Source organism: Pseudomonas sp. 58(2021) (assembly GCF_017491585.1).
GTDB lineage: Bacteria > Pseudomonadota > Gammaproteobacteria > Pseudomonadales > Pseudomonadaceae > Aquipseudomonas > Aquipseudomonas fluorescens_BT.
The window spans coordinates 1-56,959 of the sequence record NZ_JAFGYZ010000019.1 but is presented as its reverse complement, the minus strand read 5'-3'; the positions used below and the strand labels follow the sequence as shown (position 1 = coordinate 56,959).

Annotated in this window: 52 protein-coding genes, 1 tRNA gene and 1 pseudogene (1 of these 54 cut by a window edge); 25 read left to right on the top strand and 29 right to left on the bottom strand. The window is 60.2% G+C overall.

Annotation, left to right across the window (positions count from 1 at the left end):
* The 5 genes from J5M72_RS21175 to J5M72_RS21155 form a co-directional block, all read left to right on the top strand.
* Positions 1–417, top strand: the 3' portion of a protein-coding gene (locus tag J5M72_RS21175; protein WP_207866984.1) for a TonB-dependent receptor. It extends 2,169 nt beyond the left edge of the window; only the last 417 of its 2,586 coding nucleotides appear in the window; its start codon lies off the left edge, out of view; it ends in the stop codon at positions 415–417.
* Between the two features lie 110 nt (positions 418–527).
* Positions 528–1,124, top strand: coding sequence for a biliverdin-producing heme oxygenase (locus J5M72_RS21170; RefSeq protein WP_207866983.1), 597 nt, complete (start codon positions 528–530; stop codon positions 1,122–1,124).
* A gap of 169 nt (positions 1,125–1,293) precedes the next feature.
* Positions 1,294–1,689 carry a YbaN family protein gene (locus J5M72_RS21165; RefSeq protein ID WP_207866982.1) on the top strand — a complete coding sequence of 132 codons (396 nt, stop codon included), beginning with the start codon at positions 1,294–1,296 and terminating at the stop codon, positions 1,687–1,689.
* Positions 1,690–1,870: 181 nt separating this feature from the next.
* Entirely contained in the window at positions 1,871–4,009 is a 2,139-nt protein-coding gene (locus J5M72_RS21160) for a methyl-accepting chemotaxis protein (RefSeq protein ID WP_207866981.1), read from the top strand.
* Positions 4,010–4,206: 197 nt separating this feature from the next.
* Entirely contained in the window at positions 4,207–5,556 is a 1,350-nt protein-coding gene (locus J5M72_RS21155) for a CoA transferase (RefSeq protein WP_207866980.1), read from the top strand.
* A 94-nt stretch (positions 5,557–5,650) separates the two neighbouring features.
* Here J5M72_RS21155 and arcD (J5M72_RS21150) read toward each other — a convergent pair whose 3' ends face one another.
* Entirely contained in the window at positions 5,651–7,078 is a 1,428-nt protein-coding gene (gene arcD, locus J5M72_RS21150; RefSeq protein WP_207866979.1) for an arginine-ornithine antiporter, read from the bottom strand.
* A gap of 437 nt (positions 7,079–7,515) precedes the next feature.
* Between arcD (J5M72_RS21150) and arcD (J5M72_RS21145) the strand changes: the two genes are divergently transcribed.
* From arcD (J5M72_RS21145) to J5M72_RS21090, 12 genes are all read left to right on the top strand, one after another.
* A complete protein-coding gene (gene arcD / locus J5M72_RS21145) occupies positions 7,516–8,943 on the top strand; it encodes an arginine-ornithine antiporter (RefSeq protein ID WP_169431611.1) in 1,428 nt (475 codons plus the stop codon).
* Positions 8,944–8,977: 34 nt separating this feature from the next.
* A complete protein-coding gene (arcA, locus tag J5M72_RS21140; protein WP_169431612.1) occupies positions 8,978–10,234 on the top strand; it encodes an arginine deiminase in 1,257 nt (418 codons plus the stop codon).
* 69 nt (positions 10,235–10,303) lie between these two features.
* Complete coding sequence (locus J5M72_RS21135; RefSeq protein ID WP_169431613.1) at positions 10,304–11,314, top strand: ornithine carbamoyltransferase; 1,011 nt, start codon at positions 10,304–10,306, stop codon at positions 11,312–11,314.
* Between the two features lie 181 nt (positions 11,315–11,495).
* Positions 11,496–12,425: a carbamate kinase gene (arcC, locus tag J5M72_RS21130; protein WP_207866978.1), complete on the top strand. Its 930-nt coding sequence runs from the start codon at positions 11,496–11,498 to the stop codon at positions 12,423–12,425.
* 62 nt (positions 12,426–12,487) lie between these two features.
* A complete protein-coding gene (locus J5M72_RS21125; RefSeq protein WP_207866977.1) occupies positions 12,488–12,850 on the top strand; it encodes a DUF5064 family protein in 363 nt (120 codons plus the stop codon).
* A 285-nt stretch (positions 12,851–13,135) separates the two neighbouring features.
* A complete protein-coding gene (locus tag J5M72_RS21120) occupies positions 13,136–14,644 on the top strand; it encodes a sigma-54-dependent transcriptional regulator (protein ID WP_064598978.1) in 1,509 nt (502 codons plus the stop codon).
* 343 nt (positions 14,645–14,987) lie between these two features.
* Entirely contained in the window at positions 14,988–15,371 is a 384-nt protein-coding gene (gcvH, locus tag J5M72_RS21115) for a glycine cleavage system protein GcvH (RefSeq protein WP_085709634.1), read from the top strand.
* A 10-nt stretch (positions 15,372–15,381) separates the two neighbouring features.
* The gene (gene gcvP, locus J5M72_RS21110; RefSeq protein ID WP_207866976.1) at positions 15,382–18,234 is read left to right on the top strand and encodes an aminomethyl-transferring glycine dehydrogenase; all 2,853 of its coding nucleotides are present in this window, start codon (positions 15,382–15,384) and stop codon (positions 18,232–18,234) included.
* A 128-nt stretch (positions 18,235–18,362) separates the two neighbouring features.
* Complete coding sequence (locus J5M72_RS21105; RefSeq protein WP_207866975.1) at positions 18,363–19,739, top strand: L-serine ammonia-lyase; 1,377 nt, start codon at positions 18,363–18,365, stop codon at positions 19,737–19,739.
* A gap of 51 nt (positions 19,740–19,790) precedes the next feature.
* The gene (gene gcvT, locus J5M72_RS21100) at positions 19,791–20,915 is read left to right on the top strand and encodes a glycine cleavage system aminomethyltransferase GcvT (protein WP_207866974.1); all 1,125 of its coding nucleotides are present in this window, start codon (positions 19,791–19,793) and stop codon (positions 20,913–20,915) included.
* A 404-nt stretch (positions 20,916–21,319) separates the two neighbouring features.
* Positions 21,320–21,532 (top strand): cold-shock protein, encoded by a 213-nt coding sequence (locus J5M72_RS21095; protein WP_065258514.1) that lies wholly within the window; start codon positions 21,320–21,322, stop codon positions 21,530–21,532.
* 97 nt (positions 21,533–21,629) lie between these two features.
* Positions 21,630–22,118 (top strand): RDD family protein, encoded by a 489-nt coding sequence (locus J5M72_RS21090; protein WP_102621276.1) that lies wholly within the window; start codon positions 21,630–21,632, stop codon positions 22,116–22,118.
* Between the two features lie 58 nt (positions 22,119–22,176).
* Here J5M72_RS21090 and nadA read toward each other — a convergent pair whose 3' ends face one another.
* The 19 genes from nadA to J5M72_RS20995 all read right to left on the bottom strand — a co-directional run bounded on the left by nadA (position 22,177) and on the right by J5M72_RS20995 (position 37,272).
* Positions 22,177–23,235 (bottom strand): quinolinate synthase NadA, encoded by a 1,059-nt coding sequence (nadA, locus tag J5M72_RS21085; protein ID WP_039766022.1) that lies wholly within the window; start codon positions 23,233–23,235, stop codon positions 22,177–22,179.
* A gap of 270 nt (positions 23,236–23,505) precedes the next feature.
* Positions 23,506–23,581, bottom strand: a tRNA-Lys gene (locus J5M72_RS21080).
* Between the two features lie 63 nt (positions 23,582–23,644).
* On the bottom strand, positions 23,645–24,337 hold the full coding sequence (gene queC / locus J5M72_RS21075) for a 7-cyano-7-deazaguanine synthase QueC (RefSeq protein ID WP_169431621.1): 693 nt from the start codon (positions 24,335–24,337) through the stop codon (positions 23,645–23,647).
* A 1-nt stretch (position 24,338) separates the two neighbouring features.
* Positions 24,339–24,986: a 7-carboxy-7-deazaguanine synthase QueE gene (gene queE / locus J5M72_RS21070; protein ID WP_207866973.1), complete on the bottom strand. Its 648-nt coding sequence runs from the start codon at positions 24,984–24,986 to the stop codon at positions 24,339–24,341.
* A 165-nt stretch (positions 24,987–25,151) separates the two neighbouring features.
* Complete coding sequence (gene ybgF / locus J5M72_RS21065; RefSeq protein ID WP_207866972.1) at positions 25,152–25,994, bottom strand: tol-pal system protein YbgF; 843 nt, start codon at positions 25,992–25,994, stop codon at positions 25,152–25,154.
* A 6-nt stretch (positions 25,995–26,000) separates the two neighbouring features.
* On the bottom strand, positions 26,001–26,498 hold the full coding sequence (gene pal / locus J5M72_RS21060; RefSeq protein WP_003178634.1) for a peptidoglycan-associated lipoprotein Pal: 498 nt from the start codon (positions 26,496–26,498) through the stop codon (positions 26,001–26,003).
* Between the two features lie 52 nt (positions 26,499–26,550).
* On the bottom strand, positions 26,551–27,831 hold the full coding sequence (gene tolB, locus J5M72_RS21055; RefSeq protein WP_166742344.1) for a Tol-Pal system beta propeller repeat protein TolB: 1,281 nt from the start codon (positions 27,829–27,831) through the stop codon (positions 26,551–26,553).
* Between the two features lie 17 nt (positions 27,832–27,848).
* Positions 27,849–28,928: a cell envelope integrity protein TolA gene (gene tolA, locus J5M72_RS21050; protein ID WP_169431624.1), complete on the bottom strand. Its 1,080-nt coding sequence runs from the start codon at positions 28,926–28,928 to the stop codon at positions 27,849–27,851.
* Positions 28,928–29,380, bottom strand: a complete 453-nt coding sequence (tolR, locus tag J5M72_RS21045) for a protein TolR (RefSeq protein ID WP_169432690.1) — start codon at positions 29,378–29,380, stop codon at positions 28,928–28,930. The genes tolA and tolR overlap by 1 nt, the downstream gene beginning before the upstream one ends.
* Before the next feature lie 23 nt (positions 29,381–29,403).
* The gene (tolQ, locus tag J5M72_RS21040; RefSeq protein ID WP_039766018.1) at positions 29,404–30,099 is read right to left on the bottom strand and encodes a protein TolQ; all 696 of its coding nucleotides are present in this window, start codon (positions 30,097–30,099) and stop codon (positions 29,404–29,406) included.
* A complete protein-coding gene (gene ybgC, locus J5M72_RS21035; protein WP_207866971.1) occupies positions 30,089–30,556 on the bottom strand; it encodes a tol-pal system-associated acyl-CoA thioesterase in 468 nt (155 codons plus the stop codon). Before ybgC ends, tolQ begins: the two co-directional genes overlap by 11 nt.
* Before the next feature lie 127 nt (positions 30,557–30,683).
* On the bottom strand, positions 30,684–31,745 hold the full coding sequence (ruvB, locus tag J5M72_RS21030) for a Holliday junction branch migration DNA helicase RuvB (RefSeq protein WP_085709623.1): 1,062 nt from the start codon (positions 31,743–31,745) through the stop codon (positions 30,684–30,686).
* On the bottom strand, positions 31,746–32,354 hold the full coding sequence (gene ruvA, locus J5M72_RS21025) for a Holliday junction branch migration protein RuvA (protein ID WP_007951205.1): 609 nt from the start codon (positions 32,352–32,354) through the stop codon (positions 31,746–31,748). It lies immediately after the preceding gene.
* Positions 32,355–32,468: 114 nt separating this feature from the next.
* Positions 32,469–32,993: a crossover junction endodeoxyribonuclease RuvC gene (gene ruvC / locus J5M72_RS21020; RefSeq protein WP_169431626.1), complete on the bottom strand. Its 525-nt coding sequence runs from the start codon at positions 32,991–32,993 to the stop codon at positions 32,469–32,471.
* A 140-nt stretch (positions 32,994–33,133) separates the two neighbouring features.
* Entirely contained in the window at positions 33,134–33,880 is a 747-nt protein-coding gene (locus J5M72_RS21015) for a YebC/PmpR family DNA-binding transcriptional regulator (RefSeq protein ID WP_003227527.1), read from the bottom strand.
* A 123-nt stretch (positions 33,881–34,003) separates the two neighbouring features.
* Positions 34,004–35,779 (bottom strand): aspartate--tRNA ligase, encoded by a 1,776-nt coding sequence (gene aspS, locus J5M72_RS21010; protein ID WP_085709621.1) that lies wholly within the window; start codon positions 35,777–35,779, stop codon positions 34,004–34,006.
* Positions 35,780–35,879: 100 nt separating this feature from the next.
* A complete protein-coding gene (locus tag J5M72_RS21005; RefSeq protein ID WP_207866970.1) occupies positions 35,880–36,101 on the bottom strand; it encodes a zinc ribbon domain-containing protein in 222 nt (73 codons plus the stop codon).
* 113 nt (positions 36,102–36,214) lie between these two features.
* The gene (locus J5M72_RS21000; protein WP_207866969.1) at positions 36,215–36,559 is read right to left on the bottom strand and encodes a ribbon-helix-helix domain-containing protein; all 345 of its coding nucleotides are present in this window, start codon (positions 36,557–36,559) and stop codon (positions 36,215–36,217) included.
* 242 nt (positions 36,560–36,801) lie between these two features.
* A complete protein-coding gene (locus tag J5M72_RS20995) occupies positions 36,802–37,272 on the bottom strand; it encodes a Dps family protein (protein ID WP_065258530.1) in 471 nt (156 codons plus the stop codon).
* A 308-nt stretch (positions 37,273–37,580) separates the two neighbouring features.
* Here J5M72_RS20995 and J5M72_RS29185 point away from each other — a divergent pair, with 308 nt between their 5' ends.
* Complete coding sequence (locus tag J5M72_RS29185; RefSeq protein ID WP_169431628.1) at positions 37,581–38,183, top strand: cold-shock protein; 603 nt, start codon at positions 37,581–37,583, stop codon at positions 38,181–38,183.
* Positions 38,184–38,253: 70 nt separating this feature from the next.
* On the opposite strand, the gene J5M72_RS20985 is transcribed toward J5M72_RS29185, so the two are convergent.
* Both J5M72_RS20985 and J5M72_RS20980 read right to left on the bottom strand, forming a co-directional pair.
* Entirely contained in the window at positions 38,254–38,460 is a 207-nt protein-coding gene (locus J5M72_RS20985; RefSeq protein ID WP_207866968.1) for a SlyX family protein, read from the bottom strand.
* 2 nt (positions 38,461–38,462) lie between these two features.
* Positions 38,463–38,888 (bottom strand): HIT domain-containing protein, encoded by a 426-nt coding sequence (locus J5M72_RS20980; protein WP_207867036.1) that lies wholly within the window; start codon positions 38,886–38,888, stop codon positions 38,463–38,465.
* A gap of 879 nt (positions 38,889–39,767) precedes the next feature.
* On the opposite strand from J5M72_RS20980, the gene J5M72_RS20975 reads away from it, so the two are divergent.
* On the top strand, positions 39,768–41,117 hold the full coding sequence (locus tag J5M72_RS20975) for an OprD family porin (protein WP_169431631.1): 1,350 nt from the start codon (positions 39,768–39,770) through the stop codon (positions 41,115–41,117).
* A 120-nt stretch (positions 41,118–41,237) separates the two neighbouring features.
* Here J5M72_RS20975 and J5M72_RS20970 read toward each other — a convergent pair whose 3' ends face one another.
* Positions 41,238–42,077, bottom strand: a complete 840-nt coding sequence (locus tag J5M72_RS20970; RefSeq protein WP_207866967.1) for a mechanosensitive ion channel domain-containing protein — start codon at positions 42,075–42,077, stop codon at positions 41,238–41,240.
* Positions 42,078–42,216: 139 nt separating this feature from the next.
* Positions 42,217–42,702 carry a YajQ family cyclic di-GMP-binding protein gene (locus J5M72_RS20965; RefSeq protein WP_007951218.1) on the bottom strand — a complete coding sequence of 162 codons (486 nt, stop codon included), beginning with the start codon at positions 42,700–42,702 and terminating at the stop codon, positions 42,217–42,219.
* Positions 42,703–42,842: 140 nt separating this feature from the next.
* Between J5M72_RS20965 and J5M72_RS20960 the strand changes: the two genes are divergently transcribed.
* The 3 genes from J5M72_RS20960 to J5M72_RS20950 are packed head-to-tail and all read left to right on the top strand — an operon-like array spanning position 42,843 to position 46,430.
* Complete coding sequence (locus J5M72_RS20960) at positions 42,843–43,760, top strand: putative 2-dehydropantoate 2-reductase (RefSeq protein ID WP_207866966.1); 918 nt, start codon at positions 42,843–42,845, stop codon at positions 43,758–43,760.
* A 45-nt stretch (positions 43,761–43,805) separates the two neighbouring features.
* Positions 43,806–45,842 (top strand): ATP-binding protein, encoded by a 2,037-nt coding sequence (locus J5M72_RS20955; RefSeq protein WP_169431634.1) that lies wholly within the window; start codon positions 43,806–43,808, stop codon positions 45,840–45,842.
* A gap of 3 nt (positions 45,843–45,845) precedes the next feature.
* Positions 45,846–46,430: a cob(I)yrinic acid a,c-diamide adenosyltransferase gene (locus J5M72_RS20950; protein WP_169431635.1), complete on the top strand. Its 585-nt coding sequence runs from the start codon at positions 45,846–45,848 to the stop codon at positions 46,428–46,430.
* 136 nt (positions 46,431–46,566) lie between these two features.
* On the opposite strand, the gene J5M72_RS20945 is transcribed toward J5M72_RS20950, so the two are convergent.
* From J5M72_RS20945 to secA, 4 genes are all read right to left on the bottom strand, one after another.
* On the bottom strand, positions 46,567–47,511 hold the full coding sequence (locus J5M72_RS20945; protein ID WP_169431636.1) for a Nudix family hydrolase: 945 nt from the start codon (positions 47,509–47,511) through the stop codon (positions 46,567–46,569).
* On the bottom strand, positions 47,508–48,140 hold the full coding sequence (locus J5M72_RS20940) for a glutathione S-transferase family protein (protein WP_207866965.1): 633 nt from the start codon (positions 48,138–48,140) through the stop codon (positions 47,508–47,510). The genes J5M72_RS20945 and J5M72_RS20940 overlap by 4 nt, the downstream gene beginning before the upstream one ends.
* Positions 48,141–48,202: 62 nt before the next feature.
* The gene (gene argJ, locus J5M72_RS20935) at positions 48,203–49,420 is read right to left on the bottom strand and encodes a bifunctional glutamate N-acetyltransferase/amino-acid acetyltransferase ArgJ (protein ID WP_108563086.1); all 1,218 of its coding nucleotides are present in this window, start codon (positions 49,418–49,420) and stop codon (positions 48,203–48,205) included.
* A gap of 122 nt (positions 49,421–49,542) precedes the next feature.
* A complete protein-coding gene (gene secA / locus J5M72_RS20930) occupies positions 49,543–52,281 on the bottom strand; it encodes a preprotein translocase subunit SecA (protein ID WP_169431639.1) in 2,739 nt (912 codons plus the stop codon).
* A gap of 307 nt (positions 52,282–52,588) precedes the next feature.
* Between secA and J5M72_RS20925 the strand changes: the two genes are divergently transcribed.
* Positions 52,589–53,044 (top strand): DciA family protein, encoded by a 456-nt coding sequence (locus J5M72_RS20925; protein ID WP_169431640.1) that lies wholly within the window; start codon positions 52,589–52,591, stop codon positions 53,042–53,044.
* A gap of 23 nt (positions 53,045–53,067) precedes the next feature.
* Here J5M72_RS20925 and J5M72_RS20920 read toward each other — a convergent pair whose 3' ends face one another.
* Positions 53,068–54,555: a helicase HerA-like domain-containing protein gene (locus J5M72_RS20920; protein WP_207866964.1), complete on the bottom strand. Its 1,488-nt coding sequence runs from the start codon at positions 54,553–54,555 to the stop codon at positions 53,068–53,070.
* Positions 54,556–54,743: 188 nt separating this feature from the next.
* Here J5M72_RS20920 and J5M72_RS20915 point away from each other — a divergent pair, with 188 nt between their 5' ends.
* Positions 54,744–56,633 carry a methyl-accepting chemotaxis protein gene (locus J5M72_RS20915; RefSeq protein WP_207866963.1) on the top strand — a complete coding sequence of 630 codons (1,890 nt, stop codon included), beginning with the start codon at positions 54,744–54,746 and terminating at the stop codon, positions 56,631–56,633.
* A 158-nt stretch (positions 56,634–56,791) separates the two neighbouring features.
* Positions 56,792–56,959: pseudogene (locus J5M72_RS20910) on the top strand (glycosyltransferase family 1 protein); the annotation flags it as partial.

Sequence of the window (56,959 nt, the reverse complement as noted above, 5' to 3'; positions counted from 1 at the left end):
GCCTATGCCTACGGTCGCAACAACGACAACGGCGAGCCGTTGAACAGCGTCAACCCGCTGACCGGCGTGTTCGGCCTCGGTTACGACCAGGACAACTACGGCGGCTTGCTGAGCTGGACCGTGGTCAAGAAGAAGGATCGCGTCGACGACAGCAACTTCAAGTCGCCGGACGGCGTCAGCAGCCAGTTCAAGACTCCGGGCTTCGGCATTCTCGATCTGACCGGCTATTACAAAGTCACCGACGACGTCACCGTCAGCGGCGGTCTCTACAACCTGACCGACAAGAAGTACTGGCTGTGGGATGACGTGCGCGGTTACGACAGCGTCGGCGAAGCCTCGGTGACACAACCGGCGAACCTCGATCGCCTGACCCAGCCGGGTCGCAACTTCGCGATCAATCTGGTCTGGGATATCTGATCCGGATGACCTCACGGCGCGTGTGCATTGCCGCGCCGTGAGTTTTTTTACTGTCCGGCGCTTGCCCGTACGTCTCGTTATCAAGCGCCTCTTCTTTTCAAGGACATCTCATGAGCACCCCGGAAAAAGCCCTGCGTTCGCAACGTCTGAACCAGATCACCCACGAGCCGCACAGCAAGCTCGATGCGCTGGTCAAGGCTCACGCGCCGTTCGAGACCCGCGCCAATTTCGCCCGCTTCGTGGTCGCGCAGTACCTGTTCCAGTCGGAACTGGTGTCGCTGTACAACGATGCCGAACTCACCGCCATCGTCCTTGACCTGCCGGCCCGCTGCCGCGCCGAAGCGGCCAGGGCCGATCTCGCGGATCTGGACACCGAAGTGCCTGCACCCGTCGCCGGTGCGGTGAAAAATCCGAGCAAGGCCCGCGCCCTGGGCTGGATTTTCGTGTCGGAGGGTTCCAAGCTCGGCGCCGCGTTTCTGATCAAACGCGCTGTCGCGCTGGACCTGAGCGAAACCTTCGGCGCCCGTCACCTGGGCGAACCTGAAGGCGGTCGTGCCGAAGGCTGGAAGCGTTTTGTGCGCACCCTCGATTCGCTGCAATTCAGCGCTGAAGAGGAAGCCGAAGTGGAGCAAGGCGCGATTGATGCGTTTAACCGCTTCACGGTGCTGCTGGAACAGGCTTACTCGACTGAAGCCGAACCGGCCTGATCCCAGCCACACCGTAAACCCTGTGGGAGCTGGCTTGCCAGCGATGACGGCGTGTCAGACAACATCCCTGTCGACTGACCGGACGCTATCGCTGGCAAGCCAGCTCCCACAAGGAATTGCGTAAGTCTGTAAGATTCCCACCCTGTCACATAAGCCTCTCGCTGAGCCCATGCCCCAACCCGCCTCCTCCCGACTCGCCCGCCTGCTGTTCGGCCTGCTCGCCTATGTCAGCCTCGGCATCGGCCTGATCGCCATCGTCGTGCCCGGCCTGCCGACCACCGAGTTCATCCTGCTCGCCGCCTGGGCGGCCACCCGCAGTTCGCCGCGCCTGAGCGCCTGGCTGGAAAACCATCGGCTGTTTGGCCCGATCCTGAGCAACTGGCGCAACGGCAAGATCATCGCCCGCAAGGCCAAGGTCAGCGCCACGCTCAGCATGCTGCTGTGCGCAACCCTGATGCTGGTGATGCTCGAACATGGCTGGCCGGTCTATCTGGCGATCGCCGGCATGACAATGGGCAACCTTTGGATATGGTCACGCCCGGAGTCTTTGCCGAAGATTTCCTGATTTTTCCCTTCTTTTCAGGGCATTTGCCCGCGCAAACGTTTTGCCTTGACCGTTCGTCGGCATACGACTCATGCGCCCTCGCCCCGCGCCGATGAGCATGGAATGGCGCTGAATGGATTTGGCAAACCGGGCACCTCCCTGCCCCGTAGCCAACCGTTCATTCATTCGCGAGAACACCCCCATGTTCGACTCCCTGTCCATTCGCCTGAAAATCGTCCTGCTGTCCGGGCTGTGCCTGCTCGGCGTGGTTGCGCTGATCGTCGGCATCAACCTCTACCAGACCAACCAGAACGACAAGCTGGTCAGCGACTCGAGCAGCAAGATGCTCACCGCCAGCGTGCAGAACCTGCTGCAGGCCAAGGCTGCCGAGCAGGCGGTACAGGTACAGAAAACCTTCGGTGAGAGCCTGCTGGTGATCACCGCCCTGGCCGACCAGATCAAGGACATGCGCATCATGGCCGCCAAGCGTTCGCTGGACGCCGGGGCCTTGCGTGAAGAACTGAACCAGAGCCTGAAAACCGCCTTCGAGCGCAACAGCAAGGTGCTCGGCATCTGGCTGGCCTTCGAACCCAACGGCCTGGACGGCAAGGACAGCGAATTCGCCAACGATGCCGCGCGCCAGTCCAACGAGGCGGGACGCTTCGCCAGTTACTGGAGCCGTGCTGCGGGTCCGGCGCTGAACACGATCATGGTCGAAGACGACATGAACAAGACCACCCTCAGCCTCAGCGGCACGCCTTACAACAGCTGGTACACCTGCCCTCGCGACAACAAGCGCACCTGCCTGCTCGACCCTTACGCCGACACCGTGGGCGGCAAGGAAATGCTCATGACCACCATTTCCGTGCCACTGCTGGTGGACGGCAAGACCATCGGCGTGGTCGGCATCGACATTGCCCTCGATGCGCTGCAAGCGGCGGCCGTGGGTTCCCAGCGTGACCTGTTCAACGGTGCCGGGCACATGCTGATCGTCTCCGGCAGCGGCGTACTCGGCGCCTACAGCACCGACGCGACCAAGGTCGGCAAAGGCATCGCCGAAACCCTCGGTGCCGAAGGCAAGGACATCCTGCAACTGCTGAGCGCCGGCACGCCGAAGATTCTCGAACAGGGCGATCTGATCCGCGCCGTGTACCCGGTCGATCCCATCGGCAATTCCCGGGCCTGGGGCGTGGTCATCGACCTGCCGAAACAAGTACTGCTGACCGACTCGGTCAAGCTGCAGGCGGTGCTCGACGATGCACAGAAAACCGGCATGATTACCGCGTTGTCGGTGGCCGTGATCGCCGGTCTGATCGGCCTGCTGCTGATCTGGCTCACCGCCTCCGGTGTGACCCGCCCGATCAACAGCGTCGCCGAAATGCTGAAGAACATCGCCAGCGGTGAAGGCGACCTGACCCAGCGTCTGAATTACAGCAAGAAGGATGAACTGGGCGAACTGGTGAACTGGTTCAACCGCTTCCTCGACAAGCTGCAACCGACCATCGCCCAGATCAAACAGAGCATCACCGAGGCCCGTGGCACCGCCGATCAATCGTCGGAAATTGCCCGCCAGACCAGCGAAGGCATGCAGGTGCAGTTCCGCGAGATCGATCAGGTTGCAACCGCATCCAACGAAATGAGCGCCACCGCCCACGACGTGGCCAACAGCGCCTCGAATGCGGCCAATGCGGCCAAAGGCGCCGACCAGTCGGCCAAGGACGGGATGTCGATCATCGAGCGCAGCACCCGCGACATCAATCAACTGGCCGATGAAGTCAGCAAAGCGGTGACCGAAGTCGAAGAGCTGGCGGTCAACAGCGAGCAGATCGGTTCGGTACTGGAAGTGATCCGCAGCATCGCCGAACAGACCAACCTGCTGGCGCTGAACGCCGCGATCGAAGCGGCCCGTGCCGGTGAAAGCGGTCGTGGTTTTGCGGTGGTGGCCGACGAAGTCCGTAACCTCGCCAAGCGCACTCAGGATTCGGTGGAAGAAATCCGCGTGGTCATCGAACGCATCCAGACCGGCACCCGTGGGGTGGTCGCGACCATGCATTCGAGCCAGACCCAGGCCCACAACAACGCCGGGCAGATCCGCCAGGCCGTGGACGCCCTCGGCAAGATCAGCGACGCGGTCACCGTGATCAGCGACATGAACCTGCAGATCGCCAGCGCCGCCGAACAGCAGAGCGCGGTGGCCGAAGAGGTCAATCGCAACGTCTCGGCGATCCGCACCGTCACCGAGACCCTGACCGAACAGGCCACCGAATCGGCGGCGATCAGCAGCCAGCTCAACGCCCTCGCCAGCCAGCAAATGAAATTGATGGATCAGTTCCGCGTCTAGAAAATCACTGTCATCCCTTGTGGGAGCTTGCCTGCAAGCGATGGCGGTGGATCAGTCGATACATCTATCGGTAGACACTCCGCTATCGCTTGCAGGCAAGCTCCCACAGGGATTTGTGTTGACTAGAGAGATTAGGGTTTTCATCTAACTCGATATTCTTTTGCACTATGATCAGGCCCTCTTCCGGAGGGCCTTCGATGACTGATCTGCTCACGTCCATTCAAGCCGCACTCGGCTTGTCCCCCACGCCGATTCCGTTCACCGGCGAGGGCGCCCTGCCCTCGGCGTTTGCCGTTACTGACCTTGCCTGCGCGAGCATTGCCGCTGCCGGGCAAGCCGTCGCCGAACTGCTTCAGCAGCAGACCGGCCACTTGCCCGGCGTAGAAGTCGACCGCCGCCTCGCCTCGTTCTGGTTCGCCACCTCGCTGCGGCCGATCGGCTGGGAAGTGCCGCCGCTGTGGGATCCGGTCGCCGGCGACTACGCAACCCGAGATGGCTGGATTCGCCTGCACACCAACGCCCCGCATCACCGCGCCGCCGCTGAAAGGGTGCTCGGCGCCTGTGCCGACCGCGCGGCGATGGCGGCGAAAGTCGCGCAATGGGCCAGTGCCGATCTGGAGCAAGCGGTGGTCGAGGCCAAGGGTTGCGCGGCTGAAATGCGCAGTTGGGAACAGTGGCAAAAACATCCCCAAGGATTGGCGGTGAATGCCGAACCCTTGGTGCATTTCAGTGATGAGAAAGACGAAAGTCGTCAACTCTGGCAAGGCTCTGTGGCGCAGCCATTGGCCGGGCTCAAAGTGCTCGATTTGACCCGCGTCCTTGCCGGCCCGACCGCCAGCCGTTTTCTTGCAGGGCTGGGCGCCAACGTCCTGCGCATCGACCCGCCGACCTGGAACGAGCCCGGCGTGGTGCCGGAAGTGACCCTCGGCAAACGCTGTGCGCGACTGGATCTGCATCAACCGGCAGATCGTGCGGTGTTTGAAGGATTGCTCAAGGAGGCCGACATTCTGCTCCACGGCTATCGCGCCGATGCGCTTGAAAACCTCGGTTTTGGTGCCGAACGTCGTCGACAACTGGCACCGGGGCTGATCGACGTCTGCCTCAACGCCTACGGCTGGAGCGGCCCGTGGCAGAACCGCCGGGGCTTCGACAGTCTGGTGCAGATGAGCAGCGGGATTGCCGAGGCCGGGCAGCGCTGGAGGCAGGCGGACAAACCGACCCCGCTGCCGGTGCAGGCGCTGGACCATGCGACGGGGTATCTGATGGCGGCGAGTGTGATTCGGTTGCTGGCTGAAAGGCTGCGCAGTGGTCGAGGTGGATCGGCACGGTTATCGCTGGCGCGGACGGCGAAGTTGTTGGTTGAGCATGGGCCTGGGACTGACGAAGCGTTGCGTCCGGAAAATCCACAGGATCAAAGCTCGCTGGTGGAACAGACCCCCTGGGGGCCGGCGCATCGGCTACAAGCGCCGCTGCGTACTGCTGGAACGCCGTTGCAGTGGGCTTTGCCGGCGACTGAGTTGGGGTCGCATCAACCGCAGTGGCTCTGAGATTCGTGCGTGGTTTGAGATCGCTGCCCTCATCGGAACGCCCAGCGCCGCCAGATCAGCGCTCGCCAAAACTGTCGCCCGATGAAGGGCAACCTCACAGGGACAACACGCCGCTGTACAACCCGTAGGCCGCGAGCCCGGCCCCGGCAATGACGCAGGTAAAAATCCCCTTCTCAAACGTGGTGAACAGCGGCTCACCCTGCTCATGCTTGGCCTTGGCGAACAGAATCACCCCCGGCGCATACAGCAGCGCCGACAACAACAGGTATTTCACCCCGCCGGCATACAACAGCCACACCGCGTAACACAGCGCGATGCCGCCGATCAGCAGATCCTTGGTGCGTTCGGCGGAGGCATGTTCATAGGTTTCACCGCGCCCGCTGAGCAAAACCGCATAGGCCGCCGACCACAGGTACGGCACCAGGATCATCGACGAGGCCAGGTAAATCAGGCTGGTGTAGGTGCCGGCGGAAAACAGCGTGATCAGCAGGAAAATCTGAATCATCACGTTGGTCAGCCACAGCGCATTGACCGGCACATGGTTGGCGTTTTCCTTTTTCAGGAACGCCGGCATGGTCTTGTCCTTGGCCGTGGCAAACAGGATTTCGGCGCACAGCAGCGCCCACGACAGCAATGCACCGAGCAACGAAATCGCCAGGCCGATGCTGATCGCCAGCGCGCCCCACGGCCCGACGATGTGTTCCAGCACCGCCGCCAGCGACGGGTTCTGCAGGGTCGCCAGTTCCGGCTGACTCATGATCCCCAGCGACAGCACATTGACCAGCACCAGCAATGCCAGCACACCGATGAACCCGATCACCGTGGCCCGGCCGACGTCAGCCCGTTTCTCGGCCCGTGCCGAGTACACGCTGGCGCCTTCGATGCCGATGAACACGAACACCGTCACCAGCATCATGTTGCGCACCTGATCCATCACCCCGCCGAAATTCGGGTTGCTGTGGCCCCAGATGTCGCGGGTAAAAATGTCGGCCTTGAACGCCACGGCGGCGATGACGATGAACATGATCAGCGGCACGATCTTGGCCACTGTCGTCAGCTGGTTAATGAACGCGGCCTCCTTGATCCCGCGCATCACCAGAAAGTGCACGGCCCACAGCAGCACCGAGGCGCAGCCGATGGCAATCGGTGTGTTGCCCTGGCCGAACACCGGAAAGAAGTAACCGAGGGTGCTGAACAGCAATACGAAATAGCCGACGTTGCCCAGCCAGGCGCTGATCCAGTAACCCCACGCGGAAGAGAAACCCATGTAGTCGCCAAATCCGGCCTTGGCGTAGGCGTAGACGCCGGAATCCAGTTCCGGCTTGCGGTTGGCCAGAGTCTGGAACACGAACGCCAGGGTCAGCATTCCGATGGCGGTGATTCCCCAACCGATCAGGATTGCGCCGGCATCGGCACGAGCCGCCATGTTCTGCGGCAAAGAGAAAATTCCCCCGCCAATCATCGACCCCACCACCAGGGCGATCAGTGCGCCAAGGCGCAGTTTTTGGTTCGGTTGCGACATTCAAATCTCCTTGAAAGATGGGACGAGGTTTCATTTGTGACAACTATTAACTAACTGGCTAAAACTCGCTGACGTATTTCAGTTAATGCCAACAAACGCTCACTTATATATAGCCGATGACGCTAACGCCTAGCACATTCAGACAGTTCCGTGCGCTGATCCTGATAAATCGATTCTGTATTGAAAACAGATGTGAAAAATTTGCCAAAACCCGAAAAGCAACTAGCGTCATAACTCGAAAGCAATAGGATCCATTCCCAACAATATCGACCAAAGGCTTCTATGACGGGCCTTCCAGACAATAGCTTTATGCCTTCACTCGCTTCATAAGTCATTCATTAACAATGGAATGTGAGCATGCACTGATCTAAGTCAGCTGTTTGAAAAGCCAACAGATCTACGCTGTGAACTCTTCTCTCCTGCAATGGAGTCATGCAATGTCTGAAGCTCCCGGAAAACTACGACTAGGTGCACTGGTTGCATTGGTAGTCGGCTCAATGATCGGTGGTGGAATATTCTCTTTGCCACAAAACATGGCCGCCAGTGCCGACGTCGGCGCGGTACTGATTGGCTGGGCCATCACCGCAGTCGGCATGCTCACCCTCGCTTTCGTCTTTCAAACCCTCGCCAATCGCAAGCCTGACCTGGACGGCGGTGTCTACGCCTATGCCAAGGCCGGTTTCGGCGATTACATGGGTTTCTCTTCGGCCTGGGGCTACTGGATCAGTGCCTGGCTGGGCAACGTGGGGTACTTCGTTCTGCTGTTCAGCACCCTCGGGTATTTCTTTCCGGTTTTTGGGGAAGGCAACACTGTTGCTGCAGTGATCGGCGCCTCGGTCCTGCTGTGGGGCGTGCACTTCCTGGTGTTGCGCGGGATCAAGGAAGCGGCGTTCATCAACCTGGTGACCACCGTCGCCAAGGTCGTGCCACTGTTGCTGTTCGTACTGATCGCACTCTTCGCCTTCAAACTGGACATCTTCACCGCCGACATCTGGGGCCTGAAAAACCCGGACCTGGGCAGCGTGATGAACCAGGTGCGCAACATGATGCTGGTCACCGTGTGGGTGTTCATCGGCATCGAAGGCGCGAGCATCTTCTCGGCCCGGGCGGAAAAACGTTCGGACGTCGGTAAAGCCACCGTGATCGGTTTCATCACCGTGCTGCTGTTCCTGGTGCTGGTGAACGTGCTGTCGCTGGGCATCATGACCCAGCCGGAACTGGCCAAACTGCAGAACCCGTCGATGGCCGCCGTGCTGGAACACGTGGTCGGTCACTGGGGTGCGGTGCTGATCAGCGTCGGCCTGATCATCTCGCTGCTGGGGGCACTGCTGTCGTGGGTGCTGCTGTGCGCGGAGATCATGTTCGCCGCCGCCAAGGACCACACCATGCCGGAGTTCCTGCGCAAGGAGAACGCCAACCACGTACCGGCCAACGCCCTGTGGCTGACCAACGCGATGGTGCAGCTGTTCCTGGTCATCACCCTGTTCTCGGCCAGCACTTACCTGTCGCTGATCTACCTCGCCACGTCGATGATTCTGGTGCCGTACCTGTGGTCGGCGGCCTACGCCCTGCTGCTGGCGGTGCGCGGCGAAAGCTATGAAGGCTTCGCAGCCGAACGGCGCAAGGATCTGATCATCGGCGCCATCGCCCTGATCTACGCCGTGTGGCTGCTCTACGCCGGTGGCGTGAAGTACCTGCTGCTCTCGGCCCTGCTCTATGCGCCCGGCGCGATCCTGTTCGCCAAGGCCAAGCTCGAACTCAAACAACCGGTTTTCACCAACGTCGAGAAGCTGATTTTCGCCGCAGTGATCGTGGGTGCCCTGGTGGCGGCCTACGGTCTCTACGACGGCTTCCTGACTCTGTAATTGCCAAACGTTTTATCTCTGGAGGATCACTGAAATGACCACGGAAAAAGTTAAGTACGGCGTCCATTCCGAAGCCGGCAAACTGCGCAAAGTCATGGTCTGCTCCCCAGGTCTGGCCCATCAGCGGCTGACCCCGAACAACTGCGATGAACTGCTGTTCGACGACGTGCTGTGGGTCGCTCAGGCCAAGCGCGACCACTTCGACTTCGTGACCAAGATGCGTGAGCGCGGGATCGACGTGCTGGAAATGCACAACCTGCTGACCGACATCGTCGGCAACCCCGAAGCACTGGACTGGATCCTCGATCGCAAGGTCACCGCCGATTCGGTGGGCCTGGGCCTGATCAACGAAGTCAAATCCTGGCTGAAAAGCCTGGAGCCGCGACACATCGCCGAATTCCTGATCGGCGGCGTGTCCGCCGACGACCTGCCGGACAGCTTCGGTGGCAAGACCATCCAGATGTTCCGCGACTTCCTCGGCCACTCCAGCTTCATTCTGCCGCCGCTGCCGAACACCCAGTTCACCCGCGATACCACCTGCTGGATTTACGGTGGCGTGACGCTGAACCCGATGTACTGGCCGGCCCGTCGTCAGGAAACCCTGCTGACCACCGCCATCTACAAATTCCATCCGCAATTCACCAACGCCGATTTCGAGATCTGGTACGGCGACCCGGACAAGGATCACGGCAGCTCGACCCTCGAAGGCGGCGACGTGATGCCGATCGGCAACGGCGTGGTGCTGATCGGTATGGGCGAGCGCTCGTCGCGGCAGGCCATCGGCCAACTGGCGCTGAATCTGTTCAAGAACAAGGCCGTGGAAAAAGTCATCGTCGCCGGCCTGCCGAAGTCCCGCGCGGCGATGCACCTGGACACCGTGTTCAGCTTCTGCGACCGCGACCTCGTCACGATCTTCCCGGAAGTGGTGAATCAGATTGTCGCCTTCACCCTGCGCCCTGACGAAAGCAAACAGGGCGGCATCGACATCCGTCGCGAAGAAGGCACGTTCCTCGACGTCGTGGCCCAAGCCCTCAACCTACCGAAGCTGCGCGTCGTCGAAACCGGCGGCAACAGCTTCGCCGCCGAACGCGAGCAATGGGACGACGGCAACAACGTGGTGGCCGTGGAACCGGGCGTGGTCATCGGCTACGACCGCAACACCTACACCAACACCCTGCTGCGCAAGGCAGGCGTGGAGGTCATCACCATCAGCGCCGGCGAACTGGGCCGTGGCCGTGGCGGCGGCCACTGCATGACCTGCCCGATCATCCGCGACCCAATCGATTACTAAACGACCATCTCCCCGGCCGCACTCACCCTGTAGCGGCCGGGCCGATTACCGAATCCAAGGAGAATCATCATGGCGTTCAACATCCACAACCGTAACCTGCTCAGCCTGGAACACCACACCCCACGTGAGCTGCGTTACCTGCTCGACCTGTCCCGCGACCTTAAACGCGCCAAGTACACCGGCACCGAGCAACAGCACCTGAAGGGCAACAACATCGCCCTGATCTTCGAAAAAACCTCGACCCGTACCCGCTGCGCGTTCGAAGTCGCCGCTTATGACCAGGGCGCCAACGTTACCTACATCGATCCGAATTCCTCGCAGATCGGCCACAAGGAAAGCATGAAGGACACAGCCCGGGTGCTGGGTCGCATGTACGACGCCATCGAGTACCGTGGCTTCAAGCAGGAAATCGTCGAAGAACTGGCCAAGTTTGCCGGCGTGCCGGTGTTCAACGGCCTGACCGATGAATATCACCCGACCCAGATGATCGCCGACGTGCTGACCATGCGTGAGCACGCCGACAAGCCGATCCACGAGATCAGCTACGCCTACCTGGGCGATGCGCGCAACAACATGGGCAACTCGCTGCTGCTGGTCGGCGCCAAACTCGGCATGGACGTGCGCATCTGCGCACCGAAAGCCCTGTGGCCCCACGATGACCTGGTGCAGCGCTGCAAGAAATACGCGGAAGAAAGCGGTGCCCGCATCACCCTGACCGAAGACCCGAAAGCCGCCGTCAAGGGCGTCGATTTCATCCACACCGACGTCTGGGTATCGATGGGCGAGCCGGTGGAAGCCTGGGCCGAGCGTATCCAGCAACTGCTGCCGTATCAGGTCAACGCCGAGCTGATGAAAGCCACCGGCAACCCGCGCACCAAGTTCATGCACTGCCTGCCGGCGTTCCACAACAGCGATACCAAGGTCGGCAAACAGATCGCCGAACAGTATCCGCACCTGGCCAACGGCATCGAAGTGACCGACGACGTGTTCGAGTCGCCTGCCTGCATCGCCTTCGAGCAAGCGGAAAACCGCATGCACACCATCAAGGCGATTCTGGTATCGACCCTGGCTGATCTGTAACCCACTGAGGGAACCGCCTCCCCATGTGGGAGCGGGCTTGCTCGCGAAAGCGGAGTGTCATTCAACAGTGATGTCGACTGATCTGACGCCTTCGCGAGCAAGCCCGCTCCCACAAGGGATCCTGGTTTCAAACATGGACACGAGTCGTTTGCCATTCCTCTGTACAAGAAGGACAAGCACCATGCGTATCGTCGTAGCCTTGGGCGGTAACGCCCTGCTCCGCCGTGGCGAGCCGATGACCGCTGACAACCAGCGCGCCAACATCCGCATCGCCACCGAGCAAATCGCCAAGATTCATCCCGGCAATCAACTGGTCATCGCCCACGGCAATGGCCCGCAAGTCGGCCTGCTGTCGTTGCAGGCAGCGGCCTACACCTCCGTCACCCCTTACCCGCTGGACGTGCTCGGTGCCGAAACCGAAGGCATGATCGGCTACATCATCGAACAGGAACTGGGCAATCTGCTGGACTTCGAGGTGCCGTTCGCCACCCTGCTGACCCAGGTTGAAGTCGATGCCAAGGACCCGGCGTTCCAGAACCCGAGCAAACCCATCGGCCCGGTCTACGAGAAAGCCGAAGCCGAAAAACTCGCCGCCGAAAAAGGCTGGGCGATTGCCCCGGACGGCGACAAGTTCCGCCGCGTGGTGGCCAGCCCCCGGCCGAAACGCATCTTCGAGATCCGCCCGATAAAGTGGCTGCTGGACAAGGGCAGCATCGTGATTTGCGCCGGCGGTGGCGGCATCCCGACCATGTACGACGAGAACCGCAATCTCAAAGGCATCGAAGCGGTGATCGACAAGGACCTGTGCTCGGCGCTGCTGGCCGAACAGCTGGAAGCGGACTTGCTGGTGATCGCCACCGACGTCAACGCGGCGTACATCGACTTCAAGAAACCAACCCAGAAAGCCATCGCCCAGGCCCACCCGGACGAACTCGAACGCCTGGGTTTCGCCGCCGGTTCCATGGGGCCCAAGGTGCAGGCAGCCTGTGAATTTGCGCGCCATACTGGCAAGGTCGCGGTGATCGGTTCGCTCTCGGACATCGAAGCCATCGTCCAGGGCACCGCCGGTACACGGGTCAGCACGGCAGCGCCAGGCATCACCTACCGATAACAAGAAACTCCGGGGGCAGATCTCAGGTCTGCCCTTCTCCCATGCCTTGAAAGGAGAAAACCATGGCCCAGTTCGAACCCGGCCGCTTGCACATCGAGCGCCACGCGTTAACTGACGACGACGTCAATTACAACGTGCACCTCGACTATGAAGTGTTCACCGATCCCCAGAAAGGCAAAGGGATACAGTTCACCCTGCATGGCAGCATGCAGGGCAAAGAGGTCAACGAGCCGTTCTTTCTGCCCAAGGAGGAAGCCTACAACTTCGCTCGCAACGTGACGCAGATCGCCGAGAAGTACGGGATTCCCAAGGCCCACAGCCAGATCGGCTCGGTGCACAAGCATTACGACCTGATGTTTGAAGACATCCGCAAGCAGTTGAATATGCAATCCGGGGATCCGGTCAATCCCGAGCATTTCGAGTGACCCCCAAAGACCCCCTCACCCTAGCCCTCTCCCAGAGGGAGAGGGGACTGATCCGGGGATATTTCAGAGTTACACCGACCTGAACCTGCTCTACCGAATCCATAATCGACTGGTTCTTTCAGGTCGATGTCAAACCTCAGACACCTCGGTCAGCTCCCTCTCCCTCCGGGAGAGGGCTGGGGTGAGGGGTGGATTTCGAGCACGACGCCATTCTCAAGATTTCACCCCAGTCCCCCATCAAGGCATACTTGCCCCCCTCCGCACTCCAGAACCCAGAACCGCCCCATGCGTATCCACGTCAGCTTCATCGACCGCGTCGGCATCACCCAGGAAGTCCTGGCTATCCTCGGCGGGCGTAATCTCAATCTGGATGCGGTGGAGATGATCCCGCCCAACGTCTACATCGACGCCCCGACCTTGAGCCCGCAAGTGCTCGAAGAACTGAAGGATGCGCTGTTTCGCGTGCGTGGTGTAGAAGCAGTGACCGTGGTCGACATCCTCCCCGGTCAGCGCCGGCACTTGCAGCTCGATGCATTGCTCGCGGCGATGACCGACCCGGTGCTGGCACTCGACAGCGCCGGCAAGGTGCTGCTGGCCAACCCGGCGCTGATCGCCTTGTACGGTCGCGAGCCGGCGGGCGAAAGCGTGTCGGAACTGTTCAACGATCCGGGCCTGCTCGAAACCCTGCTCGAACAGGGCTTCCGCCTGCCGCTGCGGGAAATCACCGTCAACGGCCAGACCCTGTTGCTGGACGCCACGCCGATCACCGACGCCGGCGCCCTGCTGACGCTGTATCAACCGAACCGCATCGGCGAACAACTCTCGGCACTGCATCACGACCATGCCGAAGGTTTCGATGCGTTGCTCGGTGAGTCGCCGCCGATCCGCACCCTCAAGGCCCGCGCCCAGCGCGTCGCGGCCCTCGACGCACCACTGCTGATCCAGGGCGAAACCGGTACCGGCAAGGAACTGGTGGCCCGCGCCTGTCACGCCATCAGCGCCCGGCACAACGCGCCCTTCCTGGCGCTGAACTGCGCGGCCCTGCCGGAGAACCTCGCCGAGAGCGAGCTGTTCGGCTACGCCCCCGGCGCCTTCACCGGTGCACAACGGGGCGGCAAACCGGGGCTGATGGAGCTGGCCAACCAGGGCACGGTGTTTCTCGACGAGATCGGCGAGATGTCGCCGTACTTGCAGGCCAAGTTGCTGCGATTCCTCAACGACGGCAGCTTCCGTCGGGTCGGTGGCGATCGTGAGGTGAAGGTCAACGTGCGGATCCTCAGCGCCACCCACCGCGATCTGGAAAAAATGGTCAGCGAAGGCCTGTTTCGCGAAGACCTGTTCTACCGCCTCAACGTGCTCAACGTCGAAGTGCCGCCGTTACGCGAACGCGGTCAGGACATTCTGCTGCTGGCCCGCTATTTCATGCAGCAGGCCTGCGCGCAGATCCAGCGCCCGGTCTGCCGCCTCGCCCCGGGCACTTACCCGGCGCTGCTCGGCAACCGCTGGCCGGGCAACGTGCGGCAATTGCAGAACGTGATCTTCCGCGCCGCCGCGATCTGCGAAAGCAGCCTGGTGGACATCGGAGATCTCGACATCGCCGGCACCTCGGTGGCACGCCAGACCGACACCGACGTCGACAGTCTGGAAGAAGCCGTGGAAGCCTTCGAGAAATCGCTGCTGGAAAAACTCTACGTCAGCTACCCCTCGACCCGCCAACTGGCCAGCCGCCTGCAGACCTCGCACACCGCCATCGCGCATCGACTGCGCAAATACGGCATCCCCAACAAACCCTGAACCGGACTCGCTCCCACAGGGTATGTGGCGGATTCGAAATCCGTTCAAAAGCGACCTCCATCTGTACTGAAAGCGCTACAGCGGAACGATATCGATACAGCCTCCTCGAATCACCGCTGTGCAAGGCTTTGATCCGGTTCAGCTTTTTTCTTCGCCTCACGCTGTAGCGATTTCGCTACAGCCAACGTGATCGCACTCGCCCACCAATCAATCAAGCCATTGATTTATAACGATATTTTTACATTGGCCGCGTTCTTGCTAAGTAACCGTTCATAAAATCAGGGCATTGCCGCCCGCGTATTCCACCGCGTCCACCAGACGAGTCTGGCCCCTAGGAGATTCCATGAGCGAGTTGCGTTTTACTGAAGATCACGAATGGCTGCGCGCCGAAGCCGATGGTTCTGTCACCGTTGGCATCACCGCTTTCGCGCAGAACGCCCTGGGCGACGTGGTGTTCGTGCAACTGCCTGAATTGCAGGCGTACGAGAAAGGCGCCGAAGCCGCCACCGTGGAATCGGTAAAAGCCGCCAGTGGCGTGTACATGCCACTGGACGGTGAAGTGCTGGCAGTGAACCCGGCGCTGGAAGATGCCCCTGAACTGGTCAACGAAGATCCGCTGGGTGAAGGCTGGTTCTTCCGCTTCAAGCCATCCGACGCTTCCGCCGTCGCCAAGCTGCTGGATCAGGACGCCTACGACCGCCTGATCAAAGCCCAAGCCGAAGCCTGAGGAACCTGACATGACCCAAGTAAATCTCGGCACCGCCAACGAATTCATCGCCCGTCACATCGGCCCGCGCGCCGGTGACGAGCAAGCCATGCTCAACAGCCTCGGTTTCGACTCGCTCGAAGCTCTGAGCGCCAGCGTCATCCCGGAAAGCATCAAGGGCACCAGCGTGCTCGGCCTCGAAGACGGCCTGAGCGAAGCCGATGCCCTGGCGATGATCAAAGGCATCGCCGGCAAGAACCAGCTGTTCAAGACCTACATCGGCCAGGGCTACTACAACTGCCACACGCCGTCGCCGATCCTGCGCAACCTGCTGGAAAACCCGGCCTGGTACACCGCCTACACCCCGTACCAGCCGGAAATTTCCCAGGGCCGTCTTGAAGCGCTGCTGAACTTCCAGACCCTGATCAGCGACCTCACCGGCCTGCCGATCGCCAACGCTTCCCTGCTCGACGAAGCCACCGCCGCTGCCGAAGCCATGACCTTCTGCAAACGCCTGAGCAAGAACAAGGGCAGCCACCAGTTCTTCGCCTCGATCCACAGCCACCCGCAAACCCTCGACGTGCTGCGCACCCGGGCCGAGCCGCTGGGCATTGAAGTGGTGGTCGGCGACGAACGTGAACTGACCGACGTGACGCCATTCTTCGGCGCACTGCTGCAATACCCGGCGAGCAACGGTGATGTGTTCGACTACCGCGAACTGACCGAGCGCTTCCACGCCGCCAATGCACTGGTTGCCGTGGCTGCCGACCTGCTGGCCCTGACCCTGCTGACTCCGCCGGGTGAATTCGGCGCCGACGTGGCCATCGGCAGTGCGCAACGCTTTGGCGTGCCGCTGGGCTTCGGTGGCCCGCACGCGGCTTACTTCTCGACTAAAGATGCGTTCAAGCGCGACATGCCGGGCCGTCTGGTCGGTGTTTCGGTTGACCGCTTCGGCAAACCGGCCCTGCGTCTGGCGATGCAGACCCGCGAGCAACACATCCGCCGCGAGAAAGCCACGTCGAACATCTGCACCGCACAAGTGCTGCTGGCCAACATCGCCAGCATGTACGCCGTGTACCACGGCCCGAAAGGCCTGACCCGGATCGCCAACCGTGTGCATCACCTGACCGCAATCCTGGCCAAGGGCCTGAGCGCACTGGGCGTGACCGTCGAGCAAGCCAGTTTCTTCGACACCCTGACCCTGGCCACCGGCGCGCAAACTGCTGCGCTGCACGACAAGGCTCGCGCCCAACAGATCAATCTGCGTGTGATCGATGCCCAGCGTCTGGGCCTGTCGGTGGACGAAACCACCACCCAGGCCGACATCGAAACCCTGTGGAGCCTGTTCGCCGACGGCAAGAGCCTGCCGGATTTCGCTGCGCTGGCCGCTGCCGCACAAAGCACCATTCCAGCTACGCTGGTGCGTCAGTCGCCGATCCTCAGCCACCCGGTGTTCAACCGTTATCACTCGGAAACCGAGCTGATGCGCTACCTGCGCAAACTGGCGGACAAGGACCTGGCACTGGATCGCACCATGATCCCGCTGGGCTCGTGCACCATGAAGCTCAACGCCGCCAGCGAAATGATCCCGGTGACCTGGGCCGAATTCGGTGCCCTGCACCCGTTCGCTCCGGCCGAGCAAAGCGCCGGTTACCAGCAACTGACCGACGAACTGGAAGCGATGCTCTGCGCCGCCACCGGTTACGACTCGATCTCGCTGCAGCCGAACGCCGGTTCCCAAGGTGAGTACGCCGGTCTGCTGGCAATTCGCGCCTATCACCAGAGCCGTGGCGAAGACCGTCGCGACATCTGCCTGATCCCGTCGTCCGCCCACGGCACCAACCCGGCGACCGCCAACATGGCCGGCATGCGTGTGGTCGTGACCGCGTGCGACGCCCGTGGCAACGTGGACATCGAAGACCTGCGCGCCAAGGCCATCGAGCACCGCGAACACCTCGCCGCACTGATGATCACCTACCCGTCGACCCACGGCGTGTTCGAAGAAGGCATCCGCGAAATCTGCGGCATCATTCATGACAACGGCGGCCAGGTGTACATCGACGGCGCCAACATGAACGCCATGGTCGGCCTCTGCGCCCCGGGCAAGTTCGGCGGTGACGTCTCGCACCTGAACCTGCACAAGACCTTCTGCATTCCGCATGGCGGTGGCGGCCCGGGCGTCGGCCCGATCGGCGTGAAATCGCACCTGACTCCGTTCCTGCCAGGCCACGGCCATATGGAGCGCAAGGAAGGCGCGGTCTGCGCAGCACCGTTCGGCAGCGCGAGCATTCTGCCAATCACCTGGATGTACATTCGCATGATGGGTGGCGCAGGTCTCAAGCGTGCTTCGCAACTGGCGATCCTCAATGCCAACTACATTTCCCGTCGCCTGGAAGAGCACTACCCGGTGCTGTACACCGGCAGCAACGGTCTCGTGGCGCACGAGTGCATCCTCGATCTGCGCCCGCTGAAAGACAGCAGCGGCATCAGCGTCGATGACGTCGCCAAGCGTCTGATCGACTTCGGTTTCCACGCCCCGACCATGTCGTTCCCGGTGGCCGGCACGCTGATGATCGAGCCGACCGAAAGTGAATCCAAGGAAGAACTGGACCGCTTCTGCGACGCCATGATCCGCATCCGCGAAGAAATCCGCGCTGTAGAGAACGGCACCCTGGACAAGGATGACAACCCGCTGAAGAACGCTCCGCACACCGCTGCTGAGCTGGTCGGCGAGTGGACTCACCCGTACAGCCGCGAGCAGGCGGTGTACCCGGTGGCGTCGTTGATCGAAGGCAAGTACTGGCCGCCGGTCGGTCGCGTCGACAACGTGTTCGGCGACCGCAACCTGGTCTGCGCCTGCCCGTCGATCGAAAGCTACGCTTGATTGAATGAGGGGCGGTTTATCCGCTCCGACTTCCAGAACTCCTTGTGGGAGCAAGCTAGCTCCCACAAGGAAATGCACCAAGCCTGATATTCCGCCAATTCCTATAACAAGAAACCGGAGAACCACTCATGTCGTTAAGCGTGTTCGACCTGTTCAAGATTGGCATCGGCCCCTCCAGCTCCCACACCGTCGGCCCGATGCGTGCTGCTGCGCGCTTCGTCGAAGGCCTGCGCCGGGAAAACCTGTTGTCGGCCACCACCGGTATCAGGGTCGAGTTGTATGGATCCCTCGGCGCCACCGGCAAGGGCCACGGCAGCGACAAAGCCGTGCTGCTGGGCCTGGAAGGTGAACACCCGGACACCGTGGATACCGAAACCGTCGCCGCACGTCTCACGCAGATTCGCGGCAGCGGGCGTTTGAACCTGCTCGGCGAACACAGCATCGCGTTCAATGAGAAAGAACACCTGGCAATGATCCGCAAGCCGTTGGCCTATCACCCCAACGGCATGATCTTCCGTGCCTTCGATGCGGCGCGATTGCAGATCCGCAGCCGCGAGTACTACTCGGTCGGGGGTGGCTTTGTGGTCGACGAAGACGCGGCCGGTGCCGACCGCATCGTCGAAGATGCCACCCCGCTGACCTTCCCGTTCAAAAGTGCCAAGGACTTGCTCGGTCACTGCGCCACCTATGGTCTGTCGATCAGCCAGGTGATGCTGACCAACGAAAGCGCCTGGCGCCCGGAAGCGGAAACCCGCGCCGGCCTGCTGAAAATCTGGCAAGTGATGCAGGACTGCGTGGCTGCGGGCTGTCGTAACGAAGGCATTCTGCCGGGTGGCCTGAAGGTCAAGCGGCGGGCGGCAGCGCTGCACCGGCAACTGTGCAAGAACCCGGAATCGTCACTGCGCGATCCGCTGTCGGTGCTGGACTGGGTCAACCTCTACGCCCTGGCCGTCAACGAAGAAAACGCCAACGGCGGGCGCGTGGTCACGGCACCGACCAATGGCGCGGCGGGGATCATCCCTGCGGTGCTGCATTACTACATGCGCTTCATTCCCGGCGCAAACGATGACGGCGTGGTGCGCTTCCTGCTGACCGCGGCGGCCATCGGCATTCTGTACAAGGAAAATGCCTCGATCTCCGGCGCCGAAGTCGGTTGTCAGGGCGAGGTTGGCGTGGCCTGCTCGATGGCGGCCGGCGCGTTGTGCGAAGTCCTCGGTGGCAGCGTGCAGCAAGTGGAAAACGCCGCCGAAATCGGCATGGAACACAACCTCGGCCTGACCTGCGATCCGATCGGCGGGCTGGTTCAGGTGCCGTGCATTGAGCGCAACGCCATGGGCTCGGTCAAGGCGATCAACGCCGTGCGCATGGCCATGCGCGGAGACGGGCAGCACTTCGTCTCCCTCGACAAGGTCATCCGCACCATGCGCCAGACCGGCGCCGACATGAAAAGCAAATACAAGGAGACCGCCCGTGGCGGTCTGGCGGTCAACATTATCGAGTGTTAATTAGCCCCCTCTCCCTGCGGGAGAGGGTTGGTGTGAATCAAGGAGTTCCGCATGTCCACCGAACAATTGTCGAAAACCCCGCTGCACGCTCTGCACATCGAACTCGGCGCCCGCATGGTGCCGTTCGCCGGCTACGACATGCCGGTGCAATACCCGCTGGGCGTGATGAAAGAACACCAGCACACCCGTGAGCAGGCCGGGCTGTTCGATGTCTCGCACATGGGCCAGATCCGCCTGACCGGCGCCAATGCCGCCAAAGCCCTGGAAACCCTGGTGCCGGTGGACATCATTGACCTGCCGGTGGGCATGCAGCGCTACGCGATGTTCACCAACAAAACCGGCGGCATTCTCGATGACCTGATGGTCGCCAACCTCGGCAACGACGAACTGTTCCTGGTGGTCAACGCCGCGTGCAAGGATCAGGATCTCGCGCATTTGCAACAACACATCGGCGATCAGTGCACCATTACGGAGCTGTTCGAAGCCCGCGCCCTGCTCGCCCTGCAAGGTCCGGCGGCCGTAACCGTACTGGCGCGCCTGGCGCCGGAAGTGGCGAAGATGACTTTCATGCAGTTCGCCCGAGTGACTCTGCTGGGTGTGAATTGCTTCGTCAGCCGCTCGGGCTACACCGGTGAAGACGGTTTCGAAATCTCGGTACCGGCAGGCGATGCAGAAAAACTCGCTCGCGCCCTGCTGGCCGAACCCGAAGTGGCGGCCATCGGCCTTGGCGCCCGGGATTCACTGCGCCTGGAGGCCGGCCTGTGCCTGTACGGCCACGACATGAACTCCGAGACCACGCCGATCGAAGCCAGCCTGCTGTGGGCAATCTCCAAGCCACGGCGTGCCGATGGTGCGCGGGCTGGCGGCTTCCCGGGGGCAGAACAGATTTTCAGCCAGCAGCAGAACGGCGTCGCGCGTAAACGCGTCGGCCTGCTGCCTCAGGAGCGCACGCCGGTCCGTGAAGGAGCAGAGATCGTCAACGAAGCCGGCGAAATCATCGGCAGCGTGTGCAGCGGCGGTTTCGGTCCGACCCTGGGCGGGCCATTGGCGATGGGTTACCTCGACAGCGCCTATGTCGCACTGGACACGCCAGTCTGGGCCATCGTTCGTGGGAAAAAGGTGCAAATGCTTGTAAGCAAAATGCCATTTGTTCCACAACGCTACTATCGCGGTTGATTGACTGTTTCTATAAGTAACGTGATTGCGTTATGCGTGCACTAATGTGTAACGCAATCGCCATAAAACAGTGCACTCCGTTTACATTCGATTCGAATATGAACTTGGCTTATAACGTTCGAAAACAATTGAACAAGCCAATCGAATAAGCCGGACTAGTGGACCGACTAAGTGCAAGCAAGCGCAGGAAAACCGGGGCCTTCACAGGGCTTGTTTTTCCTCCCGTAGTTGGCGTAGAGTTTGTCCACTGTGTTTGCATGGGTCAGCTTGGAATCGTGACCTGGGCAGTAGCCTACAAGTTAGCTACATCCCGTTCGACGTCTTCTTACTCTCCTGCAACCAGCCCCAGTACTCTTTCATGAGGAAGAGACTGTCATCAATTTTTGCGTCAAAGGAAATAAGAAATGTCCACACGTCAGAGCGGTACCGTCAAGTGGTTTAACGACGAGAAAGGTTTTGGTTTTATCACTCCAGAAAGCGGTCCGGATCTGTTCGTGCATTTCCGCGCCATTCAGGGCAGCGGCTTCAAGAGCCTGAAAGAAGGCCAGAAAGTGACCTTCGTTGCCGTACAAGGCCAGAAAGGCATGCAGGCTGATGAAGTCATCGCCGAAGCCTGATCTTCTGTAACGAAAAAGCCCCTGATATTGATATCAGGGGCTTTTTTGTGCGCGTGAATCCGTAAAATGGCGCTTCACTTTCCGTCCAGAGGCTGCCATGTCGAAACACCTGCTCATTCCCCAGGGCGATTTCCCCGCCGTCGGCCTTGGCCGCCGCCTGGCAGCGATGTTCTACGACTTTCTCCTGTGCACCGCCCTGCTGATCGTGACCGGCGGCATCTACAAGATGATTCAGGCCGCGATCATCGGCGAAGAGCGCCTGCGAGTGCTGACCGACGCCGGCAAGCTGGACGGCGACCCGCTGTACTCAACCGTTCTGCTGCTGGTGCTGTTCGGCTTCTTTGCCAAGTTCTGGACCCACGCCGGCCAGACGCTGGGCATGCAGGTATGGGGCATCCGTGTGCAGAACGCCGATGGTACCGCCATCAGCCTGTGGCAGGCGCTGCTGCGGTTCATGGTGTCGATTGCGTCGTGGCTCTGTCTGGGGGTGGGGTTCTTCTGGTCGCTGTTCGACAAGCGCAAGCGCGCCTGGCATGACATCTACTCGGATACGCAACTGGTGCGGATCCCGAAGAAAGCAAAGTAACCCTGCAGATGCAAAAACGCCCCGATCAAATCGGGGCGTTTTCGTTTACGACTCAAGGTCAGGCGTTGCCTGCCAGCTTCATGCGCGCGGCCTGGGTGAAATCGAGCATGCGCTTGAGCGGGCGGATCGCCTGAGGAATGAGAGCCGGGTCGACGAAGATCTCGTTCGAGCCCTCCTTCAGGCACTTGAGCGTGCGCTCAAGGGTGTTCATGGCCATCCACGGGCAATGTGCGCAACTGCGGCACGCCGCGCCGTTACCGGCGGTTGGCGCCTCGATGAAGACCTTGTCCGGGCACAACTGCTGCATCTTGTAGAAGATGCCGCGGTCGGTGGCCACGATCAGGGTCTTGTTCGGCAGCGATTGAGCGGCGGCAATCAGCTGACTGGTAGAACCCACGGCGTCCGCCAGTTCGATCACCGAGGTCGGCGATTCCGGATGCACCAGAATGGCGGCGTCCGGGTACAGCGCTTTCATGTCTTCCAGCTGTTTGGACTTGAACTCTTCGTGGACGATGCAGGCACCATCCCAGAGCAGCATGTCGGCGCCGGTCTGACGCTGGATGTAGGTACCCAGGTGCTTGTCCGGGCCCCAGATAATGGTTTCGCCGTTGTCCATCAGGCTTTCGACGATCTCCAGCGCGCAGCTCGATGTCACCACCCAGTCGGCCCGGGCCTTGACCGCCGCCGACGTGTTGGCGTACACCACGACCGTGCGCTCCGGATGCTGATCACAGAACGCCGAGAACTCATCCACCGGGCAACCCAGGTCCAGCGAGCAGGTCGCCTCCAGGGTCGGCATCAGCACACGTTTTTCCGGGTTGAGAATCTTCGCGGTTTCACCCATGAACTTCACGCCGGCGACCACCACGGTCTTGGCCGGGTGGGCGTTGCCGAAGCGGGCCATTTCCAGAGAATCGGACACGCAACCGCCGGTTTCTTCGGCGAGGGCCTGGATGATCGGATCGCAATAAAAGTGGGCAACCAGCACCGCGTCCTGAGCCTTGAGCTCGGCGGCGATGGCGGAACGGTAATAAGCCTCTTCCTCGGCCGTCAGCGGTTTGGGCTGTTTGGCATCTAGGTGGGCTTGTACCAGAAGGCGTTCGGAAATCTGCGTCATGTTCGCAAGACCTGCAGGCGCATTCGCGCGAAAGTCGAGTATACACCCGGCTCCGGACCGCTTGAGGGTACCGCCGGGAGAGTGAGTGTTATCAGGCACGGACAGCGTTGAAGCTGCGCAAGGCTACAGAATATCCCGTTGATACAAAAGATGATTCTGACCTGCGTCACGGCGGGAAAAAACGAAGGGAGGGATACTCGAATCGCAGGCAAAAAAAAATCCGGAAATCCTCACTTTCGTGGGCCTTCCAGACTTTTAAAACAGCAAAAATGGTGGGTCGTGTGGGATTCGAACCTACGACCAATTGGTTAAAAGCCAACTGCTCTACCAACTGAGCTAACGACCCGCTGTGTGGTGGCGCGTATAATACTGATTTTTAAGGACTATTCAACACCTAATTTGAAAAAAATCAAAAATAACGTGTCGGGTCGCTGATTCCGGCCGCTGCGAAGCCTTCTGCACGCAGTCGGCAGCTATCGCATTTGCCACAGGCGCGGCCTTCATCGTCCGCCTGATAGCAGGAAACAGTCAGCCCGTAATCGACCCCGAGCTTCACACCCGCCTGGACAATCTGCGCCTTGCTCAGGTTCTGCAACGGTGCCTGGATACGGAAACCATTGCCTTCGACACCGGCCTTGGTCGCCAGATTGGCCATACGCTCGAACGACTCGATGAACTCCGGGCGACAATCCGGGTAACCGGAGTAATCCACCGCGTTGACACCAATGAAGATGTCACGGGCACCGAGTACTTCAGCCCAGCCCAGGGCAAGCGACAGGAATACCGTATTGCGCGCCGGAACATAAGTCACCGGAATGCCGTCACCGAGCGACTCCGGGATATCGATGCTGCTGTCGGTCAGGGCCGAACCGCCCATGCCGTTCAGGTTCAGCCCGATCACCTTGTGTTCGACCACTCCCAGATCGCGTGCGACGCGCGCCGCGGCATGCAACTCGGCATGGGAGCGCTGGCCGTAATCGAAGCTCATGGTGTAGCAGCGATAGCCTTCGGCCCGAGCCATGGCCACGACCGTGGCCGAGTCCAGGCCGCCGGACAGCAAAATGACCGCGCGTTTTTCAGTAGTGTTCAGTTGCTCAGTCATCTCAGCGCCCCGGCTCGTCATTCCACAGATACTTGTGCAGCTGCAATTGCAGGCGTACGGGCAAATTGTCCGCTACCACCCAATCGGCCAGTTCCCGTGCATTAAGGTCATGGTGGCTCGGGGAAAACAGCACTTCGCCGGCCCGCCGCTCAAGACCGTACTGGATCAGTTTGGAGACCGCCCAGTCATAGTCTTCCCGCGAACAGATGACAAACTTCACCTGATCGTTGGGCGTCAGCAGTTCGATATTCTCGTAACGGTTGCGATGGGCTTCCTTCGAGTCAGGGGTCTTCAAATCGACAACCCGGCTGACCCGAGGATCGACCGCCGAAATATCGAGGGCACCACTGGTTTCCAGCGAGACCTCGTAACCGGCATCACACAACCGCTTGAGCAAGGGAATGGCATTGGGCTGAGCCAGCGGCTCCCCGCCAGTGACGCAGACGTAGCGCGGACGATACCCGGCCACTTGTTCGAAGATATCGTCGAGCGTACGAATGGTGCCGCCGCTGAACGCATAGGCACTGTCGCAGTATTGGCAACGCAATGGGCAACCGGTCAGGCGCACAAAAACCGTGGGCAGCCCGGCAGTCCGCGTTTCCCCCTGCAACGAGTAGAAAACTTCGGTGATTCTCAATGTGTCTTGCATAGTCGCCACGGGCGTAACAGCTAAACAGGCTGTCCGCCTCCGTCAGGCACTTCAGGCAACCCCGCCAACGCGTAGATCACCAGAAGCGTGTTTCATAAAAGGGCGTGAATTCTAACGAAAAAACCCGCGACAAGCGCGGGTTTCTTCCAAACGGGTCAAACACACTTACATGCGCTGCAGATCGCGCTGGGCCAACTGAGCAGCAGAGGTCCCCGGGTATTGGGAAACCACTTGCTGCAGAATGCCCTTGACCTTGTCGGTGTGGCCGAGACGGCGTTCTACGTCAGCCAGCTTGTACAGCGAGTCCGGCACCTTGGCGTGCTTGGGATACAGCTGCGAAACCTTGGCGAAAGCCTGACCCGCGCCTTGCAGGTCGCCTTTGGCCAGGTTCACCTCGCCCAGCCAGTACTGGGCGTTGCCCGCGTACTGACTGTTCGGGTATTTACGCAGGAATGCCGAAAAAGCCTGGCTGGCCTTGTCGAAATCCTTGGCCTTGATCAAGTCGAAGGCGGCATCGTAATACAGCTTTTCCTTGGCCGGGTCAGCCGGTTCACCACCCGCGGCTGGTGCCTGGGCGGCAGCAGCAGCGCCCCCCGCTCCAGCGGCAGCACCGGCAGCAGCACTTGCATCGCCACCGGCAGAAGAATTCTCAGGAGTCGCGGCAGGTGCAGCACCGGATCCTATGCGCCGATCAAGATCCTGGTATCGCTCCAGGGATTCCTGCTTCATGCGCGCAACCTGATTCTGCAGTTCTTCGATCACGCCTTGCTGGCGCGATATCTGATCCTGCATTTGTTGCAGTTGGTTGAACAGCATGCCTTGTGCCGAGGCAGGGGCCGAAGCCGCTCCCCCGGCATAGGCGCCGTTCGTACCGTAACCTGCAGGCGGATAACTGCTCCCGCTACTGTTATAACCGGAGTTGTCATCGACCACAGGAACCGCAGCCCACGCCGCAAGCGGCGCGAGACTGAGAGCCAGAACAGTTACAGCACGACGGCACGTTCGCATATCGAATTACTTACGCAGTTCGACGCGACGGTTTTGAGCCCAGGACTGCTCGTCGTTGCCGGTAGCAACTGGACGCTCTTCGCCGTAGGAAACCAGTTCCAGCTGAGCTGGGGAAACACCTTGCAGTACCAGGTAACGCTGAACGGCTTTCGCACGACGCTCGCCCAGTGCCATGTTGTACTCACGAGTACCACGTTCGTCGGTGTTGCCTTCCAGAACAACGCGAGCGCCGTTTGCTTTCAGGTCTTTGGCGTGAACGTCCAGAGCGCGCATGGCTTCTGGCTTCAGGTCCGAGCTGTCGTATTCGAAGTAGAAGGTGGTGATTGCGCGCAGAGCAGCTTCTTCGCTCAGGGAACCGTCAACTGCACCAGTGTTTGCGCCGTAACCAGCGTTTGGATCAACAGCGCCTTCACCGGCGTTGTCGCCGCCTTTGGACGAGCAACCTACAGCTACAGCCATGGCCAGAGCCAGCGCAGCAAATTTACCAAACTTCAGCATTTCCATCGTGAAACTCCTAATGAACCCCAGTGTGTTAAGTAAAACGTAAAGCGCCGCGTCAGTTCAGGTAAGGGGACCAGGACGGTTCTCTGACTTCGCCTTGAGCGGTAGGAAGCGGGAGCCTCACGCGTCCATTAATGGACACGAGCATCAAGACTCCCCGGCCCTGCTGGCGGGTGGCGTAGATTACCATGGTGCCGTTGGGCGCAACAGTAGGCGACTCGTCCAGAGTGCTATCAGTGAGGATTTTTACACTTCCGCGCTGCAAATCCTGAGCCGCTACTTTGAAATTGGTGAAACCGTCCTGACGATGGATCATCACCAGGGTCTTTTCATCCGCCGACAGCTTCGGGTTGGCGTTGTAGTTGCCCACGAACGTCACGCGCTCGGCACCACCGCCACCGGCGCTGGTCTTGTAGATCTGCGGCTTGCCGCCACGGTCGGAGGTGAAGTAGATGGTCGAGCCATCCTTGCCCCAGTACGGTTCGGTGTTGATGCCCGGACCTGCAGTCACTCGGGTGATCTGACGCGAACCGAGGTTCATCACGTAGATGTCCGGGTTACCGTCTTTCGACAGCACGAACGCCAGGCGATTGCCATCCGGCGACCAGGCCGGAGCGCCGTTCAGGCCTTCGAAATTGGTGATCTGCTCGCGGCGACCGGTGTCGATGTTCTGCATGAAGATCCGTGGACGCTTCTGCTCGAACGACACATAGGCAATGCGCTTGCCATCCGGTGCAAAACGCGGCGACAGGATAGGCTCGCGCGATTGCAACAGGGTCACGGCACGGGCACCGTCGTAGTCCGAACGCTGCAGCGTGTAACGAGTGTTCTTCTCGGAGAAGCGTTCAGCCGTCACGTACAGCAGGCGAGTCGAAAATGCACCCTTGATACCGGTCAGTTTCTCGAACGACTGGTCGGAGATGTAGTGCGCCATGTCACGCAGTTGTTCGGTGGTACCGGAAACACTGCCGTCCGCGACCTTCTGCTCGGTAGCGACGTTGAACAACGCCCACTGCACCTGCAGGCGACCGCCCGCTGGAACGATGCTGCCAACCATCATGTACTGGGCACCGACCGCCTTCCAGTCACGGAAGATGATTTCGCTCGGCTGGCTTGGCTGGCTGATCATGTTCTGTTTCGGAATCGGCGAGTAATAACCCGAGTTCCGAAGATCGTTGCCAATGATTTCAGCCATGTCGTCCGGCAGGACGGCACCGCCCTGGAAACCGAACGGTACGACGGCGATCGGGGTAGCCCGATCGCTGCCGCTGGTGACCAGAATGTTCTTTTCATCCGCCATCGCGATCCCTGCCATGCAGCAGATCACGACCAGCATTCCTCGAAGAAGGTTTCTCACAAGGCTAGATCCTCAGGTGTGAATGTCATCTTGAATGAACGATACGGAGCGAAATCGCTCGGCTTCATTCCCTGCATTTCCGTCAAACGTCCAATATTCTTGACCGCCGCCACTGCCGACGCATCGAAAGGACCGTCGCCACTGGACTTGGCCACGCTGACCGTGGTCACCGTGCCGTCCGGCAACATGCCGATCTGCAGCACAACCGTCATGCCCTTGCGTGCCGAAGGAGGACGAGCCCAACCTTCCGCTGCCCGCGCACGAATCAAGTCATCGAAGCTGCCTGCGGTTTCGTCACCACGTTCGTCCGCCAAAGCCTGTTGACGCTCGGTCTTGTCGGACAGCAGGTCGGCCAGAGCCTGGGCCTTCTTGTCCTCGACCGATTTGCGTGCCGCGTCCTGCGCTTTCTTCTTCGCAGCATCGGCAGCAGCTTTCTTCTTGGCTTCGTCGGCGACTTTCTTCTTCGCCTCTTCAGCCTCGGCTTTTTTCTTGGCGTCTTCGGCAGCTTTCTTCTTCGCGTCTTCGACGATCTTCTTCTTGGCTTCTTCAGCGGCCGCTTTCTTGGCCTCTTCTTCAGCAGCCTTCTTGGCTTCTTCTTCGGCTTTCTTCTTGGCTATATCAGCCAATTGTTTCTCTTCTGCCTTCTTGGCTTCGGCGGCTTTCTTCGCGTCGTCGGCTTTCTTGGCTTCATCAGCCTTCTTCGCCTCGTCCGCTTTTTTCGCCTCATCGGCCTTCTTGGCTTCCTCGGCCTTTTGAGCCGCTTCTTCTTTCTTTTGTTCCGCAGCCTTCACCGCTTCCTGCTCGACCTTTTTCTGCTCCATCTGCTCGACTTCGGTCTGGCGCGCGGCGGATTTCTTCGCCTCACCCGCAATCTTCTGATTGGTCTGGGTGGTCGCCTGACTTTTCGATTTCAGCTGGTAAAGGGTCGCCTGGACGATCGGTTTGGCCGGCGGCAGCTCCGGTGTCATGGCGAAACTGACGAACAGCATGCCGAACACCAGCACGTGCAAGCCAATCGCCCAGACACTGGGCCAGAAGTAGCTTTCCGAGGCGGACGGCTCTCGCTGTTGCTGCATCAGGGGGCCTCGGTGATCAAACCAACATTACCGACCCCGGCTTTCTGCAACCCGCCCATGGCACCCATGACGGAGCCATAATCGACGGACTTGTCGCCACGGATGAAGACCTGGGTACGCTTGCCGTTATCGTTACCGGCCGCGATGATCTTGGTCACCGCGCTGGTCATCTGCGGCAGGGTCATGGCCCGGTCCTGTTGCTTCTCGGTGTCGACTTCGCTGCCAAGGTTCCAGTAGTAGGTCTTGTCAGCCTTGATCGAAATGGTCAGCACCTGGGTGTTGTTGTCCTGCGGCAAGGCTTCGCTGGAAACCTTGGGCAGATCCACCTTCACGCCCTGATTGAGCATCGGCGCAGTCACCATGAAGATGACCAGCAGCACCAGCATCACGTCGATGTAAGGCACTACGTTCATCTCGGCGACCGGCTTGCGCTTGTGTCGGGCTCGAGTGATTAAAGCCATCGGGAAATACCTGCTTATTCTTCGCTGGTGTGCACTTTGCGGTGCAGGATCGCCTGGAACTCATCGGCGAAGGTGTAGTAGCGGCTCAGCAAGGTTTCACTGCGGGCAGAGAAACGGTTGTAAGCGATAACGGCCGGGATCGCGGCGAACAGACCGATCGCGGTGGCGATCAAGGCCTCGGCGATGCCGGGTGCCACGGTGGCCAGGGTGGCCTGCTGGGCGCTGGCCAGACCACGGAAGGAGTTCATGATCCCCCAGACAGTACCGAACAGACCGATGTACGGGCTGACCGAACCGACGGTGGCCAGGAACGGCAGGCTCTGCTCGAGCTTCTCTTCCTCGCGGGAGATGGCCACGCGCATGGCACGGGCCACACCTTCCATCACCGCTTCAGGATCGACGCCCGGCTGCTGGCGCAGACGGGAGAATTCCTTGAAGCCGGCACGGAAGATCTGCTCGACGCCCGAATCCGGATCCGGGTTGCTGCCGGCCTGGCGGTACAGTTTGGACAGGTCGATACCCGACCAGAATCGCTCCTCGAAGCTCTCGAGGGCACGTCGACCGGCGCGTATCAGATTGCTGCGCTGAAAGATCATGATCCATGAGGTCACCGATGCGGCCACCAGAGTCAACATTACCAACTGCACCACGATGCTGGCATTGCTGACCAGGCTCCACATGGAGGAATGGTCGACGACGTTAGCTTCCACGCTTTATCTCCTGCTTTGAGTGTGTACCCGTGCCGACCGCGTCGGCAAAGGCCGCACGCAGGTCTTCGGGAAGGGCCCGGGGTTTCAAACTGTTAGTGCGCACACAGGCCACCAGAAACTGCCCCTCGCAGAGCAGCACATTATCCGTTGCCCGCCTGACCTGCTGTCGAAAGCGCAGGCTGGCACGGTTCAATTCGATTACATCAGCGCTTACCAGCAGCTCGTCGTCCAGTCGCGCCGGCGCGTGATAACGCGCTTCGCTGGAATGCACGACGAACAACAGGTCCTCACCTGCCAGCGCCGACTGGGCAAAGCCCAGCTCCCGGAGCCGCTCGGTTCGAGCCCGTTCCATAAACTTGAGGTAATTAACGTAATACACGATGCCGCCCGCATCGGTGTCCTCGTAATAAACGCGACAACGATGTGTGAACGGCTCAAGCCCGTTTTGCGCGCGCATACTCTAGTGCTTACTCCTCGGGTTGCCAATCCGGCCAGGCAACTGTTTTTCATTGTTCAAAGGCTTTACCGCAAAAGTACCGTCCTGAGACAGTACAAACGCTGAATAAATCGCCAATAAATGTGTATCAATCGTCCACAGCATCCAGAAACTCGTCTGCCACGGGCATTTCGCCCATTCGTGACGGAATGTTTAAACCAAAATGCAGGTACGCATGCCGGGTCACCACCCTGCCCCGCGGCGTGCGCATGATGTAGCCCTGCTGGATCAGATACGGCTCCAGCACATCTTCGATCGTGTGACGCTCTTCGCTGATCGCGGCCGCGAGACTGTCGATGCCGACCGGACCGCCATCGAACTTCTCGATCATGGTCAGCAGCAATCGCCGGTCCTGATGATCGAAGCCGTGTTCGTCGACATCCAGCAGGTTCAATGCCAGATCAGCGACGGACTTGGTGATATGCCCCTTGGCCCGGACTTCGGCAAAATCCCGCACCCTGCGCAGCAGTCGATTGGCGATCCGCGGCGTGCCACGGGCACGGCGGGCGATCTCGAAAGAGCCTTCCGGATCCAGCGGCAATCCAAGGATATTCGCCGAACGACTGACGATCGTCGCCAGATCGGCGGTGCTGTAGAACTCCAGGCGCTGGACGATACCAAAACGGTCGCGCAGCGGGTTGGTCAGCATCCCTGCCCGCGTCGTTGCACCGACCAGGGTGAACGGCGGCAGATCAAGCTTGATCGAACGCGCCGCCGGCCCTTCACCGATCATGATGTCGAGCTGAAAATCCTCCATCGCCGGGTACAGCACTTCTTCGACGATTGGCGACAGACGATGGATTTCATCGATGAACAGCACGTCGTGCGGCTCAAGGTTGGTCAACAGCGCGGCCAGATCCCCGGGGCGCTCGAGCACCGGTCCCGACGTACTCTTGATCGACACACCCATTTCCTGGGCAATGATGTTGGCCAGAGTAGTCTTGCCCAATCCGGGCGGGCCGAAAATCAGGGTGTGGTCGAGGGATTCGCTACGGCCACGGGCGGCCTGGATAAACAGTTCCATCTGCTCGCGGACGGTCGGCTGGCCGATGTATTCGGCCAGGCTGACGGGACGTATAGCCCGATCCTGGACTTCTTCGCGCTCACGCGGACTGTGCGTGGCGGCGATCAGACGATCAGCTTCAATCACTTAAATCATTCCCTTCAGGGCGCGTCGGATCATGTCTTCACTGCTCAAGCCTTTCTCCTTGATCGCGGAAATCGCCTTGCTCGCTTCCTGTGGCTTGTAGCCCAGGGAAATCAGCGCGCTGACCGCATCATTCTCGGCGGTATTGACCGGCGCCGGGCCGTCCGGCTGGTTAGGCACCAGTGCAAACATGGCCGGCGAGGTTTCCCAGGCCTTGAAGCGATCCTTGAGCTCCACCAGCAGACGCTCGGCGGTTTTCTTGCCTACGCCCGGCACCTTGGTCAGCGCCGAGGTGTCCTGGGATTGCACGCAGCGGATCAGCTCATCGACTTCCAGACTCGACATCAGGGCCAGGGCCAGTTTCGGCCCCACACCATTGAGACGGATCAACTCGCGAAAAAAGTCTCGCTCGCGCTTGCCGGCAAAACCATAGAGTAACTGCGCGTCTTCGCGTACGACCAAATGGGTGTGCAAGGTCAGTGGTTCACCGACCGACGGCAGGCGATACAAGGTGGTCATGGGCACTTCCAACTCATACCCGAGGCCGTTTACATCCAGAATCAGGTGCGGCGGCTGTTTCTCAGCCAGAGTGCCGCGCAAGCGTCCAATCACGTTTCAGATCCTTGAGCGTTGGCCAGCCGTGGGCTGGCGACCAACAGAACATGGATTTACGGCCGACGACCCAGGCGCGAAATCCACATTCCGTGAAATTGACTGCTGATGCTATCAGAGACGCAGGCGCCCGCCACGACTGCGTGCGGTACCCAGACCGTGAGGCAACAGGCTGGAGCGAGTGTGCGCGTGGCAAATGGCAATGGCCAACGCGTCAGAAGCGTCGATTTGCGGCTTGCTGGTCAGTTTCAGCATGTGCATGACCATCATCTGAACCTGCTCTTTATTCGCGGCGCCGGTGCCGACCACCGCCTGCTTGACTTGAGTGGCCGTGTACTCGGCGATCTCCAGGCTCTCCTCGGCGCCAGCAACAATAGCGGCCCCCCTGGCCTGCCCCAGTTTCAGCGCGGAATCGGCGTTCTTCGCCATGAACACCTTTTCGATCCCCATGGTCACCGGACCGTAGGTCTGGATGATTTCCCGTACACCGCGATAGACGATTTGCAGACGTTCATGCAGCTCGCCGGCACCGGTACGAATGCAGCCGGAAGCCACGTAGACACAACCACGGCCCGTATCGCGAACAATGCCGTATCCGGTGATGCGCGAACCGGGGTCGATACCAAGAATTAAAGTCATAAGCCTGCAGGTTCGAAAAAACACAAAAACAAATGTGGGAGCTGGCTTGCCAGCGATGACGGAATGTCAGGCGCCATCATTACCTGATGTGCCGACGCCATCGCTGGCAAGCCAGCTCCCACATTGAAGCCTAGCCGTTATCAGCCGAGCTGAGCAGCCACGTCTTCCGGAATATCCGCGTTGGAATAGACGTTTTGCACGTCATCCAGGTCCTCGAGCATGTCGATCAGCTTGAGCACCTTCTCCGCACCTTCCAGATCCAGTTCGGCACTGGTGGTCGGCTGCATGACGATTTCCGCGTCATCGCCCTTGAACCCGGCCGCTTCCAGCGCATTGCGCACCGCGTAGAAACTGGTGAAAGAGGTGAACACGTCGATCGAGCCGTCTTCGTGGCTGACCACGTCGTCGGCGTCAGCTTCCAGCGCCGCTTCTGTCAGCGCGTCTTCATCGACACCCGGTGCAAAGCTGATCTGGCCCTTGCGTTCGAACAGGTAGGCCACCGAACCGTCGGTACCGAGGTTGCCGCCACACTTGCTGAACGCGTGACGCACGGCCGCTGCGGTGCGGTTACGGTTATCGGTCATGCATTCGACCATCACCGCCACGCCACCCGGGCCGTAACCTTCGTAGGTCAGTTCTTCAACGTTGTCGGCTTCGGTAGCGCCGGCGCCACGAGCCACGGCACGATCGATGATATCGCGACTCATGTTGGCGCCCAGCGCCTTGTCCAGTGCCAGACGCAAACGCGGGTTGGAGCCCGGATCACCGCCGCCCTGACGGGCCGCCACGGTCAGCTCGCGGATCCACTTGGTGAAAATCTTGCCTCTCTTGGCATCCTGGCGTTCTTTGCGGTGCTTGATGTTCGCCCACTTGGAATGACCTGCCATAACTCGCTCCGAATTCTCTTGAACAATGCCCGCCATGCAGGTGCATCGGCCAGCAAAAAATCTCGTTTTCAATCACTGCAGAAAGAAAAAAGGCGCATCCGAAGATGCGCCTTCAGGCCCGTCTTACTCAGCCTTTGGTGTTTCACGCAAACGAATGTGCAGTTCGCGCAGTGCCTTGGCATCCACGACACCCGGCGCCTGCGTCATCACGTCGGCAGCACTCTGGGTTTTCGGGAAAGCGATCACTTCACGGATCGACTGGGCGCCGGTCATCAGCATCACCAGACGGTCCAGACCGAAGGCCAGGCCACCGTGCGGCGGTGCACCGTACTTCAACGCGTCGAGCAGGAAGCCGAACTTCTCTTCCTGTTCCGCTTCGTTGATCCCCAGCAGACGGAATACCGCCTGTTGCATCTCTTTACGGTGGATACGGATCGAACCGCCACCCAGTTCGGTGCCGTTCAGAACCATGTCGTAGGCACGGGACAGCGCGCCAGCCGGGTTGGCTTCGAGCTCTTCCGGGGTGCACTTCGGCGCGGTGAACGGGTGGTGCAGAGCAGAGAAGCTGCCGTCGTCGTTCTCTTCGAACATCGGGAAGTCGACGACCCACATCGGTGCCCACTCGCAGGTCAGCAGCTTCAGGTCGTGACCGAGCTTGATACGCAGCGCGCCCAGGGCTTCGCTGACGATCTTGGCCTTGTCGGCGCCAAAGAACACGATATCGCCGTCGACTGCACCGACGCGATCGAGGATCACGTTCAGGTTGGCTTCCGGAATGTTTTTCACGATCGGCGACTGCAGACCTTCAACACCGGCCGCGCGCTCGTTGACCTTGATGTACGCCAGGCCCTTGGCACCGTAGATACCGACGAACTTGGTGTAATCGTCGATCTGCTTGCGCGGCATGCTCGCCCCGCCTGGAACGCGCAGTGCGGCGATACGGCATTTCGGATCGTTGGCAGGGCCGCTGAAGACTTTGAAATCCACTTCTTTCAGCTGATCGGCCACGTCTACCAGTTCCAGCGGGTTACGCAGGTCCGGCTTGTCGGAACCGTAGCGGCGCATGGCTTCTTCGAAGGTCATGTGCGGGAATTCGCCGAATTCCAGATCCAGCACTTCCTTGAACAGGTTGCGGATCATGCCTTCGGTCAGGCCCATGATGTCTTTTTCGTCGAGGAAGCTGGTCTCGATGTCGATCTGAGTGAACTCAGGCTGACGGTCGGCACGCAGGTCTTCGTCGCGGAAGCACTTGGCGATCTGGTAGTAGCGGTCGAAACCGGCAACCATCAGCAGTTGCTTGAACAGCTGTGGCGATTGCGGCAGCGCGAAGAACGAACCGGCGTGGGTACGGCTCGGTACGAGGTAGTCGCGCGCGCCTTCCGGAGTCGCACGGGTCAGGATCGGCGTTTCCACGTCGAGGAAGCCGTTTTCGTCGAGGTAGCGACGGATGCTGGTGGTCATGCGCGAACGCAGACGCAGCTTCTCGGCCATTTCCGGGCGACGCAGGTCGAGGAAGCGATAGCGCAGGCGGGTTTCTTCACCGACGTCGGAGAACTCGTTCAGCGGGAACGGCGGGGTTTCCGACTCGTTCAGCACTTCCAGTTCGTAGCCCAGGACTTCGATCATGCCCGACGCCATGTTGGCGTTGGTGGCACCGGCCGGACGCAGACGCACCTTGCCGGTGATCTTCACGACGTATTCGCTGCGCACGCGATCGGCGGCGGCGAAGCTCTCGGCGCGATCCGGATCGAATACCACCTGGGCCAGACCGTCACGATCACGGATATCGAGGAAAATCACCCCGCCGTGGTCGCGGCGACGGTGAACCCATCCGCAAAGGGTAATTTCCTGGCCTTCCAGGCTTTCGTTCAGTTGGCCGCAATAATGGCTGCGCATCATGGTAGTGGTTTCGCTTCTCGTAATTCGAAATTCGGTGGAGATCCCGTCGCACTCAAGCGCCCCGGAAACTCACGCATGTCGTTCGACCTGGGCCTGAACCCTAGTCAGATTTGTCGCCACCGGCCAGATTCTTCTTCGCGCCGGTCTTGAAATCGGTTTCGTACCAACCGCTGCCGCTGAGGCGAAAGCCCGGCATGGACAGCTGTTTCCTGAGCTCTGGAGCCTGACAGGCAGGGCAATCGATCAGTGGTGCGTCACTGATCTTTTGAATGGCTTCCAACTGATGACCACAGGAAGCACATTGGTAATCGTACATCGGCATGGAGTTGTCTCGGCGATCAGATTGCCAGCTCCCGCAGGGCGGTGTGGCGAAAGAGCGGGATTATATCCATTAAATGCGGCCTGTGCAGCCGCAAGACTGCACAGGCCGCCACGTCATTGGCAACCCCCGGCCGACACCGAGGCATCACGCAGGCCATGTACGACACACAGCACCCGTACAAGGCCGCTGAAGTTCTTCACCCCGCCGTGGCGCAAATGCACCTCGCGATCGACACGGGATAACAGCGTACCGACCGAACAACTGTTGTTCTCCGCCATGCGACCCAGAATATTCCAGTAGACCTGCTCCAGCCGCATGCAGGTTGCAAAACCGTTCAAACGCACCGAACGGGCCAGCGGCTGGATCAATGCCATGTCGAACTCTTCAAGAAACGGCGCCAGGGCTCCGTCCTGCCGTGAGCCGATGGCGATGTCACCTCGCCTGTCTCCACCTTCCATATCGTTGACACTCCTTTGCCATCGCTGCCTCTTGTCAAGGCAACATCCTGTCACCTCATTAAAAGCGCAGGGGCAAAGGTATATCCAGACGACTTTTTATCCGTCTGCGTAGGATAAGCCAACACAGCAAGGAGGATCATGGAGCGGCGAGCCGCTCTCTTCATTTCCTACATTAGCGAATGCCTTTTCCCGGCCAAAACAGGCGCACGCCCCACAATTCGTGTCCGGTGCGCCTCCGGCAATCAGGCTTCGAGCAGCGCCCTGAGCATCCACGCGGTTTTCTCGTGGACTTGCATGCGCTGGGTCAAAAGGTCAGCGGTCGGCTCGTCACTGACTTTATCAAGCAACGGGAAAATGCCGCGGGCGGTACGGGTGACCGCTTCCTGACCTTCGACCAATTGCCTGATCATGTCTTCGGCACTTGGCACCCCCACTTCTTCTTTGATGGAAGAAAGGCGCGCATAGGTCGCATAGGCACCCGGTGCCGGAAAGCCCAAGGCCCGGATGCGCTCGGCGATCGAGTCCACGGCCAGTGCCAGCTCGTTGTATTGCTCTTCGAACATCAGGTGCAGGGTGCGGAACATCGGACCGGTGACGTTCCAGTGGAAATTATGGGTTTTCAGATACAGCACATAGGTGTCCGACAGCAGACGCGACAACCCTTCGACGATGGACTTGCGATCCTCTTCACTGATACCGATATCGATTGCCATGTTTACCCCCTAACGGCGATTGAATTCATCCAGCAGGTGTCGCTGCACTGTAGCAAGGCCACCCTCGCCTGACAGCCCCCGTATCGACCCGATAGAGGCGACAAATCGCCCCACGCATGCCGCTGGCCGGCGTGATTTGAGTAGCTGCAGGCTTTGCTGTTAAATAGACAGCGTGTCGCTACGCCCCGTTTTCCGGGTGTTGCGCATAGGCTGATACCGGGTACGTGTCCAACGCCTCTTATAGTTTCGAAGCGAACCGTGCGCCTTCAGCTCTTCCTTGTGAGCCGTCATAACGTGAGTCAATAAAAATGTTGAAAATCGTCCACCTGCTAATGGGCGCAGCGGCGTTGCTGCTGTCGTTCATACCCAGCTTGAAATCCGAAGCCGTTCCTTACCTGCAACAACCCGATGCACTTTACCTGGCCTTTTTCGGCCTGCTGAACCTGGTCATTGCCCCGGTGATCCCTTACTGGAACAAAGGCCCGCGCCAGCATTTGCAAAACCTTGTCAGCGCCCTGCTGGTGCTCACCGTCGTGCTGCAAACCCTGACCCTGATCGCACCGATGCCGGTCATCGCCGGCCAGCCTGCGGTACTGTTCAGCCTGGCGATCGCTCTGGTTGCCGTGGTCCTGCACCTGGCCGTCAGCTTCTACAGGTCATCTCCGGCTGCCGCGCCGACCAGCTACGACATGAGCAACCGCGATACCGGTACCGTCAAGTGGTTCAACACTTCCAAGGGCTTCGGCTTTATCTCCCGGGACTCCGGCGATGATATTTTCGTGCACTTTCGCGCCATTCGTGGCGAAGGCCACCGCGTCCTGGTCGAAGGCCAGCGTGTGGAGTTCTCGGTGATGAACCGTGACAAAGGCCTGCAAGCCGAGGATGTGATCGCCGCCCTGCCACGTCGCTGATCCAGAACGGAAAAACCGCGAACAGCCTGGCTGTCCGCGGTTTTTTATTGCCCTTACAAAATACGCAAACTCAGTAATGCGGCGGCGGCGCGTCTTCTTCAAAGGATCCAAACTGGCCGACCATTTCTTCCTGGCGCTTGAGCAGTGCGGCCATCTGCAACTGCAGACGCTCCACCACATTCTGCTGAGTCACCAGCACGTCGTTCAGCGCCTGAATGGTGTCATCCTGAAAGGCCTGGCGGCTTTCCAGATCGTTAACGCGTTGTTCCAGGCTCATGTTCAGCCCTCCAGAAACTTGAAATCTTCGTCCAGCACCAGGCGCAGTCGCTCGCGGATCGCGGCCACCTGCCCGGCACCATAAGGCGTAGCAGGATGCTTGCCCCAGACCGGCGCCGGCCATGCGGCATCATCACGCTTACGCACGATCACATGCATGTGCAGCTGACTGACGACGTTGCCCAGGGTGGCAACGTTCATTTTGTCGGCATCGAACGAGTCCTTGAGCACTTCGGCCAGCGCGGTGGTTTCCTGCCAGAGGCGCTGCTGGTCTGCGACATCCAATTGAAACAACTCGCTGATATCGTCGCGACGAGGCACCAGGATGAACCAGGGGTAGTTGGCGTCATTGGACAGCAGCAACCGGCAGAGCGGGAAGTCACCGATGGTCAGGGTGTCCTGTTGAAGTCGTGGATCTAAAGCAAACACTGGGTGCACTCCCGGCTGATCGACATTATTCAGCTTAGTGGGCCTCCCGAGGGGACGGCGCACTAAACGACAGGACGGCAGCATACCTTCGATTGCCCGGCCCTTCACGACGAAGCAGCGCCCCGACATGGAGCATTTCTGGAGATCGCGCACCAGCACAAGACCCACCGATCCAGGTAACGCGCGGAAATGATCATGGCTCACCCCTGTGTTCAGGGTCATGACAGGGCTCAAGTGTTTGAATTCGGTACAGCCAGAAAAATTATTTGCACCAAAACCGTACAGCGCGTCTACGCTCAATGGCTTAGGTATCCGCCAAATACTCACTGACAGGGTGAACCGGTAACGTTTTTGATTGTCGCGGGTTGAAAACAGGTGTGACAGCACCAAGCGAGAAAGCGCGTCAACCCCCATCGAAAACGTGCCTGAGCCCCAGGGATTACAAGGTTTTTACAGCAACAGGCGGGTAAGGAAAAAAATATCCGCATTCATTTTGCGGTTTGTGCACGCTTGTTGCATTCATACTCAAATGGGCTATGAGCACACCACGGGAAGTGGCAGTGCCAGGCCCAAGAAAAACAGTGGCAGGGTTGCCCGATGGAGATTCAAGTGTTTTGCCAGGGACTCTTTTTTACCGATGCAGAAAGGCCCAGAAACAGCGATAAAGTTGTCAGCCCGGCTGCATGGGTACTGTGAATTTGCGACATCGACCAAGCCATTTGCGACAGCGTCGTAAAGAACGTGAAAGGTTGTATGCGCAAGTATCGCCAACATTGTCGGCGTGATATAAGTTTGCGCCGACACAAAAAGAAAGAGCCGCCCAGATAATAAAACAGGTGGGACGGCAGTACTCTTCTAAAACCAAAGGAGCAAATCACGATGCGCGTGATGAAGTGGAGCATGATCGCACTGGCAGTTTCAGCAGCCGCCAGTACTCAATTGGCTACGGCCGCACCTTTTGTTAGTGACCAGTCTGAAGCCAAAGGCTTTGTCGAAGACGCGAAACTGACCGAGACGTTGAAGAACTACTACTTCAACCGCGACAACAAGAACGGCGGCCACGACCAGAAAGACTGGACCCAGGGTTTCCTCGGCAACTTCACTTCCGGTTACACCCAAGGCACCGTAGGCGTCGGTATCGATGCATTCGGTTACCTGGCGGTCAAACTGGATGGCGGTGACGGTACTTCCGGTACCGGTAACATGAGCCGCAGCAATACCGTCAAAGCCAACGGCTATGCCCATGACGTTGATGACAGCCAAGGCAAAGCCGGCGCAGCCATCAAATTCCGCATCTCCAAAACCGAGCTGAAAATCGGCGACCAGCAGCCAAGCACTGCTCCAGTGTTCGCTGTCGGTGGTTCCCGCGTTCTGCCGCAAACTGCCAGCGGCTTCCAGCTGCAGAGCAGTGAAATCAAAGACCTCGATCTCGAAGCCGGTCACTTCTACTCGGCTACCAGCCAGGACAAAAACGCTCGTGAAGGCGGCCTTTACGCCACCTACGCAGGCGTAGAAGCCAAAAACATCGACTACTTCGGTGGTAAATACGGCATCACTGACAACCTGACTGCATCCCTGTACGGCGCCAAGCTGGAAGACATCTGGAACCAGTACTACGCGAACGTGAACCTCACCACGCCATTCGGTGGTGACACTTCGTTGAACACTGATTTCAACATCTACCGCACCACCGACACCGGTAGCGCCAAAGCGGGCGAAATCAGCAACACCGCCTTCTCGCTGGCAACCGCGCTGTCGTTCCTGAAAGCGCACACCTTCACCCTGGCCTTCCAGAAGGTCAACGGCGACACCCCGTTCGACTACATCGGCGTGGGCAAGAACAACCGTGGTGGCGACTCGATCTTCCTCGCCAACTCCATCCAGTACTCCGACTTTAACGGTGCAGGCGAGAAATCCCTGCAAGCCCGTTACGACCTGAAAATGGCCGAGTACGGCGTGCCTGGCCTGAGCTTCATGGTTCGTTACGTCAAAGGCTGGGATATCGACGGCACCCACACTCCAGCGGGTAGCGCTTACGCCGGTCTCTACGGTGAAGATGGCAAGCACCACGAAACCAACTTTGAAGCCAAGTATGTGGTTCAAAGCGGTCCGGCAAAAGACCTGTCCTTCCGTATTCGTCAAGCGTGGCACGTTGCTAACGCTGATGAAGGCGAAGGCGACGTTAAAGAGTTCCGCCTGATCACCGAGTACCCACTGAACATCTTGTAATCGTCAGTGGTTAGTTTGGTTGAATGAAAAAGGCCCATCTTCGGATGGGCCTTTTTTGTTATCTGTCACTTGTAATAAATGCCTGACCAACAAGTCAGGCAATTAATTAGCAACCTATCATTACACCGCCGATTCCTGAACCACACGAATCACTCGCTGTGGAAACGGAATGTCAATGCCGGCAGTCTTTAAACGATCACGGGACTGTTCGTTAAACATGAACATCACATCCCAGTAGTCCGCAGTTTTAACCCACACACGCAGCGAAACAGTGATCGAACTGTCTCCCAGAGTAGAAATGACCGCCTGCGGCGCCGGATCCTGCAGAACGCGATCATCCTTGGCCAGATCCAACAGCACCTGACGGGCCTTTTGCAGATCGGCTTCGTAATCGACACCCACGTCAAACACCACCTTGCGGGTTGGCTGACGGTTGGTGTTGGTAATGATGCCATTCGACAGATTGCCGTTCGGCACGATGATGGTCTTGTTGTCGCCGGTACGCAGTACGGTGTGGAAAATCTGGATGCTGTCGACAGTACCCGCCACGCCTTGCGCTTCGATCCAGTCACCGATACGGAAAGGACGGAACAGCAGAATCAGCACGCCGCCGGCGAAGTTCGCCAGGCTGCCCTGCAATGCCAGACCGATGGCCAGACCCGCCGCACCGATTGCCGCGACAAACGAAGTGGTCTCGACGCCGATCATCGACGCCACACTGACGATCAGCAGCACCTTGAGAATGATGTTGGCCAGGCTGCTGATGAAACCTTGCAGCGCCAGGTCGGCATTGCGCAGAGCCAGTAAGCCACCGAGCTTTTGCGTGACCTTGTTGATCAGCCACCAGCCGATCGCCAGGGTAATCACCGCCAGCAGTACACGGCTGCCGTATTCCATGATCATCGGAATCCACGCCTGGGACGCCTTGACCAGGTGGTCCACCTCAGCATTCAAATCCATCTTTTATCTCCTGATTTCCGGCTACCCGGGCTATGAAATATCAACGGCAGAAAGACCGAGGCCATTGGGGCTCAATCGTTTCTGCCGCTGCTTGGCCCTCGGACGCTGAAAACGCCGAGAGGTTCCCGACCGAGACGGCTCAGTCGCGGAAGTTGTTGAACTGAAGTGGCATGCCGAACTCCTTGGCACGCAGCGCCGCAATGGCTTCCTGCAGGTCATCACGCTTCTTGCCGGTCACACGCACCTGCTCGCCCTGAATGGCGGCCTGTACCTTGAGCTTGGCTTCCTTGATGTGGCCGACGATCTTCTTCGCCAGTTCCTTGTCGATGCCTTCCTTGAGGACGGCATCCTGCTTCATCAGCTTGCCCGAGGCGAAGGAGTCTTTGACTTCGAGGCACTGCACGTCGATCTTGCGCTTGACCAGGGCCAGCTTGAGGATCTCGATCATCGCTTCCAGCTGGAAATCGGCTTCAGCGGTCAGGTGGACGGTCAGGTCCTTTTCCTTGAATTCAAAGCTGCCCTTGCCTTTCAGGTCATAACGACGATCGAGTTCCTTCACGGCGTTCTCGACCGCGTTGGTGAGTTCGTGTTTGTCCAGTTCGGATACCACGTCGAACGACGGCATGTAATCTCTCCAATAAAAAGGCGCGCTCGTTCAGGACGCGGCGCGCTTGGCTTGCGGTTAAAATCGGGCTCATTATAACGGGTCTTTTCCCACCGACACGGCGAGCCTTGCATGCCTGTACCTTACCGAGTGAAAAACTGATGTCCACCCCCTGGCATGTGCTGGGCGCCGGAAGCCTCGGCACGCTCTGGGCCACACGTCTGGCCCGGGCCGGATTGCCTGTCCGGTTGATCCTGCGCGATATCGACCGTTTGCATGACTATGCGACGACGGGCGGCTTGACGCTGGTGGAACAAGGCGTGGCCAGCCGTTATGCCATCCCCGCCGAAACGCCGGACAGCCCCGAACCGATCCGTCGTTTGCTGGTGGCGTGCAAGGCCTATGACGCCCAAAGCGCCGTGGCCGGTGTCGCTCATCGTCTGGCCCCAGACGCAGAACTGATTCTTCTGCAAAACGGCCTCGGCAGCCAGGAAGCGGTCGCCGCGCAAGTCCCGCAGGCACGCTGCATCAGTGCATCGAGCACCGAAGGCGCGTTTCGTGACGGTGACTGGCGCGTGGTGTTCGCCGGTCACGGCTACACCTGGCTCGGCGACGTCAGCCATCCCGTGGCGCCCCTCTGGCTCGACGATCTGGAAGCCGCAAAAATCCCCCACGAATGGACCGCCGACATCCTCACTCGCCTGTGGCGAAAACTGGCGCTCAACTGCGCGATCAATCCGCTGACCGTGTTGCATGACTGTCGCAACGGCGGTTTGCAGCAACACCACTGCGAAGTCGCCACACTCTGCGCCGAGTTGACCGAGTTGCTGGAACGCTGCGGTCAGCCGGCGGCAGCGGACAATCTGCAACTGGAAGTCGAGCGGGTCATTCTGGCCACAGCGGCCAATTTCTCCTCCATGTATCAGGACGTGGCCAACAAGCGCCGTACCGAAATCAGCTATCTGTTGGGCCATGCCTGCAAAGTCGCGCAACGCCATCAATTGAACCTGCCGCATCTACAACAATTGCAGCAACGGCTGACAGCCCATCTGTACAGTCTCGGATTGCCCGTCGACTGAGCAGCGGCTACGCTGCCCACTTGTTCCTTTGCTGCGATAACCCCGATGCCATTGCGCCAGCGCCTCGAAAACCTGCCGGTCGGCCAGAAACTGCTGGCCGCCCTGCTGGTGCTGTTGACCACCGTGTTACTGGTCGCCAACCTGACCTTCATCAGCGCGGCCTATTACATTTCCCAGGAGAGCATGGCGCCGCAGGCGCTGCAGACCATTGGCCGGCTGGTCGCGAACCCGAGCCTGATCGCCGAAGCGCTGCAATCACCGCAGAACGCCGAACGCCTGCTCAAGGAGCTCGACAGCTACTCGCCGCTGCGAGCCGCTGCCCTGTATGACGGCAAGGGTGATCGTATTGCGCAGGTACAACGCGGCGACAAGCTCAACCTGCCGGAGCGTTACCGGCATATTGAAGCCTGGCAGCTCACCGAGTTTCGCAGCAATCAACTGATCACCCTGCCCCGCCCCGGCACTGCGCCGGGTCATCTGCTGCTGGTGGCCAGCAGCGAACTGCCGATGGCGTTCTATACCGGCACCCTGACGGCGAGTCTGGGAATCCTGATTTTCAGCGTCCTGCTGTGGCTGGTGATTGCCCGGCAAATCAAGCGCCTGATCACTCGACCCATCCACGAACTCGAAGAGCTGTCCCGCCAGGTCACCCGCGAGGAGAACTATGCCCTGCGCGCTTCCCGTGGCAACCACGACGAAATCGGCAGCCTGGCCGAGGCGTTCAACACCATGCTTTCACGCATCGAGGCCCGCGAGCAGCAGCTCAAGCGCGCCCGCGATGACTCGCAAGCCGCCTACGATCAGGCACAGGGCCTGGCCGAAGAAACCCGCCACACCAACCGTAAGCTGGAGCTGGAAGTCCAGGTGCGCAGCAAGATCGAGAAAAAGCTCACGGGCTTCCAGAACTACCTCAACAGCATCATCGACTCCATGCCCTCGGCGCTGATTGCCCTCGACGAGCAGCTCTACGTCACCCAGTGGAACCAGGAGGCCAGCGCCCTCTCCGGAACGCGGCTGGACGAAGCGCTGAACCAGCCGATCTTCCTTGCCTTCGAACCGCTCAAGCCGTTTCTGCCGCAACTCAAGCAGACCGTCGAACAACACACGGTGGCGAAGATCGAGCGAGTGACGTGGTTCAAGGACGACGAGCCCAAGCACTACGCCCTGACCTTCTACCCGCTGATGGGCGGTGCCGGGCGTGGTGTGGTGATCCGGATCGACGACATCACCCAGCGCCTGTCCCTGGAAGAAATGATGGTGCAGTCGGAGAAAATGCTCTCGGTTGGCGGTCTCGCTGCCGGCATGGCCCACGAAATCAACAACCCGCTGGGCGCGATCCTGCACAACGTGCAAAACATTCGTCGGCGCCTGTCGCCCGACCTGCCGAAGAACCTCGAACAGGCCGAGCAACTGGGTATCGAGCTGGAGACCGTGAACCGCTACCTGCAAGGCCGGGAAGTCCCGCAACTGCTCGACGGCATTCAACAGGCCGGGGCCCGGGCAGCAAAGATCGTCACCCACATGCTCAGTTTCAGCCGTCGCAGCACCCGTCAGATGGCGCCATGCGACCTGCCGGCACTGATCGATCAGGCCGTGGAAATCGCCGGCAACGATTTCGACCTGGCCATCGGCTTCGATTTCAAGGGGCAGGCGATCATCCGTCAGTTCGACCCGGCACTGGGCCCTGTGCCAGGCACCGCCAATGAACTTGAGCAGGTGCTGCTCAACCTGCTGAAAAACGCCGCGCAAGCGATTCACCAGCGCGAAGACGACAGCGAACCGGGGCGGATCATTCTGCGCACCCGACTCAATCCGCCATGGGCCGAGATTCAGGTCGAAGACAATGGCATCGGCATGAGCGAGAACGTGCGCAAACGGACGTTCGAGCCGTTCTTCACCACCAAGGAAATCGGCCAGGGCACCGGGCTCGGCCTGTCGGTGTCGTACTTCATCATCACCAACAACCACAAAGGGCAGATGGAAGTGCAGTCCACACCCGGGCAAGGCACTTGCTTCACCCTGCGCCTGCCGCTCGTGCAACCGGCACCCATCGCTGCAGAAACCAATCAACTACCGAGGTAAACCATGGGCTTTCGCTTGTCGAAGATTTACACCCGCACCGGCGACAAAGGCGAAACCGGACTTGGCGACGGCCGCCGCGTACCCAAGGATCATCCGCGGATCGAGGCAATTGGCGAGGTCGACACCCTGAACAGTCAGGTCGGCGTGCTGCTGGCCGGATTGATTGCCGAGCGCGAAGACTACCCCGGGCTCAACGAGTTGATCGAAGTTCTGGCGCCTTGTCAGCACCGACTGTTTGATCTGGGTGGCGAGCTGGCAATGCCGGAATATCAGGCGCTGAACACAGCAGAAATCGAGCGACTGGAAGCGGCCATCGATGTGTGGAACGAAGAGTTGGGGCCGCTGGAGAACTTCATTCTGCCTGGCGGCTCGATGCTGATTGCCCAGGCGCATGTTTGCCGCAGCCTGGCGCGCAGTGCCGAGCGTCGTTGTCAGCATTTGAATGCGATCGAGCCGTTGGCCGGGGTTGGCCTGGCTTATATCAATCGCTTGTCGGATCTGTTGTTTGTCGCGGCCAGGTTGATTGCGCGACGCCAGGGTATTGCCGAGATTCTGTGGCAACCGGCGGCGAAACCTTCAGAGGTGTAGCGCCGATCAGGACGCCTTCGTCGGAACGCCGCCCGGAGCAGGCTCGCTCCCACAGGGAATGTATTCCTATAGTTGGAATGCAATCAAATGTGGGAGCGAGCCTGCTCGCGAAGGGGCCAGATGCGTCAATGCTAAATCAAGCTTCTGGCCAGAACGCCCGAATCCCCGCCACACCCTGCGCCCCGGCACTCCACGCTTTCTCGCGCTCGGCCGGGCCGACTCCACCCAGCAGGAATACCGGTTTGCTGAAGCCTTCGATCAACGTCGATGCCTGCTCCCAGCCCAACGGTTGCGCGTCCGGGTGAGTCAGGGTCGGCTGCACCGGCGACAGGGTGACGAAATCCACGCCCATCTGCTCGGCCAGCGCGAGCTCTTCAACATTGTGGCAGGACGCCGCCAGCCAGCGCTCCGCCGGTAGCGGACGCCCTGCGGCCGCGTACTTGCGCAGTTGCGCCGAGGTGATGTGCCAACCGGCGGACGGGAAATCCCCCAGCCACTCGAACGGCCCCTTGATCATCAACTGCGCCTTGCCGGCACACAGGCCGACCGCGTCCACCGCCAGATCGCGGTACTTCGGATCATAGCCATTGGGTGCTCGCAGCTGGATCAGCTTGATGCCACCGGCAATCGCTTTCTGGATACCACGCAGCAACGCCGGGGTTTCCAGATCTTGCGGGGTGATCAGGTATTCAGCGGGCAGACGCGCTGCCGCGACGATCGGCTGGTTGGCCGCCGGGAATTCGTAATTCGTCAGTTCCCTGGCCGACACCCAGGCCAATGGCTGGCCTTCGGCGCCGTGGGGTTCGCCGGTGAAGCTCGAGACTTCCCAGACATCCAGCAACACCTGTTTGTCCGGGTAATCGTGGCGAACCTTGATCAGCGGGCGGGCGGCGCCGACGACAATGCCCAGTTCTTCCTGCAGCTCACGGGCCAGCGCGGTTTCCACCGACTCATCGGCCTCGACCTTGCCACCGGGAAATTCCCACAGCCCCCCCTGATGCTGGGTGTCAGCACGGCGGGCGATGAGAATTTTGCCGCTGTCGTCACGAATGACGGCAGCAGCGACGTGTACACGTTTCACGACTGCAACTCCTCCAGTCCGGCCTTTTGCCAGGCTTTGAAGGCCGGCCATTGGTAGACGGTTTCAACATAGGCTTCATCTTCGGCCGGCAGCTTCACCTGATAGGTACGCAGACGCACGGCAATCGGTGCGAAGAACGCATCGGCCAGCGACACCCGACCAAACAGGAACGGCCCGGCCTCGGTCGCCGCCGCCCGGCATTCGGCCCACAGCGCGAGCATACGCTCGACATCGACCTTCACCTCCGGCGGCACCGGATTGAGCGGTGCGTCGTGGCTCAGGTTGAACGGCATGTGATTGCGCATGGCGAAGAAGCCGCTGTGCATCTGCGCACAGGCAGAGCGCGCCTGAGCACGAGCGGCGATGTCGGTCGGCCAGAGTTGCTCGGAAGGAAACTGTTCGGCCAGGTATTCGGCAATTGCCAGCGAGTCGGCGACGGTGCCACGGGCGGTTTTCAGCAACGGCACCTTGCCGCTAGGCGAATGCTTGAGCAACCGCTCGCGGGTGTCGGGTTTGCCGAGCTTGATCAGTTCTTCGGTGTAGGGCGCGCCGGTCAGCTCAAGCGCCAGTGCCGCGCGCAGGGACCAGGAGGAAAGCAGTTTGTCGCCGATGATCAGGTGAAGGCTCATGTTCGGGTCCTTTCATGGGACAGAAGAAAAGGAGGTCCGCAGACCTCCCTCTTCGGCAGGGATCAGGTGCGGTATTCGGCGTTAATCTTCACGTATTCGTGGGACAGGTCGGTGGTCCAGATGGTTTCGCTGCAATCGCCGCGACCCAGTTCGATACGGATAGTGATTTCTTCCTGCTGCATCACCGCCGAGCCCTGGGCTTCGGTGTAGGTCGCGGCGCGGGCGCCACGGCTGGCGATGCACACATCGCCGAGGAACACGTCGATCTTGCTCACGTCCAGATCCGGTACACCTGCACGGCCCACGGCGGCGAGGATACGGCCCCAGTTCGGGTCGGAGGCAAACAGTGCAGTCTTGATCAGCGGCGAGTGCGCCACGGTATAACCGACGTCCAGGCATTCCTGGTGATTGCCGCCACCGTTGACTTCAACGGTCACGAACTTGGTCGCGCCTTCGCCGTCACGCACGATGGCCTGAGCCACATCCATGCACACCTCGAACACGGCCTGTTTCAGCTTGGCGAACAGCTCGCCTTCGGCACGGGTGATTTCCGGCAGCGCAGCCTTGCCGGTAGCAATCAGCATGCAGCAGTCGTTGGTCGAGGTGTCGCCGTCGATGGTGATGCGGTTGAACGACTTGTTGGCGCCGTCCAGCATCAGGTTGTGCAACACGTCGCGGGAGACTTTGGCGTCGGTGGCAATGTAGCCGAGCATGGTCGCCATGTTCGGACGGATCATGCCCGCGCCTTTGCTGATGCCGGTGACAGTGATGGTCACGCCATCATGCTGGAACTGGCGGCTGGCGCCTTTTGGCAGCGTGTCGGTGGTCATGATGCCGGTGGCGGCGGCTTCCCAGTTGTTTTCCGACAGATCGTCCAGCGCGGCCTGCAAGGCGCCTTCGATCTTCTCGACCGGCAGCGGCTCGCCGATCACGCCGGTGGAGTACGGCAGAATCTGGCTGGCATCGACGCCGGTCAGCTCGGCCAGCTTCGCGGTCGTACGCTCGGCGGCGGCCAGGCCCGGCTCGCCGGTGCCCGCGTTGGCGTTGCCGGTGTTGGTCAACAGGTAGCGCACAGCGTTCTGCACGCGTTTCTTGGCCAGGATCACCGGCGCTGCACAGAAAGCGTTCAACGTGAACACGCCCGCCACGGTAGAACCTTCGGCACAGCGCATCACGACGACATCCTTGCGCCCCGGGCGCTTGATGCCGGCCGAAGCGATACCGAGTTCAAAACCGGCGACCGGGTGCAACGTTGGCAAAGGACCAAGACCAACAGCCATGAATACGCTCCTTACTCAATGATGTCAGCACCGCCAAGCGTAGTGACGGTGGTGTAAATGGCAAAACGCCGCGACGGCTGGTGCCGGTCGCGGCGCGGGTATTTCAGCGATTGAAACGGGGTTTACTGGATCTGCCCGTGGCAATGCTTGAATTTCTTGCCCGAACCGCAGTAGCACAGCTCGTTGCGGCCCAGTTTCTGCTCGTTGCGAACCGGTGCGGTGGCCAGCGCCACATCGACCTCTTCACCGACCAGTGCTTCCGGCTGCTCCAGACCTGGCGCCTCGGCGTGTTCGAACTGCATGCGAGCAGCCAGTGCTTCGGCTTCCTGACGCAGGCGTTGTTCTTCTTCGGCCGGATCTTCGCGGCGAACCTGAACATGCGACAGCACACGGATCGAGTCGCGCTTGATCGAATCCAGCAGCTCGGAGAACAGCGTGAAGGACTCGCGCTTGTATTCCTGTTTCGGGTTCTTCTGCGCATAACCACGCAGGTGGATGCCGTGACGCAGGTGATCCATGGTCGACAAGTGGTCTTTCCACAGGTCGTCCAGCACGCGCAGCACGATTTGTTTCTCGAAGGAGCGCAGTGCGTCGGCACCGGCCTGGTCTTCTTTCTCGTTGTACGCGGCGATCAGCTCGTTCATCAGCTTCTCGCGCAGGGTTTCTTCGTACAGGTGATCGTCTTCGTCGAGCCATTGCTGGATCGGCAGCTTCACGCCGAAGTCGCTGGCAATCGCGGCTTCCAGACCGGCCACGTCCCACTGCTCGGGCAGCGATTGTGGCGGAATGTGCGCGCTGACGGTGGCGTTCAGAACGTCCTGACGGAAGTCAGCGATGGTTTCGCCGATGTTGTCCGCAGCCAGCAACGTGTTGCGCATGTGATAGATCACTTTACGCTGTTCGTTGTTGACGTCGTCGAACTCGAGCAGTTGTTTACGAATGTCGAAGTTGCGACCTTCAACCTTGCGCTGGGCCTTTTCGATGGCGTTGGTCACCATGCGGTGCTCGATCGCTTCGCCAGGCTGCATGCCCAGGGCCTTCATGAAGTTCTTCACCCGGTCGGAGGCGAAGATGCGCATCAGGCTGTCTTCCAGCGACAGGTAGAAGCGGCTGGAACCGGCGTCGCCCTGACGGCCGGCACGGCCACGCAGCTGGTTGTCGATACGACGGGATTCGTGACGCTCGGACGCGATCACCTGCAGACCGCCGGACTCCAGCACCTGCTGGTGACGCTTCTGCCAGTCGGCCTTGATCTGCGCGATCTGCTCAGGGGTCGGGTTTTCCAGCGATGCGACTTCAACTTCCCAGTTGCCGCCCAACAGGATGTCGGTACCGCGACCGGCCATGTTGGTCGCGATGGTCAGGGCGCCCGGACGGCCGGCCTGCGCGATGATCTCGGCTTCTTTTTCGTGGAACTTGGCGTTCAGAACCTTGTGTTCGATGCCTTCCTTCACGAGCAGTGCGGACATGTGCTCGGAGGTTTCGATGGTCGCAGTACCCACCAGCACCGGACGGCCGGCGGCCATGCTTTCCTTGATGTCATTGACGATCGCCGCGTATTTCTCTTCGGCGGTCAGGAACACCAGGTCGTTGTAGTCCTTACGGGCCAACGGCTTGTTGGTCGGAATCACGATGACCTGCAGACCATAGATCTGATGGAATTCGAACGCTTCGGTGTCGGCGGTACCGGTCATGCCGGACAACTTGTCGTACAGACGGAAGTAGTTCTGGAACGTGGTCGATGCCAGGGTCTGGCTCTCGGCCTGGATGTTCAGGTTTTCCTTGGCCTCGATAGCCTGGTGCAGGCCTTCGGACAGACGACGGCCGGGCATGGTACGGCCGGTGTGTTCGTCGACCAGCACGACCTGGCCGTCCTGCACGATGTATTCAACATTGCGATGGAACAGCTTGTGCGCACGCAGACCGGCGTAAACGTGGGTCAGCAGGCTCAGGTTGTGCGCCGAGTACAGGCTCTCGCCTTCGGCCAGCAGGCCGATGCTGGTCAGCTGGTCTTCGATGAACTGGTGACCGGCTTCGTTGAGTTCGACCTGACGGGTCTTCTCGTCAACGGTGTAATGGCCTTCCTGGGTGACTTCGCCTTCGACTTCTTCGACATGCAGCTTGAGTTTCGGGATCAGCTTGTTGATCTCGATGTACAGCTTGGAGCTGTCCTCGGCCTGACCGGAAATGATCAGCGGGGTACGCGCTTCGTCGATGAGGATGGAGTCGACTTCGTCGATCACGGCAAAATTGAGTTCGCGCTGGAATTTCTCTTCCATGCTGAACGCCATGTTGTCGCGCAGGTAGTCGAACCCGAATTCGTTGTTGGTGCCGTAGGTGATGTCGGCGGCGTAGGCGGCGCGCTTCTCTTCCGGCGGCTGGAAAGGCGTCACGATGCCGACGCTCAGGCCGAGGAATTCATACAGCGGACGCATCCAGTTGGCGTCGCGGCGGGCCAGGTAATCGTTCACGGTCACAACGTGCACGCCCTTGCCGGACAGCGCATTGAGGTAAACGCCCAGGGTACCCACCAGGGTCTTGCCTTCACCGGTGCGCATTTCGGCAATCTTGCCTTCGTGCAAGGTCATGCCGCCAATCAGCTGGACGTCGAAGTGGCGCATGCCCATGACCCGCTTGCCGGCTTCGCGGGCGACCGCAAAAGCTTCCGGCAACAGCTTGTCGAGGGTCTCCCCTTTGGCAATGCGGTCTTTGAACTCTGCGGTCTTGGCGCGCAGTTGATCGTCCGAGAGGGCGACCATCTTCTCTTCGAAGGCATTGACGAGCTGCACCGTCTTGAGCATGCGTTTGACTTCACGCTCGTTCTTGCTTCCAAAAAGTTTCTTTAACAAAGGCGCAAACATATCGGCAGGATCTTCCACACTAAAGGGATGGAGGGCGGCCCCGTGAGTCGCCCGTGCAGCCCTCATGGCCGCATGCGAACGAGCATTCTACCCGGAAACGGTGGTGAGGAAAGTGGGGATATTCCACGATGCTGGCACTGCGCTTTGACGGGGCTCACTTAAAATAGGGGCGTTTTGCTCAACTTCAAGCCGTTGGCAACAGAAGTTAGTCGTTGATTTAATGGGTAAAGCAGGGACAAAAGCAATGGGCGAGTGAAATGGGGTCCATCTGCTACCATGGCGCCTTTGCTACTTCAGGTGTTGGATCATGGCATTTCGCCCTCTTACCGCCAGAGCGCCCGCCGTTCTGCTACGCGAAGCCAGGCCGTTGAAAGCCATCCTCGGCCATGCTCAACGCCTGGCCCACCTGCAGCGTCTGCTCGACAGCCAACTGCAACCCGCCGCCCGCGAGCACTGCCATGTGGCCAAGTGGCGCGAAGGCGAACTGTCGCTGGTGGTCACCGACGGCCATTGGGCCACTCGCCTGCGCTATCAGCAAAAGCGCCTGTTGCGGCAACTGCAGATGTTCGACGAATTCGCCGGTCTGACGCGGATCAAGTTCTCGGTGCGACCTCCCGTCATCCAGTCCAGGCCATCCGGGCACACGATGGACCTGTCGACGGATGCCGCGGCGACCATTCAATCGACCGCCGACGGGATCAGCGATCCGAACCTGCGGGCGGCGCTGGAGCGTCTGGCAGCGCACGCCAAGGCCAAATCCTGACCCTGGCGCACCCTTCACAGTTCTTAGCGGCGCTTGCTGCCACCGAGCAACGACCCCATCAATCCCCGCACCAACTGATGTCCCAACTGGTTCGCCGCTTGACGCATCGCCGACTTCAAAGCCTGACCCGCGGCAGTCCCGAGGAATTCCCCGGCCTTGTCCGCCAGACTTGGCTCCTCGGCTGCCGGCCTGCCAGGTATTGCCTCGGCTTCAGGCCCCAGGTTCTTGCGCCCGGTGAGGATTTCATAAGCCGACTCGCGGTCGATCGGCTTGTCATAACGGCCCTTGAACGGAGAGCCGGCAATCAGCACCGTGCGTTCGGTCTCGGTCAAAGGCCCGATCCGCGACTGCGGCGGTGCCACCAGCACACGCTGAACCATTTCCGGGGTGCCCTTTTCCTGCAAGGTGCCGACGAGCGCCTCGCCAATCCCGAGTTCGGTCAATACCGATAACGTATCGAACGCCACATTCGACCGGAAACCATCCGCCACCGCACGCAGGGATTTCTGCTCTTTGGCGGTGAACGCCCGTAGACCGTGCTGAACCCGCAAACCCAGCTGTGCCAGCACGTTGTCCGGCAGGTCGCCCGGCGACTGGGTGACGAAATACACCCCGACGCCCTTGGAGCGGATCAGTCGCACCACTTGTTCCAGACGCTCCTGCAAGGCCTTGGGCGTATCGCCGAACAGCAAGTGCGCTTCATCGAAGAACAGCGCCAGCAGCGGTTTGTCGGCATCGCCCCGCTCCGGCAGTTGCTCGAACAGCTCGGCGAGCAGCCACAGCAGAAACGTCGCGTAGACCTTCGGCGCTTCATGTACCAGACGACTGGCATCCAGCAAATGAATGCGTCCGCGACCGTCGGCGGCCGGTTGCAGGATGTCTTCCAGTTGCAGCCCCGGTTCGCCGAACAAGGCTTCGGCCCCTTGCTGTTCAAGGACCGCCAGACGCCGCAATAGCGCCTGGCTGGAACCGGTGGTGAACAGCGCCGCGTCTTCGCCCAGCAACTGCGGATTGTCCTTGAGGTGATTGAGCAGTGCCTTCAGGTCTTTCAGGTCCAGCAGCAACAGGCCTTCACGGTCGGCGACCTTGAACGCCGCGTACAACGCCGACTGCTGGCTGTCGGTCAGCTCCAGCAACGCACCGATCAATAACGGCCCCATTTCACTCAGCGTGGTGCGCAGCGGATGACCGGACTCCCCGTGAATGTCCCACAAGGTCACGGGATAAGCCTGAGGCTTGTAGTTGAGCCACGGCATCCCGGCGATGCGCTCGGCGACCTTGCCCTGAGGGTTGCCGGCAGCGCCGAGGCCGCACAGGTCACCTTTGATGTCGGCGGCGAACACCGCGACGCCGGCGTCGCTGAAAGCTTCGGCCAGCCTCTGCAAAGTGACGGTCTTGCCGGTGCCGGTCGCCCCGGCCACCAGTCCGTGACGGTTGGCCAGGCGCATCGCCTGGGCGATCGGTTGCCCGGCGAGATCGGCGCCGATTACGAGTTGCGAAGAGTCAGGCATTTGGTCACCCAATAGTTAATCTTTGTCGAGCATGGCCGATAGAAAGGAGTGAGAGACCCGATCAAAAGTCAGGTCCGTGATTTCCCTAAGGAGAGACGGAAATATCACTCAGCGTTCACACCTGCCCATTTTGCGCGCCTTTATAAAAGCACGCCCTGGACATTAAGACCTTAGCGGAACCCCAAGCCATGAACAAAAATCTACGCTTCAGCCATAAAATCCTGCTTGCCGCCGCCCTCATCGTCATTGCCGCCTTTGCCTCGTTCACGCTGTACAACGACTGGCTGCAGCGCAATGCAATCCGCGACGACCTGAACAACTACCTCAACGAGATGGGCGAAGTCACCGCCGACAACATCCAGACCTGGCTCACCGGGCGCATCCTGCTGATCGAGAACGCCGCACAGAACATCGCCATCAATCCCGAGCCGTCCGCCGTCGCCAGCCTGCTGGAACAGAAAGCCCTGACATCGACGTTCATGGCGTCCTACCTCGGCGACGCCACCGGGCACTTCACCATCCGTCCGGATGCGAAAATGCCGGACGGTTTCGATCCGCGGGTCCGCCCCTGGTATAAGGGTGCCGAAAGCAGCAGCACTTCGACCCTGACCGAACCGTACATTGACGCGGCCACCGGCCAGACCATCATTTCCATCGCCACCGCCGCGAAAAAGGCCGGCCAGAGCGTCGGCGTGGTGGGCGGTGACCTGAGCCTGCAAACCCTGATCGACACCCTCAGCGCCCGGGACTTCTCCGGCATGGGCTATGCGTTCCTGGTCAGCGCCGACGGAAAGATCCTGGTGCACCCGGACAAGGCCCTGGTGATGAAATCGCTCAAAGAAGCCTATCCGCAGGACACCCCGCGCATCAGCAGCGATTTCAGTGAAATCACTGTCGACGGCAAGACCCGCATCATCACGTTTGCCCCGATCAAGGGCCTGCCGTCGGTGAACTGGTACATCGGCCTGTCAGTGGACAAGGACAAAGCGTTCTCGATGCTCAGCCAGTTCCGCACCTCGGCCGTGATCGCGACCGTGATTGCGGTGGCGATCATCATCGCCCTGCTCGGCATGCTGATCCGCATCCTGATTCAGCCGCTGCACGTCATGACCCGCGCCATGGAAGACATCGCCGACGGCGAAGGTGACCTGACCAAACGTCTGACCATTCAGAACCAGGACGAATTCGGCGTGCTCGGCACGGCATTCAACCGCTTCGTCGAGCGGATTCACGGTTCGATCCGCGAAGTGTCGTCCGCCACCGGGCAAGTCAACGAAGTCGCCCTGCGCGTGGTCGCGGCGTCCAACTCGTCGATGTACAACTCCGACCAGCAAGCCTCACGCACCAACAGCGTGGCTGCCGCGATCAATCAGCTCGGTGCCGCCGCCCAGGAAATCGCCCGCAACGCCGCACAAGCCTCGACCCAGGCCAGCGACGCCCGTGGCCTGGCCGAAGACGGCCAGCAAGTGGTGGATCGCAGCATCAAGGCAATGAATCAGTTGTCGAGCATGCTCAGCGCGTCCAGCAGCAACATCGAGTCGCTGAACAGCAAGACCGTGAACATCGGCCAGATCCTGGAAGTGATCACCAGCATTTCCCAGCAGACCAACCTGCTGGCGCTCAACGCCGCCATCGAGGCTGCGCGTGCCGGTGAAGCCGGCCGTGGATTTGCCGTGGTAGCGGATGAAGTACGCAACCTTGCCCACCGCACCCAGGAATCGGCGCAACAGGTGCAGACCATGATCGAGGAGCTGCAAGTCGGCGCCCGCGAATCGGTCAGCACCATGAGCGACAGTCAGCGCCACAGCCAGGACAGCGTGGAAATCGCCAACCTGGCCGGCGAGCGCCTGAACAGCGTGACCCAGCGTATCGGCGAAATCGACGGAATGAACCAGTCGGTGGCCACCGCCACCGAGGAACAGACCGCCGTGGTCGAGTCGATCAACGTGGACATTACCGAGATCAATACCCTGAACCAGGAAGGCGTCGAGAACCTCCAGGCAACCTTGCGTGCCTGCTCGGATCTTGAGCAGCAGGCTTCGCGATTGAAGCATCTGGTTGGCAGCTTCCGCATTTAAAGCCGCTCTGCCGGTCGTCTTCGTCGTTCGTTACCATCCGACGAAGACGGCCAACAATCCCTCCGAAACCAGCCCTGCACCCCACCGCGAAACCCCGACCGAACATCTATTCTTGATAAGGGTCAACCAAGGGAGATCAACGCGGAGGGTCGTTTACTGTGCATATCGCCGACATCACCATGTTCTACGCCCCGGCCAGCGGCGGCGTGCGCACCTATCTGGATGCCAAGCACCGTCGTCTGGGCGTGAAGCCCGGGATCCGCCACAGCCTGCTGATCCCCGGCGCGCGTTACGGCGAGCATGATGGCGTTTACACGGTTCCCGCC

What these genes read in the sequence shown, in the direction of transcription:
- J5M72_RS21170 (WP_207866983.1), top strand. Translation starts at nt 528, where the DNA reads ATGAGCACCCCGGAAAAAGCCCTGCGTTCGCAACGTCTGAACCAGATC.
- J5M72_RS21165 (WP_207866982.1), top strand. Translation starts at nt 1,294, where the DNA reads ATGCCCCAACCCGCCTCCTCCCGACTCGCCCGCCTGCTGTTCGGCCTG.
- J5M72_RS21160 (WP_207866981.1), top strand. Translation starts at nt 1,871, where the DNA reads ATGTTCGACTCCCTGTCCATTCGCCTGAAAATCGTCCTGCTGTCCGGG.
- J5M72_RS21155 (WP_207866980.1), top strand. Translation starts at nt 4,207, where the DNA reads ATGACTGATCTGCTCACGTCCATTCAAGCCGCACTCGGCTTGTCCCCC.
- arcD (WP_207866979.1), bottom strand. Translation starts at nt 7,078, where the DNA reads ATGTCGCAACCGAACCAAAAACTGCGCCTTGGCGCACTGATCGCCCTG.
- arcD (WP_169431611.1), top strand. Translation starts at nt 7,516, where the DNA reads ATGTCTGAAGCTCCCGGAAAACTACGACTAGGTGCACTGGTTGCATTG.
- arcA (WP_169431612.1), top strand. Translation starts at nt 8,978, where the DNA reads ATGACCACGGAAAAAGTTAAGTACGGCGTCCATTCCGAAGCCGGCAAA.
- J5M72_RS21135 (WP_169431613.1), top strand. Translation starts at nt 10,304, where the DNA reads ATGGCGTTCAACATCCACAACCGTAACCTGCTCAGCCTGGAACACCAC.
- arcC (WP_207866978.1), top strand. Translation starts at nt 11,496, where the DNA reads ATGCGTATCGTCGTAGCCTTGGGCGGTAACGCCCTGCTCCGCCGTGGC.
- J5M72_RS21125 (WP_207866977.1), top strand. Translation starts at nt 12,488, where the DNA reads ATGGCCCAGTTCGAACCCGGCCGCTTGCACATCGAGCGCCACGCGTTA.
- J5M72_RS21120 (WP_064598978.1), top strand. Translation starts at nt 13,136, where the DNA reads ATGCGTATCCACGTCAGCTTCATCGACCGCGTCGGCATCACCCAGGAA.
- gcvH (WP_085709634.1), top strand. Translation starts at nt 14,988, where the DNA reads ATGAGCGAGTTGCGTTTTACTGAAGATCACGAATGGCTGCGCGCCGAA.
- gcvP (WP_207866976.1), top strand. Translation starts at nt 15,382, where the DNA reads ATGACCCAAGTAAATCTCGGCACCGCCAACGAATTCATCGCCCGTCAC.
- J5M72_RS21105 (WP_207866975.1), top strand. Translation starts at nt 18,363, where the DNA reads ATGTCGTTAAGCGTGTTCGACCTGTTCAAGATTGGCATCGGCCCCTCC.
- gcvT (WP_207866974.1), top strand. Translation starts at nt 19,791, where the DNA reads ATGTCCACCGAACAATTGTCGAAAACCCCGCTGCACGCTCTGCACATC.
- J5M72_RS21095 (WP_065258514.1), top strand. Translation starts at nt 21,320, where the DNA reads ATGTCCACACGTCAGAGCGGTACCGTCAAGTGGTTTAACGACGAGAAA.
- J5M72_RS21090 (WP_102621276.1), top strand. Translation starts at nt 21,630, where the DNA reads ATGTCGAAACACCTGCTCATTCCCCAGGGCGATTTCCCCGCCGTCGGC.
- nadA (WP_039766022.1), bottom strand. Translation starts at nt 23,235, where the DNA reads ATGACGCAGATTTCCGAACGCCTTCTGGTACAAGCCCACCTAGATGCC.
- queC (WP_169431621.1), bottom strand. Translation starts at nt 24,337, where the DNA reads ATGACTGAGCAACTGAACACTACTGAAAAACGCGCGGTCATTTTGCTG.
- queE (WP_207866973.1), bottom strand. Translation starts at nt 24,986, where the DNA reads ATGCAAGACACATTGAGAATCACCGAAGTTTTCTACTCGTTGCAGGGG.
- ybgF (WP_207866972.1), bottom strand. Translation starts at nt 25,994, where the DNA reads ATGCGAACGTGCCGTCGTGCTGTAACTGTTCTGGCTCTCAGTCTCGCG.
- pal (WP_003178634.1), bottom strand. Translation starts at nt 26,498, where the DNA reads ATGGAAATGCTGAAGTTTGGTAAATTTGCTGCGCTGGCTCTGGCCATG.
- tolB (WP_166742344.1), bottom strand. Translation starts at nt 27,831, where the DNA reads ATGCTGGTCGTGATCTGCTGCATGGCAGGGATCGCGATGGCGGATGAA.
- tolA (WP_169431624.1), bottom strand. Translation starts at nt 28,928, where the DNA reads ATGCAGCAACAGCGAGAGCCGTCCGCCTCGGAAAGCTACTTCTGGCCC.
- ybgC (WP_207866971.1), bottom strand. Translation starts at nt 30,556, where the DNA reads ATGCGCGCGCAAAACGGGCTTGAGCCGTTCACACATCGTTGTCGCGTT.
- ruvC (WP_169431626.1), bottom strand. Translation starts at nt 32,993, where the DNA reads ATGACTTTAATTCTTGGTATCGACCCCGGTTCGCGCATCACCGGATAC.
- J5M72_RS21015 (WP_003227527.1), bottom strand. Translation starts at nt 33,880, where the DNA reads ATGGCAGGTCATTCCAAGTGGGCGAACATCAAGCACCGCAAAGAACGC.
- aspS (WP_085709621.1), bottom strand. Translation starts at nt 35,779, where the DNA reads ATGATGCGCAGCCATTATTGCGGCCAACTGAACGAAAGCCTGGAAGGC.
- J5M72_RS21005 (WP_207866970.1), bottom strand. Translation starts at nt 36,101, where the DNA reads ATGCCGATGTACGATTACCAATGTGCTTCCTGTGGTCATCAGTTGGAA.
- J5M72_RS21000 (WP_207866969.1), bottom strand. Translation starts at nt 36,559, where the DNA reads ATGGAAGGTGGAGACAGGCGAGGTGACATCGCCATCGGCTCACGGCAG.
- J5M72_RS20995 (WP_065258530.1), bottom strand. Translation starts at nt 37,272, where the DNA reads ATGGCAATCGATATCGGTATCAGTGAAGAGGATCGCAAGTCCATCGTC.
- J5M72_RS29185 (WP_169431628.1), top strand. Translation starts at nt 37,581, where the DNA reads ATGTTGAAAATCGTCCACCTGCTAATGGGCGCAGCGGCGTTGCTGCTG.
- J5M72_RS20985 (WP_207866968.1), bottom strand. Translation starts at nt 38,460, where the DNA reads ATGAGCCTGGAACAACGCGTTAACGATCTGGAAAGCCGCCAGGCCTTT.
- J5M72_RS20975 (WP_169431631.1), top strand. Translation starts at nt 39,768, where the DNA reads ATGCGCGTGATGAAGTGGAGCATGATCGCACTGGCAGTTTCAGCAGCC.
- J5M72_RS20970 (WP_207866967.1), bottom strand. Translation starts at nt 42,077, where the DNA reads ATGGATTTGAATGCTGAGGTGGACCACCTGGTCAAGGCGTCCCAGGCG.
- J5M72_RS20965 (WP_007951218.1), bottom strand. Translation starts at nt 42,702, where the DNA reads ATGCCGTCGTTCGACGTGGTATCCGAACTGGACAAACACGAACTCACC.
- J5M72_RS20960 (WP_207866966.1), top strand. Translation starts at nt 42,843, where the DNA reads ATGTCCACCCCCTGGCATGTGCTGGGCGCCGGAAGCCTCGGCACGCTC.
- J5M72_RS20955 (WP_169431634.1), top strand. Translation starts at nt 43,806, where the DNA reads ATGCCATTGCGCCAGCGCCTCGAAAACCTGCCGGTCGGCCAGAAACTG.
- J5M72_RS20950 (WP_169431635.1), top strand. Translation starts at nt 45,846, where the DNA reads ATGGGCTTTCGCTTGTCGAAGATTTACACCCGCACCGGCGACAAAGGC.
- J5M72_RS20940 (WP_207866965.1), bottom strand. Translation starts at nt 48,140, where the DNA reads ATGAGCCTTCACCTGATCATCGGCGACAAACTGCTTTCCTCCTGGTCC.
- argJ (WP_108563086.1), bottom strand. Translation starts at nt 49,420, where the DNA reads ATGGCTGTTGGTCTTGGTCCTTTGCCAACGTTGCACCCGGTCGCCGGT.
- secA (WP_169431639.1), bottom strand. Translation starts at nt 52,281, where the DNA reads ATGTTTGCGCCTTTGTTAAAGAAACTTTTTGGAAGCAAGAACGAGCGT.
- J5M72_RS20925 (WP_169431640.1), top strand. Translation starts at nt 52,589, where the DNA reads ATGGCATTTCGCCCTCTTACCGCCAGAGCGCCCGCCGTTCTGCTACGC.
- J5M72_RS20920 (WP_207866964.1), bottom strand. Translation starts at nt 54,555, where the DNA reads ATGCCTGACTCTTCGCAACTCGTAATCGGCGCCGATCTCGCCGGGCAA.
- J5M72_RS20915 (WP_207866963.1), top strand. Translation starts at nt 54,744, where the DNA reads ATGAACAAAAATCTACGCTTCAGCCATAAAATCCTGCTTGCCGCCGCC.